A 57,671-nucleotide genomic window follows, 5' to 3' on the forward strand; every position below is an offset into this window, starting at 1 on the left:
AGGTGGCCACAGTGGCGTTGGGCACCAATACTGACCCTTACCAACCAGTCGAAAAAACACGCTCTGTCACAAGGGATTGCCTGCAAGTCTTAAGCGATTTTCAGCACCCGGTCGGAATCGTCACCAAAGGTGCTTTGATCGAGCGTGATCTGGACATTTTGGCCCCCATGGCAGCCCAGGGGCTGGTGCGGGTGGGGATTTCCCTGACAACGTTGGACGCCGGCCTGTCGCGCCGGATGGAGCCTCGTGCCCCGTCGCCCCGGCGGCGTCTGGCGATCATACGGCGGCTGACCGAGGCGGGGGTACCGGTGCGGGTCATGACCTCGCCTCTGATCCCCGGCTTGACGGATCATGAGCTTGAACAGCTGCTTGAGGCCGGGCGCGACGCAGGTGCCGATGCGGCCAGCTGGATCATGCTGCGCCTGCCACGAGAAGTGTCCGAGCTGTGGCAGCGTTGGTTGGCAGATCATGAACCGGCCCGCGCAGAAAAAGTCATGTCGAAACTGCGCGAGATGCATGGGGGCCGCGACTATGACCCGCGTTGGGGCCATCGGATGCGAGGTGAGGGCGAATACGCCGCGCTGATTGCGAAACGATTTACCGTGGCGGTCAAACGGTTGGGGCTTGCCACGCGCACCCCGGCGTTGCGTCAGGACCTGTTCACGAGGCCGCCGCAGGCGGGCGACCAACTGGCTTTGTTCTAACGAAAAACGCCCCGGAACCGGTCCGGGGCGTTCTGCAATCTGTACCCGCAATCAGCGGTTTTCGATATCCACATAGTCGCGAGTGGTCTCGCCCAGATACAGCTGGCGCGGTCGGCCGATCTTGTTCTGGGGGTCGGCGATCATCTCTTTCCACTGGCTGACCCAGCCCACGGTGCGCGACAGGGCAAAGATCGGAGTGAACATCGAGGTCGGGAAGCCCATCGCCTCGAGGATGATACCCGAATAGAAGTCCACGTTCGGGAACAGCTTCTTCTCGGCGAAATACGGATCTTCCAAAGCTTGCTTTTCCAGCGCCTTGGCGACCTGCAGTTTCGGGTTGTCTTCGATGCCCAGCAGATCCAGCACTTCGTCGGCGGACTGTTTCATCACCTTGGCGCGCGGGTCAAAGTTCTTGTAGACGCGGTGCCCAAAGCCCATCAGGCGGAACGGATCGTCCTTGTCCTTGGCGCGGGCGATGAACTCGGGGATACGATCGACGCTGCCGATCTCTTCCAGCATCTCCAGACATGCTTGGTTTGCGCCACCGTGCGCAGGCCCCCACAGACAGGCGATGCCAGCCGCGATACAGGCGAACGGGTTCGCACCCGAGCTTGACGCCAGACGCACGGTCGAGGTCGAGGCGTTTTGCTCGTGATCTGCGTGCAGGGTAAAGATGCGGTCCATCGCACGGCTGAGGATGGGGTTCACCTCATATTCTTCGGCCGGAACGCTGAAGCACATGCGCAGGAAGTTCGACGCGTAGTCCAGATCGTTGCGCGGATACACGAAGGGCTGACCGGTGTGGTACTTGTAAGCCCAAGCCGCGATGGTCGGCATCTTGGCGATCAGGCGGTGCGAAGCAACCTCGCGCTGATGCGGGTCCGAGATATCGGTGGAATCGTGGTAGAAGGCCGACATCGCGCCGACAACACCCACCATGATCGCCATCGGGTGCGCATCGCGACGGAAGCCGCGATAGAAATACTGCATCTGTTCGTGCAGCATGGTGTGGCGGGTGATGGTGGATTCGAATTTTTCCAGAACGGGCGCGGTCGGCAGCTCTCCGTACAGCAGCAGGTAGCAAACCTCGAGGAAGTGAGATTTTCCGGCAAGCTGGTCGATCGGATAGCCCCGGTGCAGCAGTTCGCCTTTTTCGCCGTCGATATAGGTGATGGTGCTGTCACAGCTAGCGGTCGACGTAAAGCCGGGGTCATACGTGAAAACACCTGCCGTCCCGTAAAGCTTACGGATGTCGATCACGTCAGGCCCAGCGGTCGGTGAATGAATCGGCAGCTCATAAGTTTCGCCATTAAGTGACAGAGTGGCTGATTTGTTGCTGTCGGTCATAGTGTCCCTTCCTCAATCATGCGCAGTATGGATCGCTGTCCGATCCTGCGGGCAACGGATGCGCGCAATCGCGCAAACCGGGTGTTAGCGGAGCAGCGTTACCCAAATGTGAACCTTTTACTCAGGTCGCTGCGTCAGAAAGCCGTGCCAGAGTTTCATCCCGCCCAAGCACCAGCATCATGTCAAAAACCGAAGGTGTCACCGCGCGGCCTGCCAGAACGGCGCGCAACGGCCCCGCCAGCTTGCCGAACTTGATGCCTTGTGCTTCCGCAAAGGAATTCAGGGCGTCCTCCAGTTCGCTTCGCGTCCAGCTAACACTTTGCAACTGCGGCGTCAATTCATTCAGTATACCGTCGGATACTGAGGCCAGCGCCTTGGCCGCTTTCTCATCCGGTTGAATAGGGCGGGAAGTCAGGGCAAAATGTGCCTTTTCAAGCAGTTCGGGGAATGTGCGCGCCCGATCCTTGAGGCAATACATCGCACGTTCCAGATCACTGGATTGTGTTTCTGTCAGCGCAGGCAAGTCAGCCGCGGCCAGATACGCCTCGATTTCCTGCCGCAATGCGGCATCATCGGCGACGGCGATATGCTGACCGCACAGGTTTTCCAGTTTTTTCAGATCGAAACGGGCCGGGCTTTTGCCGATTCCGTCCAGATCGAACCATTCTTTCGCCTGCGCGTCGGTAAAGAACTCGTCGTCGCCGTGACTCCAACCCAGACGCGCCAGATAGTTGCGCATACCGGCCGCCGGATACCCCATGGCTTGATATTCCTGCGCGCCCAAAGCGCCGTGGCGTTTCGACAGTTTCTTGCCGTCGGGCCCGTGAATGAGCGGGATATGAGCCCAGACGGGAACATCCCAGCCCATCGCCTGATAGATCATCATCTGGCGCGCTGCATTGTTCAGGTGGTCGTCGCCCCGGATCACATGGGTGACGCCCATATCGTGATCGTCCACCACAACGGCCAGCATATAGACAGGCGTCCCGTCCGAACGCAGCAGGATCATGTCGTCCAACTGATCATTGCGAATGGTCACGTCCCCCTGAACCTGATCGCGGATCACCGTCTCTCCGCCCTGCGGGGCCTTGATGCGGATCACGAAAGGCGCGTCGGGGTGGGTCGCTGCGTCAGCGTCGCGCCAAGGGCTACGGAACAGGGTTGATTTGCCCTCCGCCTTCGCTTGGTCACGGAAGGCGGCGATTTCTTCTTGCGTCGCAAAGCACTTATACGCTTTGCCCTCGGCCAGCAGTTGATGGGCGACCTCAGCGTGACGGGCGGCGCCTTCGAACTGGCTGACGACATCGCCATCATGGTCAAGACCCAGCCACGCCATACCCTGCAGAATGGCTGCCGTCGCCTCGGGGGTCGAGCGTTCGCGGTCGGTGTCCTCGATCCGCAGCAGGAACTTGCCGCCGCGACCACGGGCATAGAGCCAGTTGAACAGCGCGGTGCGGGCGCCGCCAATATGCAGAAAACCGGTGGGCGAGGGGGCGAAACGGGTGACGACCTGATCGGACATAGTGTGGATTAACCTTTTGGTAACCGTGTCTGGCTTAGTTTGACGCCTGTCTAACGAGGCTGAAGGACAGGGGCAACCATGCGTGTTCTGGCCCGGGTCGAGGCCGCTTTGCTGAACCAGACAGGGTACCTGTTTCAATGGTCTCCGGTCTGTCTGGCGATCGGAATCGGCCTGTACTTCGGTTTGCGGACCGAGCCGGAATGGCAGGTCTATGCCGGCTTGTTCGTGGCAGGTATGGCAGCTTTGGCTGCTGCGCGCTGGATGCGGTCAGGCTGGGCGTCGTTGGCAATCGGGGGGGCGCTTGTTTGTGCGGGGTTTATCCTTGCAGGAGCCCGCGCCCATACGGTGGCAGAGCCGGTCTTGTCATGGCGTTACTACGGCCCGGTCGAGGGGCGGGTCGTTGCCATTGACCGCTCTGCGTCGGATGCGCTGCGGGTGACGCTGGATCGGGTGCGAGTAGGGGACGTACCACTAGATCGCAGACCGCAGCGCGTCCGGATATCTTTGCATGGCGGTGATGCTTCGCTTGTGCCAGGGCAGCGGATCATGACCACCGGTCACCTGTCTCCGCCACAAGGCCCGGTCGAGCCCGGCGGGTTTGATTTCCGGCGGCATGCTTGGTTTCAGGGTTTAGGTGCGGTCGGTTACACCCGCGTTCCTGTTCTGACGGTTTCGGGTCCGAACCCGGCGGGCGTCCGCATCACCGCGTTAAGGCTGGCATTGTCCGAACATGTGCGTGCAGTATTACCCGGAGAGATTGGAGGGTTCGCCGCCGCAGTAACGACAGGGGATCGAAGCGGAATGGGACAACAAACGCTCGCGTCTTTGCGGGCGTCGAACTTAGCGCATTTATTGGCGATCTCTGGTCTGCATATGGGGCTATTGACCGGTTTTGTTTATCTGCTGTGCCGCGTTACTTTATCGGCGATTCCTGCCGTCGCGCTTAGGGTCTCGGTCCGAAAGATCGCGGCGGTTGGTGCACTTATTGCCGCGACGCTGTATCTGCTGCTGTCTGGCGGAAACGTTGCGACCGAACGCGCCTTTGTCATGGCCACCGTGATGCTGGGTGCGATTTTAGTCGACCGGCGGGCAATCTCATTGCGCGCGGTCGCCGTGGCCGCGTTGATCGTTTTGATCCTGCGGCCGGAATCCCTCTTGAGTCCCGGTTTTCAGATGTCCTTCGCTGCAACCACGGCGCTTGTGGCGGTGTTTGGGGCGTTGCGAAACATTGGCCCGGTTCCTGGGCCGAAATGGTTAAAGCCAGTGATTGGATTGCTGATGTCGTCTGCCATCGCAGGTCTTGCGACCGCACCTGTCGGAGCCGCACATTTCAATACGATGTCCCATTATGGCTTGCTGGCTAACATGTTGTCAGTCCCTGTGATGGGGACCGTCGTTGTTCCTGCAGCCGTCGTTGCAGCCCTGTTGGCACCGTTTGGTCTGGACTGGGTCGCGCTGGCCGTTATGGGCCTTGGGTTAGAGTGGATTTTGCTGGTTGCTGAGACCGTATCAAACCTGGATGGAGCGCAAGGCTATATCGTAAGCCCGCCTTACTATGTATTGCCTCTGTTCGCTTTGGGGGCGTTGTGGACGGTTTTGTGGCGTGGATCCGCGAAATGGGTTGGTTTGGGACCATGTATCGCGGCCATGTTCATATGGGGTCAGGGTGAACGTCCCGATGTCTTGGTCGCGGATTCAGGTGGATTGGTCGGGGTCTTGACGGACAAGGGGCGCGCTTTGAGCAAAGAGAAAGGCAGCGGGTTCATCGCCACAGTATGGTTGGAAAATGACGGCGATGGTGTGAACCAGAAGACTGCCGCCGACCGATGGCCCCCAGCTGACGACCTTGTCCAAAGATATGTGTGGAAGGGGCAGGAGGTGATCCACCTGACCGGAAAGCGATCTGCAGATAGCTTTACCGAGTGCCACGAAGGCCAGATTGTTATCTCAGCCGTGCCAGTTGTACTAAGCGGAAATTGCGTATTGTTCGACCCGGATAAATTGATGGAGACCGGGAGTCTGGCTTTTCAGAACGGTAAAATAAAGACCAGCGCCGAGGTCATCGGTCGCAGATTGTGGTCCCCGGAGGAATCCGAAGACCACCAGACACAAAAAGGTCAGTAGCTGCGGATCAGGCCGACCAATCGGCCTTGCACCTTGACCTTGTCTTCGGGCAAGACGCGGGTTTCATAAGCCGGGTTCGCGGCCTCAAGTGCAATGGCATGACCACGGCGGAAATATCGCTTCAGTGTTGCTTCTTGATCTTCAACAAGTGCCACTACGATATCGCCGTTGTCTGCGACCGATGTCTCTCGGATCACCACAACGTCGCCGTCGTTTATGCCTGCGTCGATCATCGAGTCGCCCCGAACCTCAAGCGCGTAGTGTTCGCCCTTGCCGGAAACCATTGATCCCGGCACAGCGACGCGGTGCGAGACATGGCTGATCGCTTCAATCGGAACACCCGCTGCGATACGGCCCATGACTGGCAATTCCATGGCATCCACGGTAACGGGTTCGAAATTCGCCGGTCGCGGCCCTTCGGGCTTGTCGCCTTCGATCACACGCGGCTTAAAGGCGGCTGTCGGCTCGCCGCCAAGACTTTCGGGCAGTTTGACGATTTCGATGGCCCGCGCCCGATGGGCAAGTCGGCGGATAAATCCGCGTTCTTCCAGGGCAGTGATCAGACGGTGAATTCCGGACTTGGATCTGAGATCCAGCGCGGCTTTCATTTCGTCGAAACTAGGGGGAACACCATCCGCCTGAACACGTTTGTGGATGAATTCCAACAAATCCAACTGCTTCTTGGTCAGCATTGCTCACACCTCGTCGGTCATGCGTTTTCTTTTGTTCTACGCATGTTCACGTTTTGTGTCAACGGATTTGAGCTTTTGCTAAATCGGTAGGTACAGGACCTCATCGCCAGCAGGCCGCGCCGGATCATTCGGCTGCCGAACCAACAAAGCATTTGCCTGAGCCAGGACGCTTAAAAGCGAGCTATCCTGATCGTCGCAAGCCCGTATGCCATCATTGTCAAGAATGGCGCGCATATAGTGTTCGCGCGGACCATTTTGGCCGAGCGGGGCAGCCAGTTTAGCCGTTTGGAACGGTGTCAAAGCCTCGGTCAGCCCCACCATGCGGCGTACCATTGGTACCAAAAAGAGATAGCCGCAAACCATTGCGCTGACAGGATTTCCCGGCAACCCAACCATTGCAGCCTTACCAAGCCGCCCGGCCATCAGCGGCTTTCCGGGACGCATGCGTATCTTGTAAAATGACCGCTCCATCCCGAGATTGGCGGATACGTCCGACACCAGATCATAATCCCCGACCGAGGCTCCTCCGATCGTGACGACCAGATCAGCGCCTGTTGCCAGATCAAAGGCTGTTTCAAGCGAAGCGACTGTGTCGCGCGCGATGGGCAGAATGCGAACTTCTGCACCAACATCTTCTAGCAACGCCTTGAGACCAAAGGTGTTTGACGCGATGATCTGATCAGGGCCAGGCGTATCGCCCGGCATGACCAATTCGTCTCCGGTCGAGATCAGTGCAACGATCGGCTTGCGGGCGACGGGAACCTCGGGGATGTTCATTGCGGCCATAAGGGCCACATCCTCGGGGCGGATGCGACGAGGGGCAGAGATCGTTGTGCCGGATTTGAAATCAACACCCTTGGGTCGAATGTTGGTCTTGTCGCCGGGCATGTCCGTGATTGTAATCAGATCATCCCTGCGTTCTGTATCTTCTTGGATCACGACAAAATCTGCGCCGTCTGGCACGGGGGCTCCGGTGAAAATGCGAACTGCCTGACCAGCGCCAACTTGACCAGAATACCTGCGCCCAGCGGCGGCCTCGCCGATGACTTTGAACATTGCGTGCAGTTCGACTTCGGATGACTTGACTGCGTATCCATCCATCGAAGATGCCGCAAACGGAGGTTGATCGCGCTTGGCCGCAACGTCCTGCGCCAAAATCCGACCGGCCGCTTGCGAGAGTGAAATGGTTTCTGCAGGCAGCCGGTCAACCAGGCCAAACAGAAGGGCCCGAGCGTCTTCGACAGTGATCATTTCGCTTCGTAACGGCCGGATTTACCGCCATCTTTAAGCAAAACTTTTATGCCGCCGATCTCCATTGCTTTGTCGACAGCCTTGGTCATGTCGTAAACCGTCAGGGCTGCGGTCGAGGCCGCGGTCAGCGCTTCCATCTCTACACCTGTTTGACCCGAGGTCTTGACGGTCGCTTCAATCTGAACGCCCGGCAGATCGGGGTCCAACGTCAATTCGACAGCAACTTTAGTCACGGGTAAAGGATGACACAGCGGGATCAGGTCAGGGGTTTTTTTCGCGCCCATGATGCCAGCAAGACGTGCAACGCCCAGCACATCACCCTTTTTTGCACGCCCTTCTGATATTAAATCAAAGGTTTCCTGCGCCATCTTGATGTGTCCAGCCGCCACGGCAACCCGGTCCGTTACCGCCTTATCGGACACATCCACCATGTGGGCTTGGCCCTGCGCATCAAAGTGAGTGAGTGACATTACATTACTCCGGGGATCAAAGGGTTAGCCAGCAATGTTCGCGTCGCCGCAGTAACATTGTCCTGCCGCATAAGGCTTTCGCCGATCAGGAAGGACCGTGCGCCATAGCGGGCGATGTCGGCTAGGTCGGCAGGCGTGCTCAGACCGCTTTCGCAAACAATAGTCCGATCGCCGGGCACCAGTTTAGACAACCTGCGCGTTGTATCAAGAGTTGTCTCAAACGTCTTGAGATTACGGTTATTTATCCCAATCAGACTGCTTTTGAGCTTGGTTGCGCGTTCCAGTTCGGCCTCGTCATGCACTTCGATCAGGACATCCATGCCCCAGTCAAAGGCCGTTTGCTCCAACTCGGCGGCTTGTTCATCTTCGACCGAGGCCATGATGATCAGAATACAGTCGGCGCCCAAAGCGCGAGCTTCGACAACCTGATACGGGTCGTACATGAAATCCTTACGCAGCGCAGGCAATGACGTTGCTGCGCGGGCCGCCGTCAGGTATTCTTTGGCCCCTTGAAAGCTGGGCGTGTCCGTCAAAACCGACAGACAGGTTGCGCCGCCATCTTCGTAGGCTTTTGCCAGTACCGGAGGGTCAAAATCCGGGCGGATCAAACCTTTTGAAGGGCTTGCTTTTTTCACCTCGGCGATCAGACCATAGCCGGATCGCGCGGCGGCGGTCAGTGCTGTCGCAAAACCGCGCACCTCAGACGCAGACTTGGCTTCATCCTCCAAATCTTCCAAAGACTTATTGGCCTTATCTAATGCGACTTCCTCAAGCTTGTATGCTTTGATCTTGTCCAGAACCGTCTCGGTCATGCGGCCTCCTGAGTGATGCGGGCCAGAACCGCGATTTTTTCTTTGGCAGCGCCGCTGTCGATGCTGTGCGCGGCCTTCTCGACCCCGTCCTTGAGGTCGCTTGCAGCGTCGGCCACCACCAGTGCAGCGGCAGAGTTCAAAAGGACTGCGTCCCGGTACGCGGACGGAGTGCCATCCAGCAGGGCGCGGAAGGCAACAGCGTTTTCTTCAGGTGTTCCGCCCAGAATGTCCTCGAACGGGTGCACTGGCAGGCCAGCATCTTCTGGATGCAGTTCAACCTCGCGCACACCGCCGTTTTCCCATGAGGCAACCCAGCTGACACCAGTGATGGTCAATTCGTCGGTGCCATCGGACCCGTGAACCAGCCATGCGTGTTCGGCACCAAGCAGGCCAAGCGTCTCGGCCATCGGACGGATCAATTCGCGGCTGAACGCGCCCGTCAATTGCCGTTTCACTCCTGCCGGGTTTGTAAGTGGCCCCAGAATGTTAAAGATCGTACGTGTCCCAAGTTCCTGCCGTGTTGGCATAACGTGGGCAATGGCCGGATGGTGCATGGGGGCCATCATAAAGCCTATACCAGCCTCTTTCATCGCTTTTTCAACGACTTCTGGCCCGACCATCACGTTGATACCCATCTGGCTCAACGCATCGGCCGCACCGGATTTCGAACTGAGGTTCCGGTTCCCGTGTTTTGCAACTGTGACTCCCGCGCCTGCGACGACAAAGGCTGTTGCGGTAGAGATATTCAGCGTTCCCTTGCCATCGCCACCTGTGCCGACGATATCCATCGCGCCGTCCGGCGCATTTACCGCGTTGCATTTGGCCCGCATCACTGCCGCCGCCGCCGCATATTCCTCGACCGTCTCGCCTCGGGTTCGCATCGCCATCAGCAGACCGCCGATCTGGCTGGGTGTGGCGGCGCCATCGAAGAGGATGCCAAAAGCCTGTTCGGCTTCGGCGCGCGTCAAAGGCCGATCGGCAGCAGTACCGATCAGCGGTTTCAATACGTCGCTCATGCGGGGACTTTCATCTCGGACAGGAAGTTCTTGAGCAGGGCATGGCCGTGCTCGGATGCAATCGACTCCGGGTGGAACTGAACGCCATGAATGGGCAGCTGCTTGTGTTGCAGGCCCATGATCGTCCCATCTTCCAGCTCAGCTGTGATTTCCAGGCAATCGGGCAGGGTGGTTCGGTCGACCACCAGCGAATGGTACCGGGTTGCCTCGAAGGGGGAAGGCAGCCCGGCGAACAGACCTTTCCCAGTGTGATGCATGGTGCCCATCTTGCCGTGCACAATCTCATGGCACCGAATAACGTCACCGCCGAATGCTTGCCCGATGGTCTGATGCCCAAGGCAAACGCCCATCAAGGGGGTCTGGGTTTCAGCAGCTGCCTGTGTCAGCGCCAGGCAAATCCCGGCCTGATCCGGGTCGCATGGTCCGGGGCTAAGAAGGATTCCAGCCGGGTTCATGGCCATGGCCTCTTGCACATCCAGCGCGTCATTTCGCCGAATGACCATTTCGGCACCAAGTTCGCCTAAATAGTGTACCAGGTTGTAGGTAAACGAGTCGTAGTTGTCGATCAGCAGCAGCATTTGGGCACTTGTCTCGGATTGGGCATTTGGGACTGGCGATACAGCCCCGAGCCGCGATATAATGTCGGGACATACATGCTCAGGCTTGCGAGGCAGCGTCAAGAGGACATCCGGTTCCATACGCGCTTGCGGGTGAGTGTCGCAGAAGACGGCGCAGGCAATCGAAGCAGGAATTAGTCGAAAGGCAATTAGAATGGGCGGATTTCTAGGAGGGATGATCGCAGGTGCGGTCGTGATAATGCTGTTGGGAGCGGCGTTGTCTCTAACCACGCCCCTGTCACGCAAACCCGTTGTTGCGGATGTTGCACCCGAACCTGCACCAAGCGAAGTACCCGAGGTCGAGGCAGACAAACCCGAAGCCATTGCGGATGCCGATTTGGTCACTTTGCCCGCGGCAGAGCCTGAACCAACCGATCAACAAGCAGATACGCTGGCAGGGCTTTCCGAAATTGAAGAGGCTCCGGATGATCAGCCGCAGGTCAACGAATCCGCGCCTGTTGTCGAAGAGGCAGCCGTTGTCGAGCCTGATGAGGTGGCAGTGACGAGTGAGGCACCTGTTCAGCCGCAAGCGCCTGCAGTTTTGCCAGATACGCCTATTGCCGAAGGGCAGCCCGAGTTGATCGAGGAGCCCCCAGCTCCTCCAGCCCCGGAAGTCGCTGCACTAGAAGTACCTGTCGAACAGCCCCAGCCTGAGTCTGTCGAGTCGGAACCAGACCAATCCCAGGCTGTCGAGTCGGAACCGGCCCCTGACTTTGAACCGGAAAGCACAGAAGCAGAGCCTTTGCCGGAAATTGCCGCGCTCGAGCCGAAGGAAGATTTGCCTGAAGAAAACCCCATCGCGGTCGAGGGTGATGAAACGGATCTCAACCGCTCTCTGCCGCGCATCGCAGCCGTTCCACAGATCGGTGGCGACCAAAACGGCGCAGGGGGTTTAACGGTTGGTCGGCGCGTTGTCCCGCTGACCGAACGGGACAACGCTCTGGCTGATCAGGACGGATCAGGTCAGACTGCGGTGCCGGGAAAACCGATCGAAGCCTATGCGGCCAAATTCGATAACCCCGACGCGAAACCGCTGATGTCAATTATCCTGATTGATGACGAAGGCGCTTATGGCGCCGAAGCGTTGCAGGATTTCCCGTATCCGATCAGCTTTGCCGTCAGCCCGTCCGATCCCGAAGCCGCCGACAAGATGGCCAGACATCGCTCTGCAGGTTTCGAGGTTCTTGCGATGGCGGATCTTCCTGAAACCGCCAGTGCGCAGGATGCCGAGGTGTCAATGGCCGTATGGTTGCAGACCTTGCCAGAAACGGTCGGTATTCTCGAAGGGGTCGAGACAGGCATTCAGGGCAATCGCAAGCTGGCTGATCAGGTTGCCGCTATTGCTGCCGGGACAGGCCGTGGCTTGATCACCCAGGACAACGGCCTCAACACGGTTCAAAAGCTGGCTGCCCGCAATGGGACGCCGTCCAGCGTGATTTTCCGAGACATAGACGGCGCACGTCAGGACCCAAAGATCATGCGCCGCTTTCTGGATCAGGCCGCATTCCGGGCCGGGCAGGAGGGGTCGGTTGTCATGCTGGGACGGTTGCGCCCTGACACCATCTCGGCCTTGCTTGTCTGGGCCCTTGAAGACCGGGGAGGGCGTGTGGCCATGGCACCGATTTCCGCCGTCATGAAACAGGCCGTCCAATAAGCCCGTATGGCTGGCCGGTTTGGCCAGCCGTTTGATCAGCTGTTACCCGGTCCCGTAAAGCGCGCAGCATCAGCAGCCGCACGTCGGATGGCATTGGACTTGTGCACGGTCTCCATGAATTCCGCCTCGGGGTCGCTGTCATAGACAACACCGCCACCGGCCTGAATATACAGCTTGTGATCTTTCACAATCGCTGTGCGCAGGGCGATACACATATCCATGTCTCCGCCTGCGCTGAAATATCCGACCCCGCCGCCATAGACACCGCGCTTTTCCGGTTCCAATTCGTCAATGATCTCCATCGCGCGGACCTTGGGCGCGCCTGAAACCGTGCCTGCAGGCATCCCGGCAAAGAACGCATCAAGCGCGTCTTTATCTTCGGCCAGTTCGCCGACCACGTTCGACACAATGTGCATCACGTGGCTGTAGCGTTCGATGATGAATTCTTCGGTGGGTCGCACGGTGCCGATCTTAGCCACGCGGCCCGTGTCATTGCGGCCCAGATCCAGCAACATGAGATGCTCGGCCAGTTCCTTCTTGTCGGCCAGCAAATCGGCTTCGTTTGCCTTGTCTTCCTCGGGGGTCGCGCCACGGGGACGGGTGCCTGCAATGGGGCGGATCGTGACCTCATTGCCAAAGACACGCACCAGAATCTCGGGGCTGGCGCCCACGACCTGAAAGCCGCCAAAGTTGAAGTAGAACATGAAGGGCGACGGGTTCGTGCGGCGCAATGACCGATACAGCGCAAAAGGCGGCAGCGGAAAATCCTGCGTCCACCGTTGGGCCGGAACCACCTGAAAGATATCGCCTGCGCGGATATAGTCTTTGGCTTTCTCGACCGCTTCCATATAGCCCGACTTGGTGAAGTTCGAGACAGGCGCGGCCACTTCGGATGCGTCGCCCAGATCGCGGGTTTCGGCGGGCATGGCGCGTTCCAGATCGCGAACGGCATCCATCACGCGCTCGGCCGCTTGGGCATAAGCCGCTTTGGCGGACTGACCTTCACTGACCCATGCAGGGGAAACAACGGTCACCTCACCTTTGACGCCGTCCAGAACGGCCACGACCGAGGGACGCAACATCACCGCATCTGGTAGCCCCAGAGGGTCAGGGTTCACGTCTGGCAGATACTCGACCAGGCGCACCATGTCATAACCCAGATAACCAAACAGCCCGGCGGCAGCCTGTGGCAGATCATCGGGCAGAGCGATCCGACTTTCAGCCAGCAGTGCCCGCAAATTATCCATCGGGTTGCCATCCTGAGGCTGGAACGCCTCGGGGTCGAAACGCGCCGACCGGTTCAGCTCGGACACGTCGCCCTGGCAGCGCCAGATCAGATCCGGTTTCATACCAATGATCGAATAGCGCCCGCGTACCTCTCCGCCGGTAACTGATTCCAGCATGAACGCGTCTTTTTGTGCGCCCGTCAGCTTGAGCATCAGGGACACGGGCGTATCCAGATCAGCCGCAAGGCGCGTATAGACTACCTGATTTTCGCCAGCCTCGTAGGCGCGGGCGAAACTGTCAAACTCAGGGGTAAGGGCCATCTTGGTCTCTTTTAATAGCTCGCCTGAACGGCATTCAGGGCACGCTGGTCCACGGTTGGTCGGGCACGAACCTGCGCATCGCGGACAAAAGCGTCGAAAATATTCTGTGCCAACGCCTGGTCCAACTGCGCGGCAAGGGCCTCTCGGGCTTGTCGCAGTTCGTCTGTGTCATCGGGGGGCAGCAGCTCTTCCAGACGGACGATCAGGGCAGTGCCCTCACCGGAAACAACACGCAGTTCGCCAGGCTCCATTTCAAACACCTGAACCATGAAATCGGCAGGAACATCTTCAAGGAATGCTGTACGCGTCAGGGCGTTCTCGACCCGGAAAGGCAAACCCGTTGCGGTGAAATCGCCATCGCCTTCAAGCTGCTTAAGGACAGTTGCGGCTTGTTCCTCCAGCGCCTTGTTCGTCTCGGCCTGAGTCCATGCGGCGATCACGCGGTCGCGCGCGCTGTCCAGCGGTTCGGGGCGGCTAGGCAATTCTTCATTCAGGCGCATCGCAAAGATCGAACCGTCTTCCAGGAACGCGACCTCGGGGAAATCGCCCTCGTTCACGGCTTGTGCAGCAGTGCGAAACCCATCATAGGCCGCAACCCCGTCCTCACTTTGCGTGGTCCAGTCGATCTGACCCAGTTCCATCTCGGTTTCGCCGACCAGCTCTTCCAGCGTGGCACCACCTGCCAGCAGGTCGTTGATGTCTTCGGCTTGCGCCTCAATCTGGCGGCGCGCGCGATCTGCGGCCAGCTCTTCGCGCAGGGCCGGAGCCGCGTCTTCGAATGAGGTGTTGTTTTCAGCCAGCGATCCATTGATGCGGAACAGAGCCGGCCCCAGAGAGGACGGAAGCGGGCCGACCACGGCGTCCAGATCGGCGGCAAAGACGTCGTCGGCTGCGTCCCCCAGATCGTCGCGGGTGACGTCGCCTAAATCAACATCGCTCAGTTCAAGCTCGCGCTCACGCACCAATTGCTCGAAGGTTGTTCCGCCAACCTCAAGCTGGGCTTTGGCGGCTTCGGCGGCGGCTTCATCTGCAAAGGGCAGGCGTTCGACAAGACGGCGTTCGGGCTGCAGATATTCGTCAGCGCGCTGGTCATACAGACGGCGGACCGAGTCTTCGTCGACGTCTACACTGTCCAGCAACATCTCCGGAGAAAGGATCGCATATGTCAGCTTTTTGGTGCGGGGCAGGGTGAACAGATCCCCGTTTTCATCGTAATAAGATTGAATTTGCGCGTCTGTTGGTGCTGCAATCGGCGCTGCCAGTGCGTCCGGACCCAGCGTTGCCACTGTAAAGCTGCGTCGCGCGCCAACAAAGTTCATCATCGCATCCGTCAGGGTTTCAGGCATTTCGATACCACCCATGACCGCACCCTGAACGATGGTTCGAGCCGACTCTTTGCGCAGGTCGGATTCGAATTCGGCATCGGACATTCCGACCTGATCCAGTTGGAATTCATAGGCGTCGCGGTCAAAGTTCCCGTCGATCCCCTGAAAGGCCGGGATTGCGACAATTTCCTGTTGCAGGTTTGCGTCCCCGATCGAGATGCCCAGCTGCCCAACTTCATTGTCGAGCGACGCCAGCGCCGTCAGGCGCGACAGTGCCAACTGATCCAACCCGAATTCATGTGCCTGCGCGATTTGCAACGGTTGACCGGTCTGTTGTTCCACGGCGCGGATTTCGCGTTGCAGCTCGCGGACATATTCATCGACCGAGACGCTTTCGTTCCCAACCTGTGCGACTGTGCGCACTGTGCCGGACAAGCTGGTTGCGCCAAACCCTGCGAGCCCCAACATCAAAAGGCCCATGAGGATCCAGACAAAGGTCTTCGATAGCTTTTTTACGCCTGCGGCCATGGTGCCCTCTTGTTTTGTGGCAAAGGTCTGCCCTGTCGGTTGCGGCCCTGAATACGATGCGCGCCGCCGAGGGGCAAGCTCAGAAGGTCAACGCTTCGAGCCGGTCGAACAATTGCGCCAGTCCGGCGCGGTTCAGGTTGGCAAAAGCCACTCGGACTTGCTGCTTTCCAGCCGGGTCTGTGCCGGGCATGAACATCGTTCCCGGCAACAACAGAATGCCTGCCTCGGAAACCAGTTTTTGCGCCAATACGTCCGAAGGTATGTCGAACGGGTGTTCGAGATAGGCAAAATAAGCGCCCAGCCCCAACAGGCGCCAGCCTTTTGAGGTCAGGCGCGGCAGCATCTCTTGTATGGCGACACGGCGGTCAAGGATCTCATCCCGTTCGCCCGCGACCCACTGGGACAGGTTTTGCATTCCCCAGAGCGCCGCAAACTGCCCCATCTGGCCGGGACAGATGGCGACCGTATCCAGAAACTTTTCGATTTCGGCCAAAAGGTCGGGGCTGGTCGCGATGGCACCGACGCGGTGGCCGGTCAGCCGATAGGCTTTGGAAAAGGAATACAGGTGAACCAGCGTTTTATCCCAGTCGGGTTGGCTGAACAGGCGATGCGGCGGACCGCTGCGGCTGTCGAAGTCGCGGTATGTTTCGTCGACCAGCAGCCGGATGCCGGTTTCGCGGGCGAGGTCGTAAAAGGCTTGGACCAGATCGGATGGATATTCCACACCGCCGGGGTTGTTCGGAGTAACCAATGATATTGCGCGTGTTCGATCCGTGATCAGCGCTCGGGCGGCGCCGGGGTCAGGCAGAAGGTCGTCATTGGTTTGCAAGTCGACCGCCGTCACCCCGGCCATATCAAGCCACATTTTATGATTGAAATACCATGGGGTTGGCAGGAGAACCTCATCCCCTTCTTCAGTCAGCGCCGAGATCGCCGCGGCGAAAGCCTGATTGCACCCCGAGGTGATCGCCACCTGGGATGGCTGTACTTCGGCGTCATAGTGCTGGCTGATCTGTGTCGCCAGCGCCTCGCGCAGGTCAGGATTACCCAGAACGGGGCCATATAAATGCGCTGAATCTGTATTGACCGCGAAATCCGCCATTGCCTGACGCAAGGCCAGTGGCGGCGGGTCAACAGGGGCCGCTTGGCTGACATTGATCAGGGGGCGGTTTTCGGGGAAGTCCACGCCTTCAAGCCAGCGACGCGCCTCCATGACCGGAGGAGGAAAAGTGGCGCTGGTGCGGGTCTGTGTCATGGCGTGGCTGCATTTTGCGAGGCGTTGCCTCGCATTCCCAAGTATTTTCGGCGGAAGAGGCTACGGATCAGTCCGTGCCGCGATAGGGCTCGACATATTGCAGGGCCATATCCCAAGGGAAGAAAATCCAGGTATCCTGGCTGACCTCGGTGATGAATGTATCCACCATCGGGCGGCCCTTGGGCTTCGCGTAAACGGTGGCAAAATGCGCGTTTGGGTACATCGCACGCACCAATTCAAGCGTTTTTCCACTGTCGACCAGATCGTCAACGATCAGCACGCCGGTACCATCGCCCATCAACTGAGCATCGGGGGCTTTCAAAACCTCCGCCTCGCCTTGTTCCTGGTGGTGGTATGAGCGAACACTGATTGTATCGACGGTGCGTATATCAAGCTCGCGGCTGACGATCATAGCAGGCGCCATGCCGCCGCGAGTGATTGCGACCACAGCGCGCCACGCGCCGTCATCGGGGCCTTGCCCGTCCAGACGCCAGGCTAAAGCACGGGAGTCACGGTGAATCTGATCCCAACTGATATGAAAGCCTTTTTCATGGGGTAGGCGGTCTTTGGCGCTCATCGGTGTTAGCCCTTCTCAACGTCTGGTGCATCGACGGCCTTCATACCGACAATGTGATAACCCGAATCCACGTGCAGGTTTTCACCGGTCACGCCAGCGCTGAGGTCGGACAACAGGTACAAGGCCGAATTGCCAACATCGTCGATGGAGACATTGCGACGCAGGGGCGAGTTATACTCGTTCCACTTCATGATATAGCGGAAATCGCCAATGCCGCTGGCGGCCAGCGTCTTGATCGGGCCGGCCGAGATTGCGTTGACGCGGATACCGTCTTTGCCCAGATCTTCGGCGAGGTACTTGACCGACGCTTCCAGTGCCGCCTTGGCTACACCCATGACGTTATAATGCGGCATGACCTGCTCGGCCCCGTAATAGGTCAGCGTGATCGCGCTGCCGCCGTCGGTCATCATCTTCTCGGCGCGTTGCATCACCGCTGTGAAAGAATAGACCGAAACGTCCATGGTGAGTTTGAAGTTGGCACGAGACGTATCCACGTACCGACCGCGAAGCTCGTTTTTGTCCGAAAAGCCAATGGCGTGAACTACAAAGTCCAGTTTTCCCCATTTCTCTTCAAGCGCCGCAAACAACGCGTCAATCGACTCTTCGTCACTGACGTCGCAAGGCAGCACAATCTCACTACCAAGCTGAGCGGCCAGAGGGTCAACTCGTTTCTTAAGCGCGTCGCCCTGATATGAGAATGCAAGATCGGCCCCCGCGTCGGACAATGCGCGGGCAATCCCCCATGCGATTGATTTGTCATTGGCCAGTCCCATGATGAGGCCGCGCTTGCCGGCCATCAACTGATTTGACATGTTCGGTTCTCCGCCTGTCCTTCGCATTATGTCTGGATGGTTTATGCCATTGGATGGCCTGCATCAAGGCCGTGTGCTCTTGCTCGTGGCGGGTTCTGGCCGTAGTGTGGTTAACAAGAGTTTCCAGGGGATGGAAATGAGTGAAAGAGACGGCATTTTTGCTGGCACCGATCCGTTTGAAATCGCGACTCGGTGGCTGGAGGACGCCAAGGGCAGTGAACCAAATGATCCAAACGCGATTGCCTTAGCAACCGTGGACTCAGATGGCATGCCAAATGTGCGGATGGTCCTTCTCAAAGAGATCGAGCGGGATGCGTTTGTGTTCTATACAAACTATGAAAGTGCAAAGGCAGCAGAGCTGGACAGCGCTGGCAAGGCAGCTTTCGTGATGCATTGGAAATCTTTGCGGCGTCAAATCCGAGTTCGTGGTACAATTACGCGTGAAACCGGGCCGCAGGCTGACGAGTACTATGCGTCCCGCTCACTCAAAAGTCGTCTTGGGGCCTGGGCTTCGAAACAGTCACGCCCCCTGAGCAGCCGATCGGCCTTAATGGCTGAAGTTGCAAAAGTTACGGCAAAACTGGGTCCGAACCCTCCGCGTCCGCCGTTTTGGGGCGGATATAGGCTGGAACCAAACGAAATAGAATTCTGGGCCGATGGTGCGTTTCGGCTGCATGACAGGTTCCAATGGCGGCGCGATCAAGCGGGCTCTGGGTGGCAAGTGCAAAGGTTGAATCCATGACTTTCGCGTATCGTGAAATGCAACACTCAGAGATCAAAGGGTTTTTTCGGCTTGAATTTGTGTGCCAATCCCATACACATCGGACCCTTAACAAATTGAAAAAACTCGCGATGGAAACACCGTGCCAGAAGATCTGAACAACATGTACCGCGTTCGCGGGCACGTAAAATGGTTCGACCCCGCCAAAGGTTACGGGTTCGTTGTGTCTGACGAAGGCGGTCCTGATATTCTGTTGCACGTGAACGTGTTGCGTAATTTCGGGCAAAGTTCAGTGGCTGATGGCGCGGGTATCGAGATTATGACTCACCGCACCGATCGGGGTGTTCAGGCGGTTGAAGTGATCAGCGTCGATCCGCCTGCGCGAGCCGACTCAATGATGTTGGCGGACTTCGCGGAACTTGACCCGGCTCAGATCGCCCAAGCGCCACTTGAGGCGGCACGGGTCAAATGGTTCGACAAAGGCAAGGGATTCGGGTTTGCCAACGTCTTTGGTCGCGGTGAGGATGTGTTTCTGCATATCGAGGTACTGCGTCGGTCAGGTTTGGCCGACCTTCAACCCGGAGAAGCGCTTGCGATGCGTGTCATCGATGGAAAACGCGGACGTATGGCGGCTCAGGTCATGGCCTGGGAAGCGGCGCTGGACGACTGAATCACCATGAAAGGGCGGCTGGCGGTTCTGACAACGATTGCAGTTCTTTGGACGACTTCAGCGTTTGCCGCATGCAGCCCCGACCGGGTCACACTAAAAAATGACAAATCCCAGGTCAGTTTCGATATCGAGCTGGCTGTAAGCCCTCAGGAAAGAGCGCAGGGTCTTATGTTCCGCGAGTCTTTGCCCCAACGGGCTGGGATGATGTTTATTTTCGATCCGCCTCAGCCCGTCGCGTTCTGGATGAAAAACACGCTGATTCCTTTGGATATGATTTTTTTGGATCGCAGTGGGTCGGTTGTACATGTCCACAGCAACGCCATTCCTGGCGACCTGACTCCGATTGAGGGGGGAGATTCGGTCTATGCGGTTCTGGAAATCAATGCAGGGCTGGCCGAACGTTACCTGATCACGCCCGGAACTCAGATGCGGCACGAAGTTTTTTCACAAGGACCTGCAATTTGGCCCTGTTAGGGCTTTTCAAATCAGAACAGCGCGTTTAGGAAGGCGCACGGTCCGGGGCGTGGCGCAGTCTGGTAGCGCACCTGTTTTGGGTACAGGGGGTCGTAGGTTCGAATCCTGCCGCCCCGACCATTTCTTCTTACAATGTTGGTGATCCACCCATTGCCTGATAGAGCGCAATTAGCGCTTTATCCAGAGTCTTGCTTTCAACCGGCACCTGCACGGGCGGACCTGTCCTTTGGGGGACATTAAAAAACACTTCGGCATCGATCCTATAGCCAGCAGTGTTTTTGGTCGATGTCAGGCGCATGACGCTTTGAGGCAAGTCCTGAGGATATCCCTCGTAATTGAGAATTAGATAAGCGGTCGTGTCCGGAGGCAAAAGCTCGGTGCATTCGAACACTTGATTCCCGACCCGTTCGAACTGCTCTCCTGGACCGCTACAGCTGACTTCGAACGTATCAAACAGACGCTTTGGATAGTCTTGAAACTGTGCGCTGCGGGTTGGAGTGGGCACATCTTGTGCTGTGCACGCCACGATCAGGCCCATAAGGGATAGGATTCCAAGCCTGGGTATCAATTCCTGTATCCTCGATCTAGCGTTTGGCGCGGTATGCCCGGATGTGCTTGCCCGAAATGGGCTGTGCTGATTCTGTTTCAGTTTAAATACCTTAACGCAGGTTTATCAAATGCCGATAACTGTGCCGGAAATCACAGTTAATTGCGCATTGGATTTAGTCGGCGACTGACCAATACCGGTGGATGAACTTGTGGAGGAATCGGGAAACACCCCGTTTCACGACGACGTTACTACCCGGTCAACAAAAAAGATTTCAAAAATGACGGAAAAATGACGTTGACGATCTATGGCTGAATACGCCAAATTGTATGGGCCGAATGTGGTGCTACTAAATCTGGTAGAAAATCCAGGGGGTGGCACAGGGCGAGGGTCGGAACGCACATCATAGTTACGTGCAACCGTTGAAACGGAATTTCGTTGCCATCGGCAGCGAACGGTTCCTTGCGCCCGATTTTCTGGCACGGCCAAAGGTTCGCTTTTTCGAACTTGAGGCGACAAGGACAAGTGATTGAATCTAGGGCGGCGGACATGAAGATTGACAGAAAATTCACCAAATCAGGACAGGACGCTTATGCGGAGTTGGACTTTGTTTCGGCAACGTCAGAAATCCGTAACCCTGATGGTACGATTGTTTTCCGTCTGGACGATATCGAAGTGCCCTCCAGCTGGAGCCAGGTGGCAAGCGATGTCATCGCTCAGAAGTATTTCCGCAAGGCGGGTGTTCCGTCCAAGCTGAAGAAGGTCAAGGAAAAGGATGTACCTGAATTCCTGTGGCGCTCGGTTCCGGCGGATGGCGCGGAATTCGAAGGTGAGACTTCGTCCAAACAGGTTTTCGACCGTCTGGCAGGCGCATGGGCCTATTGGGGTTGGAAGGGTGGCTATTTCTCGACCGAGGAAGACGCGCGCGCCTACTTTGACGAGATGCGCTATATGCTGGCGACCCAGCGCGCCGCGCCGAACTCGCCACAGTGGTTCAACACCGGTCTGCATTGGGCTTATGGCATCGACGGCCCGGCGCAGGGGCATCACTATGTCGACTATAAAACCGGCAAGCTGACCAAATCGAAATCCGCTTACGAACATCCGCAGCCGCACGCGTGCTTCATCCAGTCCGTCGATGATGATCTGGTGAACGAAGGCGGCATCATGGATCTGTGGGTGCGCGAGGCGCGCCTGTTCAAATACGGCTCGGGCACCGGGACCAATTTCAGCCATCTGCGCGCCGAAGGTGAATCGCTGTCGGGTGGCGGCAAATCCTCGGGCCTGATGGGCTTTCTCAAGATCGGCGACCGCGCCGCTGGCGCGATCAAATCAGGCGGGACAACCCGTCGAGCAGCAAAGATGGTAATCGTCGATGCAGATCACCCCGATATCGAGCAATTCATCGAATGGAAGGTGATCGAAGAGCAGAAGGTGGCCTCGATCGTTGCCGGATCGAAGATGCACGAGAAGATGCTGAACGGCATTTTCGGGGCCATCCGCTCGTGGGACGGTGCCGCCGATGACGCCTATGATCCGAACAAGAATGACAGCCTGAAAACCGCGGTGCGCGAGGCCAAAAAGGTCGCAATCCCCGAGACTTACATCAAGCGGGTGCTGGATTACGCGCGGCAGGGTCACGACAGCATCGAATTCCCCACCTATGATACGGACTGGGATTCGGAAGCCTACAGCTCGGTCTCGGGTCAGAACTCGAACAACTCGATCCGCGTGACCAACGCGTTCCTGACCGCCGTTGAGAAAGACGCCGATTGGGAATTGATTAACCGCACCGATGGCAAGGTCGCCAAGACGGTCAAGGCGCGCGATCTGTGGGAAAAGGTTGGACATGCCGCATGGGCCTGCGCCGATCCGGGCATCCAGTTCCACGACACCGTCAACGAATGGCACACATGCCCCGAAGATGGAGAAATCCGCGGCTCGAACCCGTGTTCGGAATACATGTTCCTGGATGACACGGCCTGTAACCTGGCGTCGATGAACCTGCTGACCTTCCTCAAGGATGGTGAGTTTCAGGCGGCGGACTACATGCACGCCTCACGTCTATGGACCCTGACGCTGGAAATCTCGGTGACGATGGCGCAGTTCCCGTCGAAGGAAATCGCGCAACTGTCTTATGACTTCCGTACTTTGGGTCTGGGTTATGCCAATATCGGCGGTCTGCTGATGAACATGGGCTACAGCTATGACTCGGATGAGGGCCGGGCGATTTGTGGCGCGCTGACTGCGATCATGACGGGTGTGGCTTATGCGACCTCGGCTGAAATCGCCGGTGAGCTGGGTGCTTTCAAAGGTTATGAGCGTAACGCCGACCACATGCTGCGTGTCATCCGCAACCACCGCCGCGCCGCGCAGGGTGTGACCGAGGGGTACGAGAAGCTGTCGGTCAAGCCGGTGCCTCTGGACCACGGCAACTGCCCCGACAAGCGTCTGGTCGATTTGGCCATGTCGGCCTGGGATGAGGCGCTGAGCCTTGGTGAGAAGAACGGTTACCGCAACGCGCAGGCCACTGTGATCGCGCCGACCGGCACCATTGGTCTGGTGATGGATTGCGACACCACGGGGATCGAGCCGGACTTTGCGCTGGTCAAGTTCAAGAAGCTCGCGGGCGGCGGTTACTTCAAGATCATCAACCGTTCGGTGCCGTCGGCGCTGGAGAAGCTGGGCTACTCCTCGGCGCAGATCGAAGAGATCGTGGGTTACGCGGTCGGTCATGGCACCATCGGCAACGCGCCGGGGATCAACCACACCTCACTGACCGGCCACGGTTTTGGCCCGAATGAGCTGGCCAAGGTGGACGCCGCGCTGGAAAGCGCCTTCGACATCCGGTTCGTCTTCAACCAGTGGACGCTGGGCGAGGATTTCTGCACCGGTGTTCTGGGCATCCCGGCGACCAAGCTGAATGACCCGACCTTCGACCTGCTGCGTCATCTGGGCTTTACCCGCGCGGATATCGAAGCGGCGAACGATCACGTCTGCGGGACCATGACGCTGGAAGGCGCGCCGCATCTGAAAGAGGAACACTATTCCATCTTCGACTGCGCCAACCCGTGCGGCAAGAAAGGTAAGCGTTTCCTTGGGGTTGATAGCCACATCACTATGATGGCAGCGGCGCAGAGCTTTATCTCGGGTGCGATTTCCAAGACGATCAACATGCCGAATGACGCGACCATCGAGGATTGCCAGAAGGCATATGAACTGTCGTGGTCGCTGGGAGTGAAGGCCAACGCGCTGTATCGCGACGGCTCGAAACTGTCGCAGCCTCTGGCCGCCGCACTGGTCGAGGATGATGACGAAGCGGCCGAGGTTCTGGAAAGCGGCTCGCCCGCCGAAAAGGCTGCCGTGTTGGCCGAGAAGGTCATCGAGAAGGTGGTCGTCAAGGAAATCGTCCGCTCGCACCGCGAGAAGATGCCCGAGCGTCGGAAAGGCTACACACAGAAAGCCATCGTGGGCGGCCATAAGGTCTATCTGCGGACGGGTGAGTATTCGGACGGCTCGCTGGGTGAGATTTTCATCGACATGCACAAGGAAGGCGCTGGCTTCCGGGCGATGATGAACAACTTTGCCATCGCGGTCTCGGTCGGCCTGCAATACGGCGTGCCGCTGGAAGAGTTCGTGGATGCCTTCACCTTCACCAAGTTCGAACCGGCGGGGATGGTGCAGGGCAACGACTCGATCAAGAACGCGACGTCGATCCTGGACTATATCTTCCGCGAACTGGCCGTGTCCTATCTGGACCGCACTGATCTGGCCCATGTGAAGCCCGAAGGCGCTGCCTTTGACGATATCGGCCGGGGCGAGGAAGAGGGCGTCTCGAACGTATCCGAGATCAGTGAAACAGCCGCTTCCAAGTCATTGGAAGTACTGAAGCAAATCAGTTCGACCGGGTATCTGCGTAAGCGGTTGCCGCAGGATCTGGCCGTGTTCACACCGCAAGCAGATGCGACCGGGATGGCGGAACCTGCCGCCGTGTTCGAAGCGCCTGCTGAAACCGCAGTTGCGACAGGTATGGACGCCCGCACCAAAGCCAAGATGCAAGGGTACGAGGGCGATCCCTGCGGCGAATGCGGAAACTACACGCTGGTGCGCAATGGCACCTGCATGAAATGCAACACCTGCGGTGCGACCAGCGGGTGTAGCTGAGGCAAACGCCCCGTCAGGCGGGGTGTAGGGACCTGGGCTTTCCCCCGAATGCCCGGTCCCGACGAATACGGAAGAAGGCGCCGAGACTTACCGACGATGCCTTTTTCCACTCGGCCGACATGCCCGTGTCGGCCGGGAACAGGGTGGGGCGGAATATTGCTCTTTCCCACTCTCTCACGGGGCGGGTGCGCTCGTCCCATGCGCAGTCCAGGCCGCAGGCAAAAAAACACCGGGCGGTCAACGATATGAGCCTGGATGGCGAAACTTAAAGGGGGCCTCAGCCCCCTTTTTTTCATGTAGTTACGTTGGCAAGTGAATGTTAAATTTCTCGCGAAGGGCCGCGTCCAGCATGGGATCGAACCGTGCGGGTGACGGCGCGGACAAGATTTCCTCTTTCCGGGCCGTGGCCTTGGCGATCAGGTCAGGTTTTCCCAACTCGGCCCATTCTTTGGGTGACGTGCGGTCGCCATAAGTCGGATACACGTAATCCGCCTGCATTCGGCTTAGCGTTGCATCGGTGCCAAGGTAATGGCCCGGGCCGCCCATGCAGACTTCGGCGATCTGGTCGAGCGCCAGCGTTTCATCCGTGACTTCGATCCCACGAACACAGCGCTGCGCCTGTCCAATAATGTCATCCCCCAGGATCAGGCTTTCAAAACAGAAACCCAGCAATGAGGCGTGCATTCCAGCGGCCTCGTACACCATATTCACGCCAGATAATCCCGCCATAACATTCGAGCACATCTGCTCCCAACCGGCCTGCATATCTGGCATTTTCGAGTCCGATGCGCCGGCCGCCGCGCCGCCGGGAAGATCATAGAACTGGTGCATTTGTCCGCATCCGGCAGTCAGCAGGGCTTGCTCGCCCGAGCCTATGGACATAGCGCCGGTTCGCAGGTCCAACCCAAATGGCCAGGTGCCAAAAACTGCAGGCGCGCCGGGGCTTACGGCATTTACATAAACCAGTCCTGCCAGGCATTCGGCGGTGGCCTGTGTGATTGCGCCCGCTATGGTCGAGGGGGCCGTCGCACCGGCCATACCTGCGGACAACAACAGTACCGGCATTCCAGCCTTGATACACTCCTCCATCACTTCGCAGCTTTCGGTGGCGAATTTCATCGGAGGAACAACGAAACAGTTCGAGTTCGATACAAATGGTCGCTCGCGCCACTTATCCTCTCCGCCTGCGATCATGTGCAACATCTCAACCGCTGGGGCGACATGGCTGGGCTCTGTGAACGACGTGCCGATGTGTTTGAACGTGCCAGAGCAGGCGGCGTAGACGGTGTTCAGGTCCATCTCCATGTTGTCCGTGATGTCACGACACACCATAGGGCGTTGAACAAAATGGATATTATCCAGTTGCTGACAAATCCGCGCTGCATCGTGCAGGTCTTGAACGGTCGAGTCCCGATACTCCCGACCGTGGACGTCGACCATACTGACAGCAGCACCCGCGGTGCCATAGTGGACGCGTGTGCCGGCCAGATCGAGATCCATCTGCCCATCGCGGCTGTGCAGGGTAACGGAACGGTTGGCATTGGCAATCGTGTCTTCTACCAGCGCTCGCGGAAAGCGAATGCGCCCGTCGTCGCCCAAGGTGCATCCAGCGCCGACCAGATAGTCAATCCCGCTTTGCGGCGCGTCCGCAAGCCCGATCGTTTCAAGCGCAGTCAGCGCGGCCTCGTGTATTTGTTCAACCTGCCGAGGCGTGAGCGGTTTCAGTGTTCCGCCTTCCAGGCCAGGGCGAACAGGGCGCAAGTGTTCGGGAAGGGCCGAGGCACGGGCCGCGCGACGTGCGGCGCGACCGCCGCTGCGAGAAGAGGTACGGGATTGTTCGTTCATATCAAAGTCCGATTGGTGAGTTGCGAGTGGTCTTAGGGCGGTTCAATCCCGGACTGGTCGCCCTCGGGCCGCGCGACCACGATCCGCACCGATGGTGCGGCTGATCAGCCGGATCTTCCAAACGTCACTGTGCATGCAGGTCCTCACCTTGTAGCGAACAGTGTTCCAAGTCGAACCGGCTCATTCTGTCCTGTTTGCGACTTCGACGACCAAAAGCGAAACAAACCTCAGTTTTTCAGCGCATAGATTACCCTGGGTAAAGAAATTACCCGCTTGGTCTGGAAATCTGTTATACTTCGGTCACTTATTTAACAGCAATTCGTGATCTCAATTGATTTTTAACGATTGGCTTCCAGTTGTATGGCACTCTGAAAAGAATACTCGAATGTTTTGATGAAAGGCTTTTGTAGTCTAATGAACCAACTGCTGCCCATCATTGTCGCGATGACACTGACCGGCACCATCCCGGCTTTTGCCGAGGATTGGAGCGGGGCTTATGCAGGATTCAGCTTTGGTTATGCGGATGCAGATGGCCCGAACGGCGCAAGCGGTAGTGATTCTAGCTTTGGTCCTCATGTCGGATATGATCACGATTTCGGGAATTTCGTTCTGGGAGGCGAGCTTGAGTATAATCGGCTGTCTTTGAATCTGGGTCAGAACGAAGGTAGCCTGGACAGCATGACCCGCGTGAAACTGCGTGGCGGGTACGATTTCGGATCTGCGCTTGGGTATGTAGTTGTGGGGGCCGCACGAGTAGATTCTTCGGTCGAAAATGACACAGCTGCGGTCTACGGAATCGGTGTTGCCTATCCGGTCACCGATAGATTTGTCATCAGTGGTGAGGCTTTGCGTCAGAACTTTGACGATGTGACCCGTTCAGACGGCGGGTTGGACTCTAATGTGTTTAACCTACGAACGACCTTCCGGTTCTAAGCACTGCTATTCAACTGGCGTGCTGGTTGGCCAGATCTTTCGCGAAATCACAGATGGTCTGCGAAGCATAGGAAAAACGCGCGCCCTAGGATGTATCCTGTAGCCGCAGTGCCAAATCTCTCGCCACGCGTTACTGCGATGCGATGTGTATCCAGCAGCGCATTTGCGAGCTCTAGATCGCTGAGGCCAGTCGCATGCACATCCGGCATCAGGTACATCGCGCCTTGCGCGGGCATTTTGCCTACCGTGGTCTGCGCGCGTGAAATTTCGATTGCCAGAGCCCGTCTGCGGCGGAACGGAGCCACTGTTTCGCGCAGCAGGTCCGTGCCGGGAACTGCTTAACAGCCCGTATGGCTTTGCCGTGCGGACAGGTTCATCTCGGCTAGGATCGAAGGATCGGCTCGGATGTTATGCTCGCCAATGGCCAGGACGGTTGCGGCAATCCCCTCGCTGATCATCCGACGCGCGCGGCAGAATAGATCCTATCCGTTGCGAACGCCCTCGGTAAGCTGGGTGCTGCGCTGCGACAGTTTCATGCGCGACCTCTGCGTGATGCGTTCGGCTGACAGGCCCAGAGGTATAAGTGATTGTCAACGGTTGGGGTAACAAGGCTTGGCGTGATGCGATCTGCGTGATACGAGGGAGGCATGAACCGGACGACCTGTATCATTATCCGCCGCATTTCCTGCTGATTTATCAAGCGGGCCGGTTTCTTTCGTTTTCATCCCTGAGACAAGTTGCTAAGCCCGCGCCAACGCGAGACGCCACGCCGTTCTTAGGAGCTGACCGATGACCACGATCAAACTGCACAACACAAGGACCCGGACGAAAGAGGATTTCGTGCCGATCAGTGCTGACAATGTGCGGATGTATGTCTGTGGTCCGACGGTCTATGACCGCGCCCATCTCGGCAATGCGCGGCCCGTGGTGGTGTTTGATGTGCTCTATCGGTTGCTGCGCCACACCTATGGCGGGGATCACGTGACCTATGTGCGCAACTTCACCGACGTGGATGACAAGATCAACGCGACCGCTTTGGCGCGTCAGAAAGCCGGTGCGTCGGGGACGTTGGAACAATTGGTGCAGGAGCGTTCGGACGAGACGATCGGCTGGTACCTGCACGATATGGGCGCGTTGGGTGCGCTAGAGCCGAACCAGATGCCGCGCGCGACGCAGTACATTCCGCAGATGATTGCGATGATTGAAGGGCTCATCGCCAAGGGTCATGCCTATGCTGCCGAGGGTCATGTGCTGTTCGCCGTAGACAGCTGGAAAGAGCGTTATGGCGCGCTTTCGGGGCGCTCGGTTGATGACATGATCGCGGGCGCACGGGTTGAGGTTGCGCCCTACAAGAAGAACCCGATGGATTTCGTGCTGTGGAAACCCTCGAGCGATGAGCTTCCCGGCTGGGACAGCCCGTGGGGACGGGGGCGTCCGGGCTGGCACATTGAATGCTCGGCCATGAGCTATGAGCTGCTGGGTGAGAGTTTCGACATTCACGGCGGCGGCAATGACCTGATGTTCCCGCATCATGAGAATGAGATCGCACAAAGCTGCTGTGCCCATCCCGAAGGCGAGTTCGCGCGGGTTTGGCTGCATAATGAGATGTTGCAGGTCGAAGGTAAGAAGATGTCCAAATCGCTGGGCAATTTCTTCACCGTACATGATCTGCTGGATCAGGGCGTTCCGGGCGAGGTGATCCGGTTTGTGTTCCTGCAGACCCATTACCGCAAGCCGATGGACTGGACCGAGAAAAAGGCGCGTGAGGCCGAGGCGACGCTCCGCAAGTGGCGGGCGCTGACAACGGGCATCGAGCCCGCCGCCAGCGCGGCCCCCTCAGTGATCGCCGCGCTGGGTGATGACCTGAATACGGCGGGGGCCTTGGCGGAACTCCACCGTCTGGCGGCAGAGGGCGATGCGGCGGGGCTGTTGGCCAGTGCGCAGGTTCTGGGGCTGTTGGAGCCTGAAATGGGCGCTTGGGCTGATACGGGATCAGCGGATCTGTCGGGCCATGCGGCGCGTCTGGCCGAGGCTCGGGCCGAAGCGATGCAAAGCAAGGACTTCTCGGAAGTGGACCGGCTGAAGGCGTCCTATGTCGCAGCAGGGCTGGAAGTACGGATGAGCAAGGACGGCGTGGAGCTTGTGCCGGGGGCCGGGTTTGACGCTGCCAAGCTGGAGGGCGTGTAATGTCGAAGGAACGGCTTTATCTTTACGACACCACGCTGCGCGACGGGCAGCAGACCCAGGGTGTGCAGTTCTCGACCGCTGAAAAGGTGCAGATCGCCAAGGCTCTGGATGAGTTGGGCGTGGACTATATCGAGGGCGGTTGGCCCGGTGCGAATCCCACCGACAGCGCGTTTTTTGAGGTCGCGCCCAAAACCTCGGCCCGGTTGACCGCGTTTGGGATGACCAAGCGGTCCGGTCGGTCGGCCGAGAATGATGATGTGCTGGCCGCTGTGATGAATGCGGGCACGCAGGCCGTCTGTCTGGTGGGCAAATCGCATGATTACCACGTGACCCACGCGTTGGGGATCGCGCTGGAGGAGAATGTCGAGAATGTCCGCGCCTCGGTCGCGCATATCGTGGCGCAGGGGCGCGAGGCGCTGTTCGATGCCGAGCATTTCTTTGACGGCTACAAGGACAATCCTGCATATGCGGTTCAGGTCTGCCGGGCCGCGCTGGAGGCGGGCGCGCGTTGGGTTGTGCTGTGCGATACCAATGGTGGCGCGCTGCCGGCTGAGGTCTCGCGCATTGTGACCGAGGTGATCGCCGCAGGGCTGCCGGGTGATCGCTTGGGCATTCATACGCACAACGACACGGAAAACGCAGTGGCGTGTTCGCTGGCCGCCGTCGACGCAGGCGCGCGACAGATTCAGGGCACGCTGAACGGGCTGGGCGAGCGGTGCGGCAATGCGAACCTGACCGCTCTGATCCCGACCTTGTTGTTGAAAGAACCCTATGCGTCGCAGTTCGATATCGGCGTCAGCACACAGGCGCTGGCCGGTCTGACGCGGATCAGCCGGATGTTGGACGATATCTTGAACAGGGTGCCCAGCAAGCAATCGGCTTATGTGGGGGCCTCGGCCTTTGCGCATAAGGCGGGGCTGCACGCCAGTGCGATCCTCAAGGATCCGTCGACCTATGAGCATGTAGATCCGGGCGCAGTGGGCAACGCGCGGATCATCCCGATGTCAAATCAGGCGGGCCAGTCGAACCTGCGCAAACGCCTTACCGAGGCGGGTTTGTCGGTGGAAAAAGCCGACCCTGCGCTCGGGCGCATCCTTGATCGCATCAAACAGCGCGAGGCCGAGGGCTATTCCTATGATACCGCGCAGGCGAGTTTCGAGTTGCTGGCACGGGATGAGTTGGGGCAGCTGCCCGAGTTCTTTGAGGTCAAGCGGTACAAAGTGACCGTTGAACGGCGCAAGAACAAATACAACAGGATGGTCAGCCTGTCCGAGGCCGTGGTCGTGGTTAAGGTCGATGGTGAAAAGAAGCTGTCGGTCAGCGAATCCCACGACGAGCACGGCAGTGACCGGGGGCCGGTGAACGCTCTGGCCAAGGCTCTGTCCAAGGATCTGGGGCAATATTCGCAGGTTCTGGCCGATATGCGACTGGTGGATTTCAAGGTGCGCATCACCCAAGGCGGGACCGAGGCTGTGACCCGCGTCATCATCGACAGCGAAGACGGGCAGGGGCGGCGCTGGTCGACCGTGGGGGTCAGCGCGAACATAGTCGATGCCTCGTTCGAGGCGCTGCTGGATGCGATCCAGTGGAAACTGGTACGTGATTGCGGGCCGCAGGCGGTGGTGGCCGAGTGAGCGTTGCTTTCGACGATGACGTAAAAGCGTGCGCCGCGCTGGTGCATCGCGCCGACCCGGATCGGTTCATGGCGGTGATGGCGGCGCCGGTCGCGGTGCGGCCTAAGCTCTTTCCGCTTTATGCGTTGAATGCCGAGGTGGCGCGCGCGCCCTGGGTCACGCAAGAGCCGATGATCGCCGAAATGCGCCTGCAATGGTGGCGCGATGCGCTGCAGGAAATTGCCGAAGGTGGAACGGTGCGCCGCCATGAGGTTGTAACGGCCTTGTCCCGTGTGCTGTCGCCTCATTTGGCCGCGCAACTTGATGAATATGTGGCCGTAAGGCGTTGGGATATATATCGGGATCCGTTCGAGGATCAGGCCCATTTCGACACCTATCTGGACCAGAGCGCAGGCAGTCTGATGGTCGCTGCCGCGCAGGTTCTGGGTGCAGCGGATGAGGGTGTTTTGCGCGATTTCGGCTATGCGGTTGGCGTGGCGAACTGGCTGCGTGCGATCCCCGAGCTTGAGGCACGCGGGCGCATCCCATTGTTGGACGGCACACCTGACGGGGTGCGGGCGTTGGCGCAAGCAGGGTTGGAGCGGTTGCAAAGGGCGCGGGCCAACGCGGCGCTGGTGTCGGCGCAGGCGCGCCCGGCGCTGTATTCCGGGTGGCAGGCCGAATGGGTGCTGCGCCGCGCCATAGCCAAACCGGATCGTGTGGCGGCCGAGGATTTGGGGCAGGGGGAAATGCGGCGCAGGTTGTCCCTGATGTGGACGGCCGCGCGGGGGCGCTGGTAGGCGATCAGGCGGCTTCGGGTTCCGTGGGTTTCAGCACCAGCCATAACAGCGCGCCACCGGCCAAGGTCAACAGAGGGATCATGGCAAGGTTCACCGCCGTCCACCCCTCGACCGCCGAACCGCCTGAGCAGTTCATCAACCCGCCCGAAGCAAGCGAGGCAAAGGTCACGCCGCCGAACACCAGCAGGTCATTCAGGCCCTGCATCCGCCCGCGTTCATTCACGTCATGGGCAGAGGCCAGCATCGTAGTGGCCCCGATAAAGCCAAAGTTCCAACCGATACCCAGCAGGATCAGCGCGATGAAGAAATTGCCAAGCTCGACCCCTTGCAGGGCGACCACTCCGGCTGCGCCCAGAATGGCGAGGCCGAGGGCGACGATTTTTTCGACTCCAAACCGGGCGATCAACTGACCGGTGAAAAAGCTGGGGATATACATGGCAAGAACATGACCAGTCACCACATCGGCTGCGTCATTGGCTGAATAGCCGCAGCCGACAACCGCCAGCGGGGTTGAGGTCATGACAAGGTTCATCAGCGCATATGACACCATCGCGCAGATGATCGCGACCGCGATGCGCGGGGTTTTCAACATCTCAAGCCGGGTGCGGCCTTTGGGTGCGCCCTCCGCCACTTTTGTCGGTGTCGGGATGTCGAGAAAGAAGAACAGGACCGAGCCGATCACATTCACCGCAATCACCGCCATATAGGTGCCGAGGAACGGGATCACATAGGCAGTGGATGTCAGCTTGACGATCTGTGGCCCGATGATCGCCGCCGCAAGTCCTCCGGCCATGACATAGGAAATCGCTTTGGGGCGGAAAGCGTCCGAGGCCGTATCGGCGGCGGCAAAGCGGTAAAAGCCGTGCGCGCTCATATAGATACCAGTCAGCAGGCTGCCCAGCAGAAAGATCGGGAATGACCCCAGATAGAGCCCGTAAGCCCCGACCAGACCGCCAAGCGCACCTGCAGTTGCGCCCACCAGAAAGCCAACGCGCCGTCCCCAGCGCTGCATGATGGCCGAGATCGGCGTGGCCGCCAGCATCGACCCTAGCACGATCAGTGAGATCGGCAGGGTGGCCAGACAGGCATTGGTCGCCAGCGACTCGCCAGCCAACCCGCCGACGATAAAGATCATCGGCATCTGTGCGCCCAGCACCGCCTGCGCCGCCACCAGAACGGCGACGTTGCGTTTGGCCTGACTGTCATCGGGGGTAGTTGCGGTCATCGTCATGCGCCATGGGTATCCGCGAAAAGCATGTCGCACAAGCGGGTTGCATATGCGTCAAAGCAGCCTAACGTGTGCGCAATCAAACAGGTTGGGGCCCACATGTCCGTCGGACGTATCATCGAAACCTATGACTGCGTGCGGGAAGGGGCCGAGTGGCTGGGCAATGCCTGCCCGCGCATGGCCTATGCGATGGAACAGGTGGGTCCGCTGCCGCTGCGTCGCAAGCCGGACGGGTTCGCGCAGTTGCTCAGCGCGATTGTCAGCCAGCAGGTCAGCGTGGCCTCGGCCAATGCGATCTGGAAACGGCTGCAAAAGGCGAAACTGACCGGCCCGCGCAAGATCATGTGGGCGACCGATGACGATCTGCGCGCAGTTGGGCTGAGCCGTCAGAAAATTCGCTATGCCCGTGCGCTGGCCGAGGCCCGCATTGATTACAAAGCGTTGCGCGACCTTCCTGATGCAGATGTGGTCGCCATTCTGACCGAAGTTCCCGGCATCGGGGTCTGGACCGCCGAGATTTACGCCATGTTTTCGCTGGGCCGCGCCGATGTGATGGCACCGGGCGATCTGGCCCTGCAGGAGGCTGCGCGCATCCTCTATGACCTGCCCAAACGCCCGACCGACAAGGAACTGCGACAGATGGCCGAGGCGTGGTCGCCCTGGCGGTCGGTTGCGGCGCGGGTGTTGTGGGCCTATTACCGGGTGGCAAAGGAACGAGAAGGGATCAGATGACTCGAGTATTGAATGCGCTCCGAAAAGAGCCGGTTTCGGGCGACACGCGCTCGGTCGTGGTGTTTGTGCATGGCTATGGTGCCAACGGGGCCGACCTGCTGGGTCTGGCCGATCCACTGGGTGAGCATCTACCCGACACACTGTTCGTGGCGCCCGATGCGCCCGAGCAAATCCCCGGAATGCCCAACGGATTTCAATGGTTCCCGATCCCGTGGATCGACGGCTCGTCCGAGGAAGAAGCGCGCCGCGGCATGGAAATGGCGGTCGAGGATTTCAACGCCTTCCTTGATGCGCTGATGGTGGATGAGGACGTGCTGCCCGAGCAGGTGGTGCTGTTCGGGTTCAGCCAGGGCACGATGATGAGCTTGCACGTTGCCCCGCGCCGAGAAGACCCTGTAGCCGGGATCGTCGCCTTCTCGGGCCGGTTGCTGGAGCCTGACCTGCTGCCCGATGAGACGGTCAGCCGAATGCCGATCCTTCTGGTGCATGGCGACGCCGATGACGTGGTGCCACCGCAATCTCTGCCCGAAGCGGCCGAGGCGCTGCAGGCTGCCGATTTCAAAGAGGTCTACGCCCATATCATGAAGGGCACCGGCCACGGTATCGCGCCTGATGGCCTGAGCGTGGCGTTGGCCTTCATGCGGGACAAGCTGAGCCTTTGATCCAATGATCGCAGTCCGGCCCATGATGCCCGAGGATGTGGCAGCCGCGTGCCGAATCCTCAACCATATTATCGAGATCGGGGGGACGACTGCGTTCGAGATCCCGTTCTCTGAGGCACTTTTTGCGCAAAGTTATCTGTCAGGACCGGACAAGATTTGTTGTCATGTTGCGTTGGACAGTGATGGTGAGGTGGCCGGTTTCCAGTGGCTGGGATCGCATGCAAAATTGCCGGATGACTGCGCCGATATCGCCACCTTTGCGCGCCGCGATCCGGTTCTGAGAGGTGTTGGGCGGGCGCTGTTTGCCGAAACCTCGAAACATGCGGCGGCTTTGGGGTTCAGCGCGATCAATGCCACCATCCGGGCCGATAACCGGCAAGGGCTGAGTTACTACGACAAGATGGGTTTTCTGGACTACTCGGTCGCTTATGACGTTCCCCTTCGTGACGGCACACCGGTTGATCGGATTTCCAAACGGTTTGAACTGAGAAAGGGTTAAGAATGCTGGTCGTTACAGGAACGGTTGAGGTCACGCCGGAAGGCGTTGAACGGGCGGCAAAAGCCGCGCAGGAAATGGTGGCGGAAACGGTGAAAGAACAAGGCTGTAACGTCTACGAATTCAGCCAGGTTCTTGGGCATTCCAACCGCTTCCGTGTGTATGAAGAGTGGGAAAGCCAAGCTGCGCTTGAGGCACATTTCGCAACGCCGCACATGGAGGTGTTCCGCGCGGTCTTGGGCGAGGTTGGAGTGATCTCGAACGATATCTGTCGAATCGTTGGTGGCGAGAAGCAGCCGCTGCGGTAGTCAGCCCCAAAGGTGGGGTTCTGCAAACTCCACCGAGTTGCCCGCCGGGTCGCGCACGTAAAGCGAGCGCGCGCCGTTCGGCCAGTCGAACTCGGCATCCAGCGGAACGTTCCAGTCCAGCAAGTGTTTGCGCATCACCGCAATCTGGTCGCCGGGCATAGACAAGCAGACATGGCCCGGTCCACGCGCGCCATGCGGGGGCACGGGCAGGTCGGGGTTCAGCGGCGGTTTCTCGGTCTCGTCAGCGTTGAAGATCAGCAGAACCGTCGCGCCCACGCGGTAGAACACATGCCGGTCAGTGACCCGCTGGATTTTTTCCAGCGCCAGAACCTCCCCATAGAAGTGCTCGGCCGCGTCAAGGTCATCGACGTACAAAGCCGCCTCAAGAATGCCCTGGGGGGCGGGTATGTCCGGCGTGACTTTCATGGCCTAAGCCTATCACAATGGGCGGTTTTTGTCACCGGCGGGGGCGGCGGTCGCGTTTGCGTTGCGGGGCCGCGTTGATCGCGGGTTCGGGCAGGCTGTCCCATTGGCCGGGGTCCAACCCGTCCAGCGTCCAGTCGCCGATGCGGGCGCGGATCAGGCGCAGGGTCGGGTGGCCCACAGCTGCCGTCATGCGCCGGACCTGCCGGTTCTTGCCCTCGCGCAGGGTCAGTTCGATCCAGCAATCGGGCACCGTTTGACGCTCGCGGATCGGAGGGGTGCGCGGCCACAACCCATCGGGTTCATCCATCATCCGAGCCTTGGCGGGGCGGGTGACGCCATCTTTCAATTCAACCCCGTCGCGCAGCGCCTTCAGCGCGGTGGCATCGGGCAGCCCTTCGACCTGTACCCAATAGGTTTTAGCCATCTTGTGCTTAGGATCGGCGATATGCGCCTGCAGCCGCCCATTGTCGGTCAGCAGCATCAGCCCCTCGCTGTCACGGTCCAACCGCCCAGCAGGGTATACACCCGGAAGGTCTATGAAATCCGACAGGGTGCTGCGCGGTGTGTCCGCATTCGCCCGGTCGGTGAATTGCGGCAACACGTCGAAGGGTTTGTTGAATCGAATGAACCAGCTCATGACCCTCGCCATAGCGCGGCGTAAACTGTCGTGCAACCTGTGGATAACTGTCATGTGCCTGTTACGCAGGCAGCTTACCCATTCCCCGAGATATTGTGGATACTCAGGGCTTGTCAGAGTTTTAACACGATATATAGTTAGCGTAAGGCCGGGGCGGGTGTTCCCCGCTCTGATGTCAAACGGGCAGAGCAGAGCGAGGAGCGATTCTGATATGGACGCAGACTTCAGGACCGAATTTGTCAGGGAACCCGGTGCGCTGAGGCATCATCCGGCATTGGTTTTGAACGCCGATTATCGCCCCTTGTCTTACTATCCACTGTCCCTTTGGCCATGGCAGGAGGCAGTGAAAGCCGCCTGGCTGGATCGGGTGGACATTGTGGCCGAGTATGACGAGGTCGTCCGAAGCCCTAGCACGGAAATCCGAATACCGTCGGTTGTTGTGCTGAAAGACTATGTAAAACCCAGAAAGCGCGTGGCCTTCACGCGCTTTAATTTATTTCTGAGGGATGAATTCCGCTGCCAGTATTGCGGCAGCCGGGGGGATCTGACGTTTGACCACGTGGTGCCGCGCGCCGCAGGCGGTGTGACCAGCTGGCAGAACGTGGTGGCGGCGTGCAGCCCGTGCAACCTGCGCAAAGGGTCGAAATCGTTGCGGCAGGCGGGGATGACTCTGCGTAAGCCACCGCGGCAGCCCGATGCCGAAGCCTTGCGCAATGTCGGGCGGAAGTTCCCGCCCAATCACCTGCATGACAGCTGGATCGACTTTCTTTACTGGGATGCCGAGCTGGACGAATTCTGACGCCAGGCCAGCATCCAAAATACAATCAGCACAGTCGAGATTACGCCGTTCCAGGCGGCCATGGACAATCCGAACATCTCCCACGGGATGTCATCGCAGCGTACAAGGGGCGCGGTCATGATCTGGTCGAACAGGTCCTGAGTCGATAGTCCTCCGATATCACCGGAAGTGCAGCTTGAGGGGCCTTCCCACCAGCCTTGCTCGACCCCGGCGTGGAAAAAGCCGATCGCCGCGGTGGACAGCGCAGCCAGTGCTCCGACGAGGGGCAAAAAGTTCAAACGCGGCAGCGCCAGAGCCAACGCGCCTACAACAAAAGCTACGGCATGAGGGTAGCGCTGCCAAATGCACATTTTGCAAGGTGCCATACCGCCAAGGTATTGAAATGCCCACGCCCCCAGCAGCAACGCGCCAGAGCCGCCGGCAGCGACCAAAATCAGTTGCGCTCTTCGCGTCATATGTATTTCACCACAAGAAAGCCGCCGAACAGCAGGATGATGAACAACGTGAACATCAGGCCCAGTCGCTTTTCGATGAAGGCGCGGATCGGCTCTCCAAAGCCCCACAGAAGACCGGCGACCATGAAAAAGCGCAATGCACGTGCCAGAATCGACGTCGCAATGAATGTGCCCAGAGGCATGCCGGTCCAGCCCGACATGATGGTGATGACCTTGTAGGGAAAGGGGGTCACGCCCGCCGCCAGCACAGCCCAGAACCCGAAATCGTTGAACCGGGTGTTGAATTCCTCCATCGCGTGAGCCTTGCCCATGGATTCGAGGATGGGCTGACCGAGGCTTTCATAGAAAAACGCCCCAATCGCGTATCCAAGCAAACCACCGAGCACCGATGCGACCAACGCAACTGTCGCGATCAACCACGCGCGTGACGGTCGCGCCAGGATCATCGGAATCATCAGCACATCGGGCGGAATCGGAAAGAATGAGCTTTCGATAAAGGCCACTACGGCCAATGCCCACAAAGCGTGCGGGTGTTCGGCCAGACGAATAGTCCAGTCATAGAGTGATCGTATCATTCGGCGCCAAAATCCCGGTCAACAGATGGGTTAGCCAAATCACGCGGTCATCCTAGGGTCAACTACCGCCGGAAAAACAAATGACGATGGGTTGTTTTTTGCCTCTGGACCTTCCTGAACTTGGGCGCTAATCCAGTGTTCGTGGCCCAAGTGGCGGAATGGTAGACGCAGGGGATTCAAAATCCCCCGCCTTCACGGGCGTGAGAGTTCGAGTCTCTCCTTGGGCACCACACCTTCCGGTAAGCAATGTGTGTTGGCGACCCTTAAGGGTCCGGTCGGAGGCTGAGCCAGACCAGAAAGCCGATGAACAGGAACACATTGATGTTTAGAAGCGTGTCAATCAGGGAAGTGCTCATGAGCGGTCCTCGCGGGCCAGTGATTTGATCAGGCAGATAACCAGTACCGGAACGATGAAAACAAAGGCTATGGCCGACAAGGCTATGATCGACCGGACTAGTCCAATGTCACCAACAAATATCATCGCCAGCCCTAAAGCTCCGAGAATCGCCCCCCAGATTGTGCGTATGCGGGGCGAGGGGTTCTCGTCCCCACCGGTTCCGATCATCGCCAAGGTGAATCCAGCGCTGACCACACTGGTAATGACGAACAGAAATGCCGCCAAAACCGTTGCGGCCCTCGTCACGCCGTCCAATGGAAACCGTTCCAACAGAGCAAAGGTCGTGGCGTCCAGATTTTGCGCGTTGATCGCAGACAGTTCGGCGTCCTGGCGCAGGGCGTCGTAAAAGCCTAAGCCTCCGAAGATTCCGAACCACAAGATCGAAAACAGGGTGGGTGCGACGATAACGCCTACCAGAAACTCACGAATGGTTCGCCCGCGCGAAATACGAGCGATAAAGATACCCACAAAGGGTGACCAAGCTAACCACCAGATCATGTAGTTCAGCGTCCAGCCCTGAAACCAGTCGACGATGATATCATCGAAAAACTCGGCGGTCGAAAATCCGGCAGGTAGAACTTCGAACAGGTACCGGCCAAACCCGGCGACGATGTCGTTCATAAGGAACGATGTTGGGCCAAGCAGCAGCAGATAGATCATCAAACTGACAGCAATCAGCATCGCGGCGTTTGACAGCAGCGCCATTCCGTCGCCAAGGTCCTTGCGCAGCGGTATAATGAACGCAACACAAAGCGCGACAAAGACCGGTATCGTCAGGGTGTCGGGGTTTTCAACACCGATCAGCCCTGCCAACCCCGTCTGAATCTGGAAAACCCCCATGGCCATTGACCCGGCCAACCCCACAGCGATCGCAACGATTGACAAAAGATCGAAAAGCCAGCCCACCGACCGGGTCCAGCGCATATCGCCAAAAGTATCCAGCACTGGTGCGCTCAAAAGCAACGCCCTGCCTTTGCGATAGGCGAAATAGGCGATGACCAACGCCACGAGGCCGTAAATGGCCCATGCGTGAAACCCCCAGTTCAGGTAGGTGACGAACATGGCGTAGCTGGCCGCTTCCGGCTCGTCGCGGTATTGCCGCAATACTTCGAAGTGGGTCAACGGCTCGGCGGCGCCGTAAAATAACAGGCCGACGCCCATCCCGGCGGCAAACAGCATAGCGATCCAAGCCGGGGTGGAAAATTCGGGCGTATCCGTGTCTTTGCCCAACCGAGTGTTCCCGAACCGGGAAAAGGCTAGAAAGAGCGCGACGAACAGCAACCCGCTGACCTCGAGCATGATAAACCAGCCGCGGCTGTTGAATTGAGTCGCCACTGCGGCAGCGGCCAGTTTGCCCAGCCCTTGCGGGTCGGCAAGCCCCCAAACTGCGATGGCGGCACTTAGGACAAGCGCAATGGCCAGCAGCGGGCTGAACGATGTTTTGTTCACGGCTTTTCGCCTTTTCTAACTCGTGTTTGAACGAACCAACCAAACCATCCCGCTAGGACCGGTCAATGGCTGAGTTTGAGGCGGTATACACTCAAATTCGACCGATGGGGAAACTTTGGCTAATTCCGTCATATATGCGGAATGAGGACGTTACGTTATGTGTAGGGGTTGACAAGATGAGTGTCTGAATGAAACGTCGTCTAAGTTGGGAGATTTTGGAATTTCAGATGCTTGACCCTGTTGCATGATAGGGTGGCTTGCCGTACCGGCATGGTCCCAGATGGGGGGCCGCTGATATGTCTCTCATCCACAATAAGAGTTTGGGAGTTCTCAAAAATGAAAAACAGCAGCAAGCTAAGCCTTGGCGCGTTTGTCACGGCAGCCATGATGGCTCCGGCAGCTTATGCGGAAGAATTCATCACCATCGGTACCGGCGGTGTGACTGGCGTGTACTACCCGACCGGTGGCGCGATCTGCCGGCTGGTGAACAAGGGCCGCAAAGAGCACGGCGTTCGGTGCTCGGTCGAGTCGACCGGCGGATCGGTTTACAACATCAACACCATCCGCGAAGGCGAGCTGGAGTTCGGTGTGGCCCAGTCCGACTGGCAGTACCATGCCTATAACGGCACCTCGAAATTCGAAGACGCTGGTGCGTTTGAAAACCTGCGCGCTGTGTTCTCGGTTCACCCCGAGCCTTTCACCGTTGTGGCGCGGGCCGACTCTGGCATCAGCAGCTTTGAAGATCTTAAGGGCAAGCGCGTGAACATCGGTAACCCCGGTTCCGGTCAGCGTGGCACCATGGATGTGGTTCTGGACGCGATCGGCTGGACGATCGATGATTTCGCCCTGGCATCCGAGCTGAAAGCAGCCGAACAGTCGGCAGCCCTGTGCGACAACCAGATCGACGCGATGATCTACACCGTGGGTCACCCGTCAGGCTCGATCCAGGAAGCCACCACCGCCTGCGATTCCGTTCTGGTGAACGTGACCGGCGACGCGATTGACGGCCTGATCGACGGCAACTCGTATTACCGCACCGCGACCATTCCGGGTGGCATGTATCGCGGGTCGGACGGTGACACTACGACTTTTGGTGTTGGCGCGACTTTCGTGACCTCGGCTGACGTTTCGGACGACGCGGTCTATGCAGTTGTCAGCTCGGTCTTCGAAAACTTCGACGATTTTAAAAAGCTGCACCCGGCTTTCGCCAACCTCAAGCCCGAAGAAATGATTTCCGACGGTCTGTCGGCTCCGCTGCATCCGGGCGCCGAGAAGTACTACAAAGAAAAAGGCTGGATTCAATAATCCAGACCTGATGCGGAGTGCCTTCGGGCGCTCCGCCACCCAAGCCCGGCGTAACCGGGTAGCGAATAAGGCCAAAAAGGTCGCATGACGGGGAGACATCCTGATGAGTTCCGACACCCAATCCAATCGCCCTCTATCCGAAGAAGAACTGCAGGATCTTGTAGCTTCGTCCGATGCAGGGGGGCGTAATCCGGTTGGCAGTGTCGGGATTTTTCTGGCTGTCGTCGCAGCGCTTTGGTCGGTGTTTCAGGTCGTTCTGGCCTCACCGATTTCCAACGTGGTTCTGCCGGGCAGCGTGGTGAACAACTCGCGCCAGATCCATCTGGCTTTTGCGATGTTCCTGGCCTTTGCGGCCTATCCGGCGCTGAAATCCAGTCCGCGCAATTACATTCCCATTCAAGACTGGATCATGGGCGCGCTTGGCGCGTTTGTGGCGCTGTACGGGTACTTTTTCTACGACAAGATCGTAAACGCCGGTGGTCTGGCGGATGATACCGACAAATGGATCGCGTTGGGTGGTCTTTTGCTTCTGTTCGAGGCCGCACGCCGCGCGCTTGGCCCGGCTATGGCAATCATCGCGACGATCTTCCTGCTCTATGTGTTTTTCGGTTCCTCGGAATGGGTGCCCGAGGTGATCCGCTGGAAGGGCGCAAGCCTGAAAAAAGCCATGAGCCACATGTGGATCACGTCCGAGGGTGTGTTTGGCATCGCGCTTGGTGTGTCTACGAAATTCGTTTTCCTCTTCGTGCTGTTCGGCGCATTGCTGGATAAGGCCGGGGCAGGGAATTACTTTATCAAGATGGCCTTTGGCGCACTTGGCCACCTGCGGGGTGGTCCGGCAAAAGCGGCCGTTGTTGGGTCGGCCGCAACCGGCCTGATCTCGGGCTCGTCGATTGCCAATGTGGTGACCACCGGCACCTTCACCATACCGCTGATGAAGCGGGTGGGCTTTTCCAGTGAACAGGCGGGTTCGGTCGAGGTAGCGAGTTCGGTGAACGGACAGATCATGCCGCCGGTGATGGGGGCTGCGGCCTTCCTGATGGTGGAATATGTGGGCATCTCCTATGTCGAGGTGATCACCCATGCCTTCCTGCCCGCCGCGATCTCCTACATCGCGCTGGTCTATATCGTTCACCTCGAAGCCGTGAAGCGCAACATGCCCACGCTGGGCAATCGCGAGGTGCATCTTGCACGGACCGTTGTCGGGATGCTGTCCTTTTTCCTAGTGTTTGCAGGGCTGTGCTATAGCTCGCAATTCCCGGTCGAGGCGGTCACGGCGTGGGCTCCGTCTGCGGCGGGTCTGATCCTTAGCCTGATTGTGTGTGCGGTCTATGTGGTCCTTCTTTATCTTGCTTCTCAGGTCCCGGATCTTGAGCCGGATGATCCCAACGCCAAAGAGGTGGAACTGCCGGTCATCGCCGAAATTTACAAAGCGGGTCTGCACTATCTGCTGCCGATCATCGTGTTGGTCTATTTCCTGATGATCGAACAGAAATCGCCCGGGTTGTCGGCGTTCTGGGCCACCGCGCTGCTGTTTGTAATTTTGGTGACGCAAAAGCCGCTCAAGGCAATCTTTCGGGGTCAGAGCAACCTGTACGACACGTTCATCGACGGCGTGGCCGATCTGTGGCAGGGCTTGATCGACGGCGCGCGGAACATGATCGGTATCGCGCTGGCCACCGCCACGGCGGGCGTGATCGTGGGCACCGTGACGCTGACGGGCGTGGGACAGGTGATGGCCGATCTGGTCGAGTTCCTGTCAGGCGGCAATCTGATCCTGATGCTGGTGATGGTTGGCCTGCTCAGCCTGATCCTGGGCATGGGCCTGCCGACAACCGCGAACTACATCGTCGTCAGCTCTCTGATGGCCGGAGTGGTGGTTGAGCTGGGCGCGCAAAGCGGGCTGATCGTGCCGCTGATCGCCGTGCATCTGTTCGTGTTCTATTTCGGTATCATGGCTGATGTGACACCGCCTGTGGGTCTGGCCAGCTTCGCGGCTGCTGCCGTTTCGGGCGGGGATGCGATCAAGACAGGCTTCACCGCTTTTTTCTACAGCCTACGCACCGTAGCGTTGCCATTTGTGTTCATCTTCAACACGGATTTGCTGTTGATCGACGTTACTTGGGTCGAAGGCATAATCGTCGCTATATTCGCGACCATTGCCATCCTTGTCTTTACGGCGGGGACAATGGGCTATTTCCTGACCCACAGCCGTTTCTATGAAAGCATCGCGCTGATCGCCGTGGCCTTTGCACTGTTCCGACCGGACTACTTCATGGACCGGATCGCGCCTCCGTACACATCTGTCGAACCGGCTGCTTTGGTCGAAACGATCGGCCAAACCCCACCGGGAACCGAGATGCGACTGGTCGTTGCCGGCCCCGATTTTGACACGCTTGAGATGACTGATACCACGGTCGTCGTGACCGTCGGCGACGAAGAGGGCGGCGAAGCGCGGGTTGAAGCTCTGGGTCTGTTGCTGATCCCAGAGGATGGGTTGGTCAAATTGGAAGAACCCTTGTTCGGTGCGCCGGTTGCCGATGATCTGGATATCTTTGACTATTACGGGGATGAGGCGGTCCGTCTGACCTCGGTCAGTGTGCCGTCCAGCCAGCCCCCGAAACAACTGATCTATATCCCGGCGATGATATTCCTGGGTCTGATCGCCTTCCTGCAACGTGGCCGTGCCACCAGACAAGAGGTGCCCGCATGACAAACTCTGTCCTATGTGCCGTCGACATCAGCAATGGTGATCTGGATGTCCATGTCCTCAAAAAAGCGGCTGCCTTGGCCCAGATGGAAGACGCGCAGCTTGATGTTGTAACGGTTCTGCCGGATTTCGGCGAAAGCTGGGTGTCCGGTTTCTTTCAAGCCGATTTCCACGAAAAAGCGTTGGAAGAAGCGCAGACGAAACTGACCGATATGTGTGTCGCGGCGCTGGGTGCGGAACGGAACGAGACTGTCCGCCATGTGGTTGCAACCGGTACAGCCTATCAGGAAATCCTGAAAACGGCCGATAGTGCCGGGTCAGATCTGATCGTGATCGGAGCGCACAAACCGGATTTCAAGGACTACCTTCTGGGTCCGAATGCGGCACGGGTCGTGCGACACTCTAATGTCTCGGTTTTTGTCGTTCGCTAGTCAGTATCCGGTCATTTCAAGGTAGCCACGACCGCTGTGGCTGCCGGTGACGGTAACCGGACCCTCCCAATATTCAAACATCGTCGCCATCCAGGAATCCGGTGTCATAGCCGATACCTCGACATCAAAATCGCGATCCGGCAGCGTGACCTGCCACCGAATGGGCACATCACGATCAGCCACCTGTGCCGTGTCCAACGGACGGACCCGTACAGCACCATCGGGCAAAGAGGTGGTTGTACCGTCGGGGGCAATCCACGTGGCGGCGGTAAAGTCCCCACGGCCCCCCCTTAGGCGGAAGGCCATCAGCTTGTCACCGTCATCGAAGCTGAGAGAAAACCAATCCCACCCGGTCTGGTCGGCGGCCAGCGGCTGCGATGACCACTCGCGGTCCAGCCAGGCTTGCCCTGTGACAGCGATATCACCGCCAGGCAGCCGCAGCGTCCCTTCAACGGTGTAGAAAGGTTGCGAGTAGTAGTAACTGGCTTGCCCGTCTGCGGATTTGACGGAATATCCGCCGTTTCCATGGAAAACCAACGGACCCTGCGCGTCGAGGGACACGTCATACCCAAAGTCAGCCCCCTGAGCGCGAAGGTTCAGGCGATCCAGATCGTTCCCTTGCATGTACCATTCATCGATCCACGCCACGAACGGGTCGGCTGTGACGCCAGCCTGACCGATACCGCCACGCGACAGGCGCTCTGCAAAGTAATGCGCTTCGGGTGTGGTGACAGCTGCGTGGCCCATCCAGATTTGAGGGCTTTGCCACCCTTCGACTTCGTTTGGTCTGAGGGCCGATCTGAACAGGGTCCATTGCAAACCATAGCTACGCCCATCCTCTCCGGTCAGGTTTGCCGTTAAATACCACCATTCGATCCGGTACGACGGGTGCGGACCGTGATCTTGCGGAAAGCTGAAATCATAACCTGCTTGAGGTACGTCGAACCCTTCGGCCGAGCCGCCCAAACCGGCATAGCCTTGGCTCTGTGCCATGCTTGGCAACAGCAAAGTCAGTATCAAGAGGACATATTTAACGCTCATTGGCAAACACCCTTAAAAGGTCGGCGGGCGGCAGGCGTAACAGGCGAAGCGCAGGCAGGGCAGCCGCGATGAGAGCGGCCACAAGGGTGAGCACCAGAAGATAGACCCAATCCGATGGAAACAGATACATCGGCAATCGCCAGCCGAAGGCCTCGACATTTATGACCGCCAGTAGGGTCCATGCCAACACCAACCCAAGCGGCAGCGCGAAAACCGCCGTCAGCGCCGCCAACAACAGGCTGCGCAATAGCTCTAATCGGGCCAGACGCTCTCGTGTTAACCCCAGCGCCCAGATCGGCGCAATTTGCGGCAAGCGCTGCGTCCACAGTGTCAGCAGGCTTGTCAAAATCGCAAATCCTGCGACACCAAGTGTCAGGATGTTCAGCGCCGAAGTGACAACGAATGTCTTTTCAAAGACCGCCACGGATTGCGCCTTCATCGCCGCCTGTTGAACGACCGACCGCGATGGCAGATCAAAGCGGTCACGCAAGGTCTGGGCCAGTTCCGTTGCCCTATCTTCGGGGACTCGGATGCCAAAGCCGCGGATTTTCGCGCCGGGGGCGATTTTATCAAGGCGATCCATCGAAACGATGGCTTGTCCGGTGGGGTTGCCATAATCAGAATACACCCCGGCTATGGGCAAACTGAGGTTCGCGCCAAGGCTTAGAACGTCACCCGGCCAAAGGTCTTCGCGTCGGGCCAATTGTTCGTTGATCAAGATTGCAGTTCCGTCCATCACACGGTCCCACGTTTCTGATGAAGATGCGATCAGAGGCCATTTTTCGCGATAGGTCTGATCGTCGACAACGCCGTACAAAAACAAAGGTCCTGAACTATGAGACAGCTCCACGTTGCGAATAGGTAGCAACGCGTCAACTTGTGGAGCAAGCCACTCGGCAATCTCTTGCGCCTGTTGTTGATCGGAAGGTGTCAGGTACAGTTCGGATGTCAGGCGTTGATCCAGCCATCCGGTAAAGGTCAGTCGAAAGCTGGACACCATCGTGCCCACACCGACATTGGCAGCCAGGGCCAGCAACAGGGCCATCAAGGCCAAGGACAGACCGGGAAGCTGAGCGCGCATGTCGGACCATACCCATTGGGCGATCGGGCCTGTTGCACGGCGTTGCAGCACTTGCAGCGCAAGGGATAACAACGTTGGCAAAATGAGCGCGGCGCCGACCAGAAAGCCGGCGACCATGGCAAAACCGCTTACCAGACCTCCGACCAATAGGTGCGCTGCGACACCGCCGAGGATCGCCACAGCGCCCGCAATTGGGGAAAGCCACCTGTCTGACGACGCTACACGCCACGTCTGAAGCCCAGCGCCCGACAGCAATGGCATTCGGGACAAGCGGAACAGGGCTTGCCCGCTGGCAAGCAAGGTGCCACCGACGGCCATCGCAAGGCCCGCCAGAACCCATTCAGGTTGCAAGGCGATCTGGCCACTCACAGGTGCCCCGTACAAACCGCGCAAAGTGGCTGCAACATCGGGCAATAAAGCGCCCGCAATGAAGAACCCAAGCATCAGGCCAAGGATGCCTCCGACGATGGCAAAAAGGGTCAGTTCCGCCATAATCATCCACACCAGTCGCCGCATCGAGACCCCAAGTGACCGTAAGGTGCGGATCATTGCGCGCCGCTGAGCAAAGGCAAGTCCGACCGTACCGTGGACGATGAACAGCCCAACTGCAAAGGACAGCAATCCAAAAGCTGTCAGGTTCAGATGGAAACTGTCGGTCAGTTGGGCCGTATCCAGTTGCGAGGCTGCGTCTATCCGTTCCAGAGACGGAGCGACGACGGCAAGCTCTGGCAGGTTGCGCGGTTGGTTCGGTAGGATGATGAGCCGGGACAAAAGACCGGGGCGGTTCAGCAAAACCTCGGCCACACCAATATCTGTCAGGATCAGGTCTGATGGAAGGTTATCGGTCACCACCATTGGTGGCAGGTCCTGGGTTCCAGTTGGCAACGTCGCCAGCTCAGGGTGTACCAGTAATCGGCCCGGAGCGGTCAGTATCTGGGCCGGATCAGGAGGAGTTTCGCCTTCCTCCATCTGGGTGACTGCGGGCAGGGCAGGGTAGCTAAGCATATCGACACCCAGCACCCGAACCGTGCGGCCGTTTATGCGCATCGAGCCCTCCAGCGCGGCGGCCACTTGCCATCCTGCACGCCTCAGCTCGGTGTAGCGCGCTAAGGGAAACAGGCCCGCGGGGTCTTGAAGGGTATCGAATTGCCCCAGAGCCAACTGGTTGTTCGCCCTTTGATAACTGGCCCTGGCTTCGGCATTGATGGCTTGTACAGCCGACCACAGCGCTGTCGCCAGCGCGATCCCGATCAGAAGGGTGGCGAGTTGTATTCGATGTGCGCGCCAATGAGACAACAGGGCCTGAACAACGGCTTGCGTCATGCTATGCGACCACCGCTGAGATGCGCGCGCTTGTCCAGCCGGTCTGCAATCTCGCTTGAATGTGTCACCAAAAGCAGAGCGGTCCCTGTCTCGGAGACCAGCGACAACATCAGGTCCAGAACATTCGCGCTGGCGGTTTCGTCAAGATTGCCCGTCGGTTCGTCGGCAAGCAGCAGCTTGGGTCGAGACGCCAGCGCGCGCCCGATAGCGACGCGTTGTTGTTGGCCGCCCGACAGGGTCTCGGGGTAGCGATCCAGAAGATCAGACAGGCCCAACCGATCGGCCAGATGGGCGTTCCAGTCTTTATCCTCTTGCCCCGCAAGCCGGGCGTGGAAGGATAGGTTTTGCCTGACCGTCAAAGATGGGATCAGATTGAACTGCTGGAAAACAATCGACAGGCTATGCCGGCGTAGATCGGCCCGGCCGGGGTCGTCGAGCGACGACAAACCTGTGCCATCCAACGTGATCTCTCCGTCTTCGAAACTGTCCATCGCCGCTGCGAGGTTCAGAAGGGTGCTTTTGCCGCTGCCGCTTTCACCGGTCAGTGCCAACGTCTGGGCCGTGTCCAAGTCAAGCGAAACACCCTGAAGAACCGGACGTCCTCCGGGATAGGATTTTCGAACATTCTCGATTTTCAGCAGCATTCTGATTGCTCTCTTACTGTGCGCCTCAATGTGGACCTAACGCAGCCGGAGTCCAGCGCTGACACGGATTCGTTTCCATTCGTCGCAGCGGATCACGCAGGGTTGTCCCGATGGGCCTAACCAGTCATTGTTGCAGAGCTTTTTCAGAAGGCAAAACGAGATACGGACACATGACCTTACTTGAACAGATCGTATGGGGCAGCATCTATCTTGGGATTTGCTTCGTTTTGGAAATCATTCTGCTGACGTGGTGCACGCAGGTAATCCGCATCTTTGCGTTGCGTCTGGAGAACAGCAAAAGGTTTTTCACCATTGCAGCTCCGTTATGTGTGGCATTGGTGTTTATCGTCGCGATCCATACGTTTCAGGTCTGGCTATGGGCGGTGGTCTGGATTCTGGGGGATATTCTGCCCGACTGGAACACAGCTCTGTATTTCTCGTTGGTGACGTTCACGACGCTTGGCTATGGTGACATCGTCTTGGGCGAACCCCTGCGTATCTTCGGCGCTTTTGCGTCGGTGACGGGTCTGTTGGCCTTTGGTCTGTCCACAGCTTTCATGGTGGCCGTGATGACGCAGGTCTTCAAAGAAGAGCTTATGGGTTAAAGGATCGGCGCAAACAGGCGCGCCAGGGGCGATCCGAACCGGATATAAGCGCGCTGGTCGGGCAGGTTCCGTTCAAGCTCATAACTGTTGTCAAAATCGTTCTTAAGCATTTCGGCGACGGCCTCGGCGGCCCGGCTGTCAAAAAACAGGGCCATCGCTTCGAAATTCAGCCGGAATGAACGGTTGTCCAGATTTGTCGTACCCACGGCAGCAAGAGTGTCGTCCACCACGAACACCTTTTGATGCATAAACCCATCCGTGTAGCGAAAAACACGAGCGCCGCAGTCCCGGATTTCGTCGAAATAAGCAAAGGCAGCCAGCCATGGAAGGCGGTGGTCAATGACTTCGGGGACCAGAATGCGCACATCGACGCCGCGCAGGGCAGCATGTTGAAGGGCCGTCATCACATCGATATCGGGAACGAAGTATGGCGAGGCGATCCACAGGCGTGTTTTGGCCTCGGCGATGGCGGCAAAAAACATCATGGCTCCGGTCTCGGTCTCGTCGCCTGGGCCGGTTGCCACAAGAAGGGCGTTCATGTCTTGATCGGACTCCGGCCCTGCCCAGACCAGTTCGTCAATCAAGTCTTCTTCATGCGCCCAGTGCCAATCTTCCGTGAAAATCAGTTGCAGCTGGCGGACAATGTGACCGGTCATCCGGATATGTGTGTCCCGCCAATGGCCGAAATGCTTGTCCTGGCCCAAATACTCGACACCGACATTGTGGCCGCCGATGAACCCGATCTCACCATCAATAATCACTGTCTTTCGGTGATTGCGATAGTTCAGCTGAAACCGATGCTGGGGGCCGCGGCGATCACGCGGGTTGGCGATTTCGACACCTGCATCGCGCAACTTGTCCAAATAGACTGTCGGCAAACTGTAGCTGCCAACCGAGTCCGTCATAAAACGAACACTGACGCCTCTTTCCGCCGCAGCGATCAACCTGGCTTGCAAACGCTGCCCCAAAGCGTCATCGCGAACGATATAGAACTGTATAAGAACGTAGCTGCGCGCTGCGTCAATGGCCTCGAAGATCGCATCGAATGTGGCCTGTCCGTCGACCAGCAACTGTGCACCGTTGCCGCGCGACACAGGCAGATGGGCCAAAGCCTCGAACGGCTTTGGGTTTATCTTCATCGTTTTAGGGTCGGGCTTCGAAAAATCAGCGAAGGTCTTGATCCCCTCGACCACGCTTTCGCTTTGCTTGCGCGCGATGCGGTAGCCCCGAAACCGGTGATGACCCAGAAACAAATACAGTGGGACACCAAAAACAGGGGCCGAGATCAGGAAAACCACCCAACCTACAGCACCTTGTGGCGTTCTTGCTGTTTGGGCCGCGCGTAAAGCAAAGATGGCCGCCGTCACGTAAAGGCAAAAGACGGCGAGGGAAACAAGCAGTGTCCACATCGTGTTAGCGGCCCTTCTTCAATCTAGTCAGAGCCAGTGTAGACGCGTTTCCAGTCTTCGGCCATATCAACGATAACCCATCCCATATCGGGACCAAGATCCAATCCATCCACCAGTTTTCCTATTGGGCTTTCGCGGTCATAGGCCCATTCGCGCGCCGCGTCTGTATGATGGATCAACACTCCTAGCCTTGGTCCGTCTCCGGCAGTTGTCCATTCAAGCATTGCGAAATCTCCGTCGGAGTTGCCCGCGGCAAAGATCGGCCGCCGCCCGATAGTGCGTTCGATGTTGATGGGCTTGCCTTCCTTGTCGTCGATGAAAGCGATGCCCGGCGATTTGACGATAGCCGGTTTGCCATCCAACGTTTCGTAGGTCGAAGCAGAATAGGTACCCAACACCTGTTCCGGCGGAATGCCATAAGCTTCTTCGGCGAAGACACGCATGAAATGCAACCCACCTCCGGACACGATATAAGTGCGAAATCCTTCATCTCTGAGGTAGCGAAGAAGCTCCACCATCGGTTGATACGTCATCGCATCATAGGTTAGGCCGGTTTCAGGATGTTGTGCGGTGTTTAGCCATTCCTCGACCGCCACCTGGAATGCGTCGACGCTCATACCAGAATGCGATGCGTTGATCACTTCGATCAGCGCGTCATGCCCACCTTCCGCAATGGCTTGCACATCGCGTTTGGCGGCGGCTTCCAGAACAGGGCTGCTCAGTACGGACGGATCTGCTTCAGCCATTTCTGACAGACGGTCCATTGCAAAAATGAGCTGGAAATAGACAGGCTGTTCCGCCCAAAGGGTGCCGTCATTGTCAAAAACGGCAATTCGGTCGGCTGGTGTTACATAGTCCATCCCCTGGGGGTCAGTGACAGAGCGTACAAAATCGATAATGCGGGCCTTGGAGGCGGCATCCTGCCAACTGGGCAGCGGATCAGCATAAGCAAAAACCGCTGAAACCGAGAGAAGCCCAGAGAGAAGAACGGCTTTCATGATCAATTCCTTATATCTGAAAATCGCAAGGGGCCGTTGTTTTTGAAACGGCCCCCTGAAGTCTTGCTGTCGACATTAGTTGTTTGTCGGAGTCGCCAATTTCTCCATCACCTGATCCAGATTGAAGCTGGCAGCTTTCTGGCGTGGAGGGAACTCTTGGAATGTTGCCAAGAAGTTACCGACATATTGCTGGGCAGGTACCAAGAAGTACGCTCGATCCAGCAGCCAGTCGTAATAGGTGTTGGACGTCCGATAGGCGCGTTCATATGGGTCGCGGCGCAGGTTGATGATCAGAGGGATACGAAGCTCTGTCCACGGTTCGATCCATGCGCGCAGGGTTGCCCATGCTTTCTGCTCAAGGAAGATCAGCTTCCAATCATCAAAACGCAGTGCCGTTAGGTCGCCATCATCCGAGAAATAGAAGATTTCACGACGTGGGCTTTCAGCTGCCTCACCAGTCAACAACGGTAAGATGTTGTACCCATCCAGATGCACTTTGTAGTCACGGCCCATAGCAGCCGAGCTATATCCGGCTTTCAGCTTTTCTTTGATATCCGCGTCACCGGCGACCGCCAGATAGGTTGGCAACCAATCCATATGATGCACGATCTCGTTTGTGACGGAACCGGCTTCGATTTTGCCAGGCCACCGAACCATCGACGGCACGCGCCAGCCACCTTCCCAGTTGGTGTTCTTTTCACCCCAGAATGGCGTTGCGGCCGCGTCTGGCCACGTGTTCATGTGCGGGCCGTTGTCGGTCGAGTAATGCACGATCGTGTTGTCGGCGATGCCAAGCTCATCCAGTAAATCCAGCAATTGGCCGACATGCATGTCATGCTCGATCATACCAGCAGTGTACTCGTCTGCCACACCGCCAAAGATCTCGTTCGCCTGGGCGCGCATTTCGTCTTTGACATGGGTTCGGAAGTGCATGCGAGTACCATTCCACCAAACATAGAAGGGTTGACCCTGTTCGTTCGCGCGCTTGATGAAATCAATTGCCGCAGCGACCGTTTCTTCGTCAACCGTCTCCATACGCTTTTTAGTTAGCGGGCCGGTATCTTCGATTGTTCCATCGGCTTTGGACTTAATGACGCCTCGGGGACCGTATGCTTCGCGGAACGTGCGACCGTCAGCAAGAACAGCATCACCGGGGTAGTCTTCATTTTCCGGTTCTTCTTCGGCGTTCAAATGATACAAGTTTCCGAAAAACTCATCAAAACCGTGGTTTGTGGGAAGATGTTCGTCCTTATCACCAAGGTGGTTTTTTCCGAACTGCCCGGTTACATAGCCGTGGTCTTTCAAAAGTCCGGCTATGGTGGGGTCTTCGACCTGCATACCCAGATCGGCACCCGGCAAACCAACTTTTGACAATCCAGTCCGGAATACGGACTGACCCATAATGTAGGACGAGCGGCCGGCTGTACAGGATTGTTCGCCGTAATAGTCGGTGAAGATCATGCCTTCCTTGGCCACACGGTCAATATTCGGAGTTTGATACCCCATCAGTCCCATGGTGTAGGCTGAGATGTTGGACTGGCCAATGTCATCGCCCCAGATCACCAGAATATTGGGCTTTTGGTCTTGCGCCCAAGCTGGCAGCGCCAAGGCCACGGCGAAAGTCGCCACAGCAATCCGGCGAAGCCCAATCCGCCAATTCATGGTCGTCAAACGTGGTGGTGACATGGTTTTCTCCCGATCTATATGGGTCAGAAGGACCCAAAGAGTCTTGTTGAAAAAAAAGGTTCAACATAAGGAAATTGAACCATTTTAGAAAATTTGCTCGACCTTTTGGCAGAGTAGCTCGTGAAGGAATCGAACTCTTTCACTGTATGGTAAAAGGTGGACTTTAAATTTATCATATGATCACATTGGAAATTACTAATGTTTGATAAAGTTAATAATATGAACCTCTTGCGGGAAGCCACTTGGTTTGCCGAGCGCTCGCAATGTTTCCAGGAAGATTTATTGAACTGCGGGATGGTGCGTGCGTTTGAAACTGGTGAAACGCTTTACCATCACGGTGATCCGGTCAATGGGCTGTACACTGTGTTGGATGGTGGGGTTTCGTTGGCCGTTCCTGCAGATGATGGACAGGACTTAGTCTTTCACCGCCAAGGAGTTGGTTTCTGGTTTGGTGATCTGGCAATGTTCGCGAACTCATTCAGATTGATGAGTGTCGTGACAATTTGCGAGACTACAGTACTGTTTTTTCCAAGTGCACGGATCAATAGCCTTGTACAGAAACATCCGGACTACATCCGAGATTTCTACGCATTGACTCACGACAATATGCGGACTGCTTTGAGGGTTATTGCCAACCTTCTGGTAACCGGGGCCGAGAAAAGGGTGGCTCTTCGTTTGCTTCATCTGGACGAGGGAACGTCCAAATCCGATGGCTGGATCATAGTATCTCAGGAAGAATTGGCAGAGATGGTGGCTGTGTCCCGTCCTACGCTACACAGAAGCCTTCACCGATTAGAGGATTTGGATTTAATTGAAATCGGTTACGGCCGCATCCTGATAAAAGACAGGGCGGCCCTGTTTGCAAATTGCCAAACCTGAACTCAAGGATTTAGCGGCGGAAGTACCGTCGGTTTACGCTGTGTGCTCTTTGACAACGAGCCGATAGCCGCGACGGCACCTGACCAATCCGGCTCAGCACCCGATTTCGTTGCAGCATATCTTGTTGCGGATATCGCAGCCAATTGTCGTTCCATGACACTGGTGTCGACCGTTTCCACCGTGCGCGACTTCCATAAATCCAATGCTGAATAGGCTTTTGACAGGTCCTGTTCATTTAGCGCAGTTCTTAGTTGCGCTAACGCGAACTCCGGCGACGCATTGTAGATTTGTGCTTGCAGCTTGCGCCTGCGTCGATACCACGGAACCATCAAACGAAATACGGCAGCCAAGACTAACGTAAAAAATATAACGTAGGGAGTGACCTGCAGAAGGTTCCGTATGTCAAATTGTTGCTTGGCTGGCCCCGTCAATTGCAGGTCTATTGCTGGTACCTCGGCTGTTTCAAGGCTCTCGGATTCAAGGTTATACCAACGCAAGGTTACGGGCGGCAGCGTCGTTTTTCCTGCTGCTTGGGCAAGATAAACCACCTCGTCAACGCGCTGGCCCGAAAGGATTCCACGGTCCTCGGATTCCGAAAACCGCGGGTCTTTCGGGTAAGCCTTCAGCAGCGGATCGCCCGTATCCGTCAAAAGCGGGGGTATTAATATTGAGCTGGTTCCATAAATATTTGCCGTTAACTTGCGCGTAATGGCGTCTCCCGCATGTAGTTCGGAAGGCCCTTCAATGTCTTGATTTAGTTCAAAACCGTTGGCGATGATTAACGGGTCCAACCCTTGTGCGCCTTCAGGCACTTCGACTGACAAAGAGATTTTCGGAAGCGTTAAGGTGCTTTGCACGGGCTTATTCGTGTCAGGATCCGCAAAAGTGACTTCGACATCTTGCTCGCCAAAATCCAATTGGCCGGGTGTCAAAGGGTAAAGTCGATAACTGCGCTGGACCCCGGACCAAGTTTTACCATCAACTGTGTCACTTACTGGGCCCGAGGCGCGCTCAGGCAAACGAACCAGAAGGTTTTCTTGTTCAAGGGACGGAAACACCGGTGGGGACGGCATGAAGGTTGGAACAAGAACTTTCACACGAACCAGGGCGGGTTGGCCGACGATAACACTTTCTTCTGGAACTTCGACAGACACGCGTGGTTCACTGGAGCTTTCCGATTGTGGTAGCGCGACTGATGGAGCGACCAAACATATGAGAAGAACCAAGTATCTCATTGTTCTTGAGCCTGATTGTCCAGAAGGAAACGGTTGCGCAAGAAATCCTGCATGTCAGTGTCAATCGCACTGATCCATTGATCCGCTGGCAACGGAGCGGACCCGTCTACAGGCGCTTGGGCGGTCGTATCTTGGCCGCGTCCATCCTCATTATCGAAAACGGTGTCGTCCGCTCCGATACCTGCTTCTTCTCCGGTGTCGGACTGCTCTCTGGTGGTTTCAACATAAGCAAGAATAGCCTTTGAAACTTCAAGATTGTGTTGTGCCTCAGGCCAGCCTGGTCGCCTCTCAAGAGCAGTTTCGAACGCGGAAATTGCAGGCCGGTATTCTCGGTTTCGAATTCTTGCCAAGCCTTCCGCAAATGCGGCCTCTGGGGTGTATAACTGGGTCAAAACGGTGATCGCCTCGGGGTATTTTCCCGCTTTCAACAGTGCATAACCTTGGTGGTACGGGTCTTCGAATAGGTCAGCAGCCTTTGCAAACTCCTTATTATTCAGCGCGATTTGCCCCTGTTGATCCGGTGTCAGGAACCAATCTCGCCAACCTTCGGCCTGGGCTGGACCTGACGGAGAAGCTAAGAAGCATGCCAGCAATACCCACTGTATTACCCAACCGCGCCTGAACCACAGCAAACACATCAAGGCCGCGGGCCAAGCAAAAATCCACCCCTGATCGCGCCATTTCACAAGGTCGTTGTCGTCCAGCGCGCTGGTATAGGCAGATTTGATAAGCCTTTGTAATTGCCTGATGTCTTGATCATCGTTTGAGAAATGAACCACTTGCGCACGTTCAAGATTGTCCAATTGCACAATTGTATCACCCTCGGGAAGCATAGTCAGAAACAAAAGCTGAGTTTCGGTCGGTTTCATATTTTGCAGCTGCGATGGTTCGATGTCATCCAAGACAAAAAGGATGGCTCCTGGCGTTGTGTTGCCTTGCAGTATGTCTTCGCCCATTGCTAAAGCTTCAGCGGCTGAATCCCCGTCTTTGGGCATGACTGCCGGTTCCAAACCTTCAAGCAAGGGGCGTAGGATATTGGCGTCCTCAGTCAAAGGGGCTACGCGGTGCGGTGACCCGGCATAAGCCACGAGCGCGGTCTGAGCACCGGCGCGAGCGTTGATGAGATCGGTGATTTTGAACTTTGCGCGCTCTAACCTGGAGGGCGATAAGTCAGAATTCTCCATACTTTCCGTTACCTTCAGTGCAATAACTAAAGGTGCGGTGTCAGCAACCAATGGGTTTTCCATTCGAGACCAGGTCGGGCCTGCCGCAGCAACTACTATAAACGCGCTCGCTATCATCGCGATGTCCGCTGGGTAAACTCGGCGGGTTTCTGCAGCGCCGACCCGTAATGCTTCTGCAAGGTGCGGGGCGATACTTTCCGAGAATTCCTGTTTCTGTGATTTCTTGGGGCGGGTTTTCCACCAAAGAAAGAGGACTGGGATAAGAAAAAGCAGCCAATACGCTCGAATAAAATGAAATTCCGCCAGTGCCTCAATCATTGGGGCCACCTGCGGTGCTGAAAAACGCTGAGATAGGTTGAGATCGCAAGTATCACAATCACCGCCGCCAACAGCGGGTATTGACCGAGGTTTTCCCTGGGGCGGAAACTCTCTGTTTCTACGATCCTTGGGTTTTGCGCATCGATCTGCTGGTAGACGTCGGTTAGGGCGTCTTCATCGTCTGCAAAAAAGTACTGGCCGCCCGTACGTTCCGCGATATCCTGCAACGCCTGAAGATCTACACGGTCTTCTCCGGTCGCGCTCGGATCGCCGACGCCAATCGTGTACACGAGAACACCTTTTTCGGCCGCGACGGCGGCTGCATTGATCGGGGTCATCCTGCTGGATGTGTCGGCTCCGTCGCTTAGGACGATCATCAAACGCTGATCAACGTCGCTGGATTCGAACGTACGAATGCCCAATCCAATAGCGTCACCAAGTGCGGTGTTGG

52 protein-coding genes and 2 tRNA genes (2 of these 54 running past the window's edge) are annotated in these 57,671 nt (G+C 57.7%); 23 read left to right on the top strand and 31 right to left on the bottom strand.

Annotated features, from left to right (window positions below):
* Positions 1-704 carry the 3' portion of a PA0069 family radical SAM protein gene (locus J7380_RS03680; protein ID WP_209194531.1) on the top strand. It extends 361 nt beyond the left edge of the window, so 704 of the gene's 1,065 nt are visible here — the last part of the coding sequence; its start codon lies off the left edge, out of view; its stop codon occupies positions 702-704.
* Positions 705-755: 51 nt separating this feature from the next.
* On the opposite strand, the gene gltA is transcribed toward J7380_RS03680, so the two are convergent.
* Both gltA and gltX read right to left on the bottom strand, forming a co-directional pair.
* Entirely contained in the window at positions 756-2,051 is a 1,296-nt protein-coding gene (gene gltA, locus J7380_RS03685; RefSeq protein ID WP_209194532.1) for a citrate synthase, read from the bottom strand.
* Between the two features lie 121 nt (positions 2,052-2,172).
* On the bottom strand, positions 2,173-3,573 hold the full coding sequence (gltX, locus tag J7380_RS03690; RefSeq protein WP_209194533.1) for a glutamate--tRNA ligase: 1,401 nt from the start codon (positions 3,571-3,573) through the stop codon (positions 2,173-2,175).
* 78 nt (positions 3,574-3,651) lie between these two features.
* Between gltX and J7380_RS03695 the strand changes: the two genes are divergently transcribed.
* Positions 3,652-5,697: a ComEC/Rec2 family competence protein gene (locus J7380_RS03695; protein WP_209194534.1), complete on the top strand. Its 2,046-nt coding sequence runs from the start codon at positions 3,652-3,654 to the stop codon at positions 5,695-5,697.
* Here the strand turns inward: J7380_RS03695 and lexA are convergent.
* The 6 genes from lexA to J7380_RS03725 form a co-directional block, all read right to left on the bottom strand.
* Complete coding sequence (lexA, locus tag J7380_RS03700; protein ID WP_170354295.1) at positions 5,691-6,389, bottom strand: transcriptional repressor LexA; 699 nt, start codon at positions 6,387-6,389, stop codon at positions 5,691-5,693. The genes J7380_RS03695 and lexA overlap by 7 nt on opposite strands.
* Before the next feature lie 78 nt (positions 6,390-6,467).
* Complete coding sequence (glp, locus tag J7380_RS03705) at positions 6,468-7,640, bottom strand: gephyrin-like molybdotransferase Glp (protein WP_209194535.1); 1,173 nt, start codon at positions 7,638-7,640, stop codon at positions 6,468-6,470.
* A complete protein-coding gene (gene moaC, locus J7380_RS03710; protein WP_170354293.1) occupies positions 7,637-8,110 on the bottom strand; it encodes a cyclic pyranopterin monophosphate synthase MoaC in 474 nt (157 codons plus the stop codon). Before moaC ends, glp begins: the two co-directional genes overlap by 4 nt.
* Positions 8,110-8,922, bottom strand: a complete 813-nt coding sequence (gene trpC, locus J7380_RS03715; protein ID WP_209194536.1) for an indole-3-glycerol phosphate synthase TrpC — start codon at positions 8,920-8,922, stop codon at positions 8,110-8,112. Before trpC ends, moaC begins: the two co-directional genes overlap by 1 nt.
* Positions 8,919-9,938 carry an anthranilate phosphoribosyltransferase gene (gene trpD / locus J7380_RS03720; RefSeq protein WP_209194537.1) on the bottom strand — a complete coding sequence of 340 codons (1,020 nt, stop codon included), beginning with the start codon at positions 9,936-9,938 and terminating at the stop codon, positions 8,919-8,921. Before trpD ends, trpC begins: the two co-directional genes overlap by 4 nt.
* A complete protein-coding gene (locus J7380_RS03725; protein ID WP_170756363.1) occupies positions 9,935-10,516 on the bottom strand; it encodes an aminodeoxychorismate/anthranilate synthase component II in 582 nt (193 codons plus the stop codon). Before J7380_RS03725 ends, trpD begins: the two co-directional genes overlap by 4 nt.
* A 193-nt stretch (positions 10,517-10,709) precedes the next feature.
* Between J7380_RS03725 and J7380_RS03730 the strand changes: the two genes are divergently transcribed.
* Positions 10,710-12,209 carry a divergent polysaccharide deacetylase family protein gene (locus J7380_RS03730; protein WP_209194538.1) on the top strand — a complete coding sequence of 500 codons (1,500 nt, stop codon included), beginning with the start codon at positions 10,710-10,712 and terminating at the stop codon, positions 12,207-12,209.
* Between the two features lie 35 nt (positions 12,210-12,244).
* On the opposite strand, the gene trpE is transcribed toward J7380_RS03730, so the two are convergent.
* The 5 genes from trpE to fabI form a co-directional block, all read right to left on the bottom strand.
* On the bottom strand, positions 12,245-13,756 hold the full coding sequence (trpE, locus tag J7380_RS03735; RefSeq protein WP_209194539.1) for an anthranilate synthase component I: 1,512 nt from the start codon (positions 13,754-13,756) through the stop codon (positions 12,245-12,247).
* An 11-nt stretch (positions 13,757-13,767) separates the two neighbouring features.
* Positions 13,768-15,609, bottom strand: coding sequence for a peptidyl-prolyl cis-trans isomerase (locus J7380_RS03740; protein WP_209194540.1), 1,842 nt, complete (start codon positions 15,607-15,609; stop codon positions 13,768-13,770).
* 79 nt (positions 15,610-15,688) lie between these two features.
* Positions 15,689-16,864, bottom strand: a complete 1,176-nt coding sequence (locus tag J7380_RS03745; RefSeq protein WP_209194541.1) for an aminotransferase — start codon at positions 16,862-16,864, stop codon at positions 15,689-15,691.
* A gap of 67 nt (positions 16,865-16,931) precedes the next feature.
* The gene (gene gpt, locus J7380_RS03750; RefSeq protein ID WP_170354285.1) at positions 16,932-17,441 is read right to left on the bottom strand and encodes a xanthine phosphoribosyltransferase; all 510 of its coding nucleotides are present in this window, start codon (positions 17,439-17,441) and stop codon (positions 16,932-16,934) included.
* A gap of 5 nt (positions 17,442-17,446) precedes the next feature.
* Positions 17,447-18,253 (bottom strand): enoyl-ACP reductase FabI, encoded by an 807-nt coding sequence (gene fabI, locus J7380_RS03755; protein ID WP_209194542.1) that lies wholly within the window; start codon positions 18,251-18,253, stop codon positions 17,447-17,449.
* Between the two features lie 136 nt (positions 18,254-18,389).
* On the opposite strand from fabI, the gene pdxH reads away from it, so the two are divergent.
* The 4 genes from pdxH to J7380_RS03775 all read left to right on the top strand — a co-directional run bounded on the left by pdxH (position 18,390) and on the right by J7380_RS03775 (position 20,238).
* Entirely contained in the window at positions 18,390-18,995 is a 606-nt protein-coding gene (gene pdxH / locus J7380_RS03760) for a pyridoxamine 5'-phosphate oxidase (protein WP_209194543.1), read from the top strand.
* Between the two features lie 121 nt (positions 18,996-19,116).
* Complete coding sequence (locus J7380_RS03765; protein WP_209194544.1) at positions 19,117-19,644, top strand: cold shock domain-containing protein; 528 nt, start codon at positions 19,117-19,119, stop codon at positions 19,642-19,644.
* Positions 19,645-19,650: 6 nt separating this feature from the next.
* Complete coding sequence (locus J7380_RS03770; RefSeq protein WP_209194545.1) at positions 19,651-20,118, top strand: DUF192 domain-containing protein; 468 nt, start codon at positions 19,651-19,653, stop codon at positions 20,116-20,118.
* A 43-nt stretch (positions 20,119-20,161) separates the two neighbouring features.
* Positions 20,162-20,238, top strand: a tRNA-Pro gene (locus J7380_RS03775).
* A 7-nt stretch (positions 20,239-20,245) separates the two neighbouring features.
* Here the strand turns inward: J7380_RS03775 and J7380_RS03780 are convergent.
* Positions 20,246-20,656: a hypothetical protein gene (locus J7380_RS03780; RefSeq protein ID WP_209194546.1), complete on the bottom strand. Its 411-nt coding sequence runs from the start codon at positions 20,654-20,656 to the stop codon at positions 20,246-20,248.
* Positions 20,657-21,214: 558 nt separating this feature from the next.
* Between J7380_RS03780 and J7380_RS03785 the strand changes: the two genes are divergently transcribed.
* A complete protein-coding gene (locus tag J7380_RS03785; protein WP_209194547.1) occupies positions 21,215-24,829 on the top strand; it encodes a vitamin B12-dependent ribonucleotide reductase in 3,615 nt (1,204 codons plus the stop codon).
* 300 nt (positions 24,830-25,129) lie between these two features.
* Here J7380_RS03785 and J7380_RS03790 read toward each other — a convergent pair whose 3' ends face one another.
* The gene (locus tag J7380_RS03790) at positions 25,130-26,674 is read right to left on the bottom strand and encodes a trimethylamine methyltransferase family protein (protein ID WP_209194548.1); all 1,545 of its coding nucleotides are present in this window, start codon (positions 26,672-26,674) and stop codon (positions 25,130-25,132) included.
* 414 nt (positions 26,675-27,088) lie between these two features.
* Between J7380_RS03790 and J7380_RS03795 the strand changes: the two genes are divergently transcribed.
* Entirely contained in the window at positions 27,089-27,607 is a 519-nt protein-coding gene (locus tag J7380_RS03795) for an outer membrane beta-barrel protein (RefSeq protein ID WP_247742362.1), read from the top strand.
* A gap of 47 nt (positions 27,608-27,654) precedes the next feature.
* Here the strand turns inward: J7380_RS03795 and J7380_RS03800 are convergent, their stop codons facing one another.
* Positions 27,655-27,843, bottom strand: coding sequence for a hypothetical protein (locus J7380_RS03800; protein WP_209194550.1), 189 nt, complete (start codon positions 27,841-27,843; stop codon positions 27,655-27,657).
* Between the two features lie 553 nt (positions 27,844-28,396).
* Here J7380_RS03800 and cysS point away from each other — a divergent pair.
* From cysS to J7380_RS03815, 3 genes are read left to right on the top strand one after another with little or no spacing between them, the layout of a single operon-like run.
* On the top strand, positions 28,397-29,794 hold the full coding sequence (cysS, locus tag J7380_RS03805; RefSeq protein WP_209194551.1) for a cysteine--tRNA ligase: 1,398 nt from the start codon (positions 28,397-28,399) through the stop codon (positions 29,792-29,794).
* A complete protein-coding gene (gene cimA / locus J7380_RS03810; RefSeq protein ID WP_209194552.1) occupies positions 29,794-31,428 on the top strand; it encodes a citramalate synthase in 1,635 nt (544 codons plus the stop codon). Before cysS ends, cimA begins: the two co-directional genes overlap by 1 nt.
* Positions 31,425-32,207 (top strand): squalene/phytoene synthase family protein, encoded by a 783-nt coding sequence (locus tag J7380_RS03815; protein ID WP_209194553.1) that lies wholly within the window; start codon positions 31,425-31,427, stop codon positions 32,205-32,207. Before cimA ends, J7380_RS03815 begins: the two co-directional genes overlap by 4 nt.
* 4 nt (positions 32,208-32,211) lie before the next feature.
* On the opposite strand, the gene J7380_RS03820 is transcribed toward J7380_RS03815, so the two are convergent.
* On the bottom strand, positions 32,212-33,438 hold the full coding sequence (locus tag J7380_RS03820) for an MFS transporter (RefSeq protein WP_209194554.1): 1,227 nt from the start codon (positions 33,436-33,438) through the stop codon (positions 32,212-32,214).
* Between the two features lie 96 nt (positions 33,439-33,534).
* Here J7380_RS03820 and J7380_RS03825 point away from each other — a divergent pair, with 96 nt between their 5' ends.
* Genes J7380_RS03825 through J7380_RS03840 form a run of 4 tightly spaced genes read left to right on the top strand, consistent with a single transcriptional unit; the run spans position 33,535 to position 35,633 of the window.
* Positions 33,535-34,167: a DNA-3-methyladenine glycosylase 2 family protein gene (locus J7380_RS03825; protein WP_209194555.1), complete on the top strand. Its 633-nt coding sequence runs from the start codon at positions 33,535-33,537 to the stop codon at positions 34,165-34,167.
* Positions 34,164-34,829, top strand: a complete 666-nt coding sequence (locus J7380_RS03830; protein WP_170354271.1) for an alpha/beta fold hydrolase — start codon at positions 34,164-34,166, stop codon at positions 34,827-34,829. Before J7380_RS03825 ends, J7380_RS03830 begins: the two co-directional genes overlap by 4 nt.
* A 4-nt stretch (positions 34,830-34,833) precedes the next feature.
* Positions 34,834-35,328: a GNAT family N-acetyltransferase gene (locus J7380_RS03835; RefSeq protein WP_209194556.1), complete on the top strand. Its 495-nt coding sequence runs from the start codon at positions 34,834-34,836 to the stop codon at positions 35,326-35,328.
* 2 nt (positions 35,329-35,330) lie between these two features.
* Positions 35,331-35,633 carry a putative quinol monooxygenase gene (locus tag J7380_RS03840; protein WP_209194557.1) on the top strand — a complete coding sequence of 101 codons (303 nt, stop codon included), beginning with the start codon at positions 35,331-35,333 and terminating at the stop codon, positions 35,631-35,633.
* On the opposite strand, the gene J7380_RS03845 is transcribed toward J7380_RS03840, so the two are convergent.
* Positions 35,634-36,059 (bottom strand): VOC family protein, encoded by a 426-nt coding sequence (locus J7380_RS03845; RefSeq protein WP_209194558.1) that lies wholly within the window; start codon positions 36,057-36,059, stop codon positions 35,634-35,636.
* 31 nt (positions 36,060-36,090) lie between these two features.
* On the bottom strand, positions 36,091-36,696 hold the full coding sequence (locus J7380_RS03850; protein WP_209194559.1) for a pseudouridine synthase: 606 nt from the start codon (positions 36,694-36,696) through the stop codon (positions 36,091-36,093).
* A gap of 211 nt (positions 36,697-36,907) precedes the next feature.
* Between J7380_RS03850 and J7380_RS03855 the strand changes: the two genes are divergently transcribed.
* Positions 36,908-37,495, top strand: coding sequence for an HNH endonuclease (locus J7380_RS03855; protein ID WP_209194560.1), 588 nt, complete (start codon positions 36,908-36,910; stop codon positions 37,493-37,495).
* On the opposite strand, the gene J7380_RS03860 is transcribed toward J7380_RS03855, so the two are convergent.
* Together J7380_RS03860 and J7380_RS03865 are read right to left on the bottom strand one after the other, a co-directional pair.
* Positions 37,465-37,950 carry a disulfide bond formation protein B gene (locus J7380_RS03860; RefSeq protein WP_209194561.1) on the bottom strand — a complete coding sequence of 162 codons (486 nt, stop codon included), beginning with the start codon at positions 37,948-37,950 and terminating at the stop codon, positions 37,465-37,467. The genes J7380_RS03855 and J7380_RS03860 overlap by 31 nt on opposite strands.
* Positions 37,947-38,525: a YqaA family protein gene (locus J7380_RS03865; protein WP_209194562.1), complete on the bottom strand. Its 579-nt coding sequence runs from the start codon at positions 38,523-38,525 to the stop codon at positions 37,947-37,949. The genes J7380_RS03860 and J7380_RS03865 overlap by 4 nt, the downstream gene beginning before the upstream one ends.
* 144 nt (positions 38,526-38,669) lie before the next feature.
* Here J7380_RS03865 and J7380_RS03870 point away from each other — a divergent pair.
* Positions 38,670-38,755 (top strand) — tRNA-Leu (locus J7380_RS03870).
* Positions 38,756-38,877: 122 nt separating this feature from the next.
* Here J7380_RS03870 and J7380_RS03875 read toward each other — a convergent pair.
* Positions 38,878-40,371 (bottom strand): BCCT family transporter, encoded by a 1,494-nt coding sequence (locus tag J7380_RS03875; protein WP_209194563.1) that lies wholly within the window; start codon positions 40,369-40,371, stop codon positions 38,878-38,880.
* Positions 40,372-40,707: 336 nt separating this feature from the next.
* Between J7380_RS03875 and J7380_RS03880 the strand changes: the two genes are divergently transcribed.
* The 3 genes from J7380_RS03880 to J7380_RS03890 all read left to right on the top strand — a co-directional run bounded on the left by J7380_RS03880 (position 40,708) and on the right by J7380_RS03890 (position 44,817).
* Positions 40,708-41,676, top strand: coding sequence for a TAXI family TRAP transporter solute-binding subunit (locus tag J7380_RS03880; RefSeq protein WP_209194564.1), 969 nt, complete (start codon positions 40,708-40,710; stop codon positions 41,674-41,676).
* 103 nt (positions 41,677-41,779) lie between these two features.
* Complete coding sequence (locus J7380_RS03885) at positions 41,780-44,389, top strand: TRAP transporter permease (protein ID WP_209194565.1); 2,610 nt, start codon at positions 41,780-41,782, stop codon at positions 44,387-44,389.
* Positions 44,386-44,817, top strand: coding sequence for a universal stress protein (locus tag J7380_RS03890; RefSeq protein ID WP_170354260.1), 432 nt, complete (start codon positions 44,386-44,388; stop codon positions 44,815-44,817). Before J7380_RS03885 ends, J7380_RS03890 begins: the two co-directional genes overlap by 4 nt.
* Here J7380_RS03890 and J7380_RS03895 read toward each other — a convergent pair whose 3' ends face one another.
* From J7380_RS03895 to J7380_RS03905, 3 genes are read right to left on the bottom strand one after another with little or no spacing between them, the layout of a single operon-like run.
* A complete protein-coding gene (locus J7380_RS03895; protein ID WP_209194566.1) occupies positions 44,818-45,858 on the bottom strand; it encodes a lipocalin-like domain-containing protein in 1,041 nt (346 codons plus the stop codon). It lies immediately after the preceding gene.
* Positions 45,848-48,262: an ABC transporter permease gene (locus J7380_RS03900; protein WP_209194567.1), complete on the bottom strand. Its 2,415-nt coding sequence runs from the start codon at positions 48,260-48,262 to the stop codon at positions 45,848-45,850. The genes J7380_RS03895 and J7380_RS03900 overlap by 11 nt, the downstream gene beginning before the upstream one ends.
* Positions 48,259-48,906, bottom strand: a complete 648-nt coding sequence (locus J7380_RS03905) for an ABC transporter ATP-binding protein (RefSeq protein WP_170354257.1) — start codon at positions 48,904-48,906, stop codon at positions 48,259-48,261. Before J7380_RS03905 ends, J7380_RS03900 begins: the two co-directional genes overlap by 4 nt.
* A gap of 170 nt (positions 48,907-49,076) precedes the next feature.
* Here J7380_RS03905 and J7380_RS03910 point away from each other — a divergent pair, with 170 nt between their 5' ends.
* Complete coding sequence (locus J7380_RS03910; protein WP_170354256.1) at positions 49,077-49,511, top strand: ion channel; 435 nt, start codon at positions 49,077-49,079, stop codon at positions 49,509-49,511.
* Here J7380_RS03910 and cls read toward each other — a convergent pair.
* From cls to J7380_RS03925, 3 genes are all read right to left on the bottom strand, one after another.
* Positions 49,508-50,920 (bottom strand): cardiolipin synthase, encoded by a 1,413-nt coding sequence (gene cls, locus J7380_RS03915; RefSeq protein ID WP_209194568.1) that lies wholly within the window; start codon positions 50,918-50,920, stop codon positions 49,508-49,510. The two genes, J7380_RS03910 and cls, sit on opposite strands and share 4 nt — an antisense overlap.
* 23 nt (positions 50,921-50,943) lie before the next feature.
* Complete coding sequence (locus J7380_RS03920) at positions 50,944-51,918, bottom strand: HAD family hydrolase (RefSeq protein ID WP_209194569.1); 975 nt, start codon at positions 51,916-51,918, stop codon at positions 50,944-50,946.
* A 75-nt stretch (positions 51,919-51,993) separates the two neighbouring features.
* Positions 51,994-53,604, bottom strand: a complete 1,611-nt coding sequence (locus tag J7380_RS03925; RefSeq protein WP_247742363.1) for an arylsulfatase — start codon at positions 53,602-53,604, stop codon at positions 51,994-51,996.
* Between the two features lie 198 nt (positions 53,605-53,802).
* On the opposite strand from J7380_RS03925, the gene J7380_RS03930 reads away from it, so the two are divergent.
* Positions 53,803-54,483 (top strand): Crp/Fnr family transcriptional regulator, encoded by a 681-nt coding sequence (locus J7380_RS03930; protein ID WP_209194570.1) that lies wholly within the window; start codon positions 53,803-53,805, stop codon positions 54,481-54,483.
* Between the two features lie 2 nt (positions 54,484-54,485).
* Here J7380_RS03930 and J7380_RS03935 read toward each other — a convergent pair whose 3' ends face one another.
* From J7380_RS03935 to J7380_RS03945, 3 genes are all read right to left on the bottom strand, one after another.
* Complete coding sequence (locus tag J7380_RS03935; RefSeq protein WP_348539067.1) at positions 54,486-55,637, bottom strand: hypothetical protein; 1,152 nt, start codon at positions 55,635-55,637, stop codon at positions 54,486-54,488.
* Positions 55,638-55,714: 77 nt separating this feature from the next.
* Entirely contained in the window at positions 55,715-57,220 is a 1,506-nt protein-coding gene (locus J7380_RS03940) for a VWA domain-containing protein (protein ID WP_209194572.1), read from the bottom strand.
* Positions 57,217-57,671, bottom strand: the end of a protein-coding gene (locus J7380_RS03945) for a VWA domain-containing protein (RefSeq protein WP_209194573.1). Its footprint extends 529 nt past the window's final position; the window shows 455 of its 984 coding nt (coding positions 530-984); the start codon falls outside the window, past its right edge; the stop codon is at positions 57,217-57,219. The genes J7380_RS03940 and J7380_RS03945 overlap by 4 nt, the downstream gene beginning before the upstream one ends.

This window comes from Ruegeria sp. R8_1, from assembly GCF_017743815.1.
In the GTDB taxonomy this organism is placed as follows: Bacteria; Pseudomonadota; Alphaproteobacteria; order Rhodobacterales; family Rhodobacteraceae; genus Ruegeria; species Ruegeria lacuscaerulensis_A.

Coding starts and splice junctions, on each gene's coding strand:
- J7380_RS03905 (WP_170354257.1), bottom strand. CDS start 48,906: ATGCTGCTGAAAATCGAGAATGTTCGAAAATCCTATCCCGGAGGACGT.
- J7380_RS03910 (WP_170354256.1), top strand. CDS start 49,077: ATGACCTTACTTGAACAGATCGTATGGGGCAGCATCTATCTTGGGATT.
- pdxH (WP_209194543.1), top strand. CDS start 18,390: ATGAGTGAAAGAGACGGCATTTTTGCTGGCACCGATCCGTTTGAAATC.
- lexA (WP_170354295.1), bottom strand. CDS start 6,389: ATGCTGACCAAGAAGCAGTTGGATTTGTTGGAATTCATCCACAAACGT.
- gpt (WP_170354285.1), bottom strand. CDS start 17,441: ATGAGCGCCAAAGACCGCCTACCCCATGAAAAAGGCTTTCATATCAGT.
- J7380_RS03730 (WP_209194538.1), top strand. CDS start 10,710: ATGGGCGGATTTCTAGGAGGGATGATCGCAGGTGCGGTCGTGATAATG.
- J7380_RS03900 (WP_209194567.1), bottom strand. CDS start 48,262: ATGACGCAAGCCGTTGTTCAGGCCCTGTTGTCTCATTGGCGCGCACAT.
- J7380_RS03895 (WP_209194566.1), bottom strand. CDS start 45,858: ATGAGCGTTAAATATGTCCTCTTGATACTGACTTTGCTGTTGCCAAGC.
- J7380_RS03830 (WP_170354271.1), top strand. CDS start 34,164: ATGACTCGAGTATTGAATGCGCTCCGAAAAGAGCCGGTTTCGGGCGAC.
- J7380_RS03845 (WP_209194558.1), bottom strand. CDS start 36,059: ATGAAAGTCACGCCGGACATACCCGCCCCCCAGGGCATTCTTGAGGCG.
- J7380_RS03890 (WP_170354260.1), top strand. CDS start 44,386: ATGACAAACTCTGTCCTATGTGCCGTCGACATCAGCAATGGTGATCTG.
- J7380_RS03940 (WP_209194572.1), bottom strand. CDS start 57,220: ATGATTGAGGCACTGGCGGAATTTCATTTTATTCGAGCGTATTGGCTG.
- trpE (WP_209194539.1), bottom strand. CDS start 13,756: ATGGCCCTTACCCCTGAGTTTGACAGTTTCGCCCGCGCCTACGAGGCT.
- trpD (WP_209194537.1), bottom strand. CDS start 9,938: ATGAGCGACGTATTGAAACCGCTGATCGGTACTGCTGCCGATCGGCCT.
- J7380_RS03800 (WP_209194550.1), bottom strand. CDS start 27,843: ATGCCCGCGCAAGGCGCGATGTACCTGATGCCGGATGTGCATGCGACT.
- J7380_RS03740 (WP_209194540.1), bottom strand. CDS start 15,609: ATGGCCGCAGGCGTAAAAAAGCTATCGAAGACCTTTGTCTGGATCCTC.
- J7380_RS03860 (WP_209194561.1), bottom strand. CDS start 37,950: ATGACGCGAAGAGCGCAACTGATTTTGGTCGCTGCCGGCGGCTCTGGC.
- J7380_RS03835 (WP_209194556.1), top strand. CDS start 34,834: ATGATCGCAGTCCGGCCCATGATGCCCGAGGATGTGGCAGCCGCGTGC.
- J7380_RS03795 (WP_247742362.1), top strand. CDS start 27,089: ATGAACCAACTGCTGCCCATCATTGTCGCGATGACACTGACCGGCACC.
- J7380_RS03725 (WP_170756363.1), bottom strand. CDS start 10,516: ATGCTGCTGCTGATCGACAACTACGACTCGTTTACCTACAACCTGGTA.
- cls (WP_209194568.1), bottom strand. CDS start 50,920: ATGTGGACACTGCTTGTTTCCCTCGCCGTCTTTTGCCTTTACGTGACG.
- J7380_RS03820 (WP_209194554.1), bottom strand. CDS start 33,438: ATGACGATGACCGCAACTACCCCCGATGACAGTCAGGCCAAACGCAAC.
- J7380_RS03745 (WP_209194541.1), bottom strand. CDS start 16,864: ATGACACAGACCCGCACCAGCGCCACTTTTCCTCCTCCGGTCATGGAG.
- cysS (WP_209194551.1), top strand. CDS start 28,397: ATGACCACGATCAAACTGCACAACACAAGGACCCGGACGAAAGAGGAT.
- trpC (WP_209194536.1), bottom strand. CDS start 8,922: ATGACCGAGACGGTTCTGGACAAGATCAAAGCATACAAGCTTGAGGAA.
- moaC (WP_170354293.1), bottom strand. CDS start 8,110: ATGTCACTCACTCACTTTGATGCGCAGGGCCAAGCCCACATGGTGGAT.
- J7380_RS03880 (WP_209194564.1), top strand. CDS start 40,708: ATGAAAAACAGCAGCAAGCTAAGCCTTGGCGCGTTTGTCACGGCAGCC.
- J7380_RS03785 (WP_209194547.1), top strand. CDS start 21,215: ATGAAGATTGACAGAAAATTCACCAAATCAGGACAGGACGCTTATGCG.
- J7380_RS03840 (WP_209194557.1), top strand. CDS start 35,331: ATGCTGGTCGTTACAGGAACGGTTGAGGTCACGCCGGAAGGCGTTGAA.
- cimA (WP_209194552.1), top strand. CDS start 29,794: ATGTCGAAGGAACGGCTTTATCTTTACGACACCACGCTGCGCGACGGG.
- fabI (WP_209194542.1), bottom strand. CDS start 18,253: ATGTCAAATCAGTTGATGGCCGGCAAGCGCGGCCTCATCATGGGACTG.
- J7380_RS03920 (WP_209194569.1), bottom strand. CDS start 51,918: ATGAAAGCCGTTCTTCTCTCTGGGCTTCTCTCGGTTTCAGCGGTTTTT.
- J7380_RS03885 (WP_209194565.1), top strand. CDS start 41,780: ATGAGTTCCGACACCCAATCCAATCGCCCTCTATCCGAAGAAGAACTG.
- J7380_RS03850 (WP_209194559.1), bottom strand. CDS start 36,696: ATGAGCTGGTTCATTCGATTCAACAAACCCTTCGACGTGTTGCCGCAA.
- J7380_RS03790 (WP_209194548.1), bottom strand. CDS start 26,674: ATGAACGAACAATCCCGTACCTCTTCTCGCAGCGGCGGTCGCGCCGCA.
- J7380_RS03825 (WP_209194555.1), top strand. CDS start 33,535: ATGTCCGTCGGACGTATCATCGAAACCTATGACTGCGTGCGGGAAGGG.
- J7380_RS03770 (WP_209194545.1), top strand. CDS start 19,651: ATGAAAGGGCGGCTGGCGGTTCTGACAACGATTGCAGTTCTTTGGACG.
- gltA (WP_209194532.1), bottom strand. CDS start 2,051: ATGACCGACAGCAACAAATCAGCCACTCTGTCACTTAATGGCGAAACT.
- J7380_RS03865 (WP_209194562.1), bottom strand. CDS start 38,525: ATGATACGATCACTCTATGACTGGACTATTCGTCTGGCCGAACACCCG.
- gltX (WP_209194533.1), bottom strand. CDS start 3,573: ATGTCCGATCAGGTCGTCACCCGTTTCGCCCCCTCGCCCACCGGTTTT.
- J7380_RS03930 (WP_209194570.1), top strand. CDS start 53,803: ATGTTTGATAAAGTTAATAATATGAACCTCTTGCGGGAAGCCACTTGG.
- J7380_RS03925 (WP_247742363.1), bottom strand. CDS start 53,604: ATGTCACCACCACGTTTGACGACCATGAATTGGCGGATTGGGCTTCGC.
- glp (WP_209194535.1), bottom strand. CDS start 7,640: ATGATCACTGTCGAAGACGCTCGGGCCCTTCTGTTTGGCCTGGTTGAC.
- J7380_RS03855 (WP_209194560.1), top strand. CDS start 36,908: ATGGACGCAGACTTCAGGACCGAATTTGTCAGGGAACCCGGTGCGCTG.
- J7380_RS03780 (WP_209194546.1), bottom strand. CDS start 20,656: ATGGGCCTGATCGTGGCGTGCACAGCACAAGATGTGCCCACTCCAACC.
- J7380_RS03695 (WP_209194534.1), top strand. CDS start 3,652: ATGCGTGTTCTGGCCCGGGTCGAGGCCGCTTTGCTGAACCAGACAGGG.